The 41,479-nt window shown below is 38.6% G+C and carries 36 protein-coding genes, 2 pseudogenes and 1 riboswitch; of the genes and pseudogenes, 26 read left to right on the top strand and 12 right to left on the bottom strand.

Annotation, left to right across the window (positions count from 1 at the left end):
- The 16 genes and pseudogenes from V7147_RS03195 to V7147_RS03120 all read left to right on the top strand — a co-directional run.
- The coding region (locus V7147_RS03195; protein WP_335366414.1) for an enoyl-CoA hydratase/isomerase family protein at nucleotides 1–738 on the top strand (738 nt) is incomplete at its 5' end.
- A 409-nt stretch (nucleotides 739–1,147) separates the two neighbouring features.
- Nucleotides 1,148–2,722 (top strand): benzoate-CoA ligase family protein, encoded by a 1,575-nt coding sequence (locus V7147_RS03190; protein WP_335366413.1) that lies wholly within the window; start codon nucleotides 1,148–1,150, stop codon nucleotides 2,720–2,722.
- Between the two features lie 77 nt (nucleotides 2,723–2,799).
- Nucleotides 2,800–4,041, top strand: a complete 1,242-nt coding sequence (locus V7147_RS03185) for an ABC transporter substrate-binding protein (protein ID WP_335366412.1) — start codon at nucleotides 2,800–2,802, stop codon at nucleotides 4,039–4,041.
- 181 nt (nucleotides 4,042–4,222) lie between these two features.
- Nucleotides 4,223–5,086: a branched-chain amino acid ABC transporter permease gene (locus tag V7147_RS03180; protein ID WP_335366411.1), complete on the top strand. Its 864-nt coding sequence runs from the start codon at nucleotides 4,223–4,225 to the stop codon at nucleotides 5,084–5,086.
- A complete protein-coding gene (locus V7147_RS03175; protein WP_335366410.1) occupies nucleotides 5,087–6,100 on the top strand; it encodes a branched-chain amino acid ABC transporter permease in 1,014 nt (337 codons plus the stop codon).
- An 11-nt stretch (nucleotides 6,101–6,111) separates the two neighbouring features.
- Nucleotides 6,112–6,876 (top strand): ABC transporter ATP-binding protein, encoded by a 765-nt coding sequence (locus tag V7147_RS03170; protein WP_335366409.1) that lies wholly within the window; start codon nucleotides 6,112–6,114, stop codon nucleotides 6,874–6,876.
- The gene (locus V7147_RS03165; protein ID WP_335366408.1) at nucleotides 6,869–7,567 is read left to right on the top strand and encodes an ABC transporter ATP-binding protein; all 699 of its coding nucleotides are present in this window, start codon (nucleotides 6,869–6,871) and stop codon (nucleotides 7,565–7,567) included. Before V7147_RS03170 ends, V7147_RS03165 begins: the two co-directional genes overlap by 8 nt.
- Before the next feature lie 165 nt (nucleotides 7,568–7,732).
- Nucleotides 7,733–8,200: a MarR family winged helix-turn-helix transcriptional regulator gene (locus V7147_RS03160; RefSeq protein WP_335366407.1), complete on the top strand. Its 468-nt coding sequence runs from the start codon at nucleotides 7,733–7,735 to the stop codon at nucleotides 8,198–8,200.
- A 16-nt stretch (nucleotides 8,201–8,216) separates the two neighbouring features.
- Nucleotides 8,217–9,892 (top strand): annotated as a pseudogene (locus V7147_RS03155) (ABC transporter ATP-binding protein).
- Nucleotides 9,889–11,742: an ABC transporter ATP-binding protein gene (locus tag V7147_RS03150; protein ID WP_335366406.1), complete on the top strand. Its 1,854-nt coding sequence runs from the start codon at nucleotides 9,889–9,891 to the stop codon at nucleotides 11,740–11,742. Before V7147_RS03155 ends, V7147_RS03150 begins: the two are co-directional and overlap by 4 nt.
- A gap of 223 nt (nucleotides 11,743–11,965) precedes the next feature.
- Nucleotides 11,966–12,072, top strand: a riboswitch (SAM riboswitch).
- Between the two features lie 339 nt (nucleotides 12,073–12,411).
- On the top strand, nucleotides 12,412–13,425 hold the full coding sequence (locus V7147_RS03145) for a methionine ABC transporter ATP-binding protein (RefSeq protein ID WP_335366405.1): 1,014 nt from the start codon (nucleotides 12,412–12,414) through the stop codon (nucleotides 13,423–13,425).
- Nucleotides 13,415–14,086, top strand: a complete 672-nt coding sequence (locus V7147_RS03140; protein ID WP_335366404.1) for a methionine ABC transporter permease — start codon at nucleotides 13,415–13,417, stop codon at nucleotides 14,084–14,086. The genes V7147_RS03145 and V7147_RS03140 overlap by 11 nt, the downstream gene beginning before the upstream one ends.
- 33 nt (nucleotides 14,087–14,119) lie before the next feature.
- Nucleotides 14,120–14,959, top strand: a complete 840-nt coding sequence (locus tag V7147_RS03135; protein ID WP_335366403.1) for a MetQ/NlpA family ABC transporter substrate-binding protein — start codon at nucleotides 14,120–14,122, stop codon at nucleotides 14,957–14,959.
- A 27-nt stretch (nucleotides 14,960–14,986) separates the two neighbouring features.
- Nucleotides 14,987–16,084, top strand: coding sequence for an iron-containing alcohol dehydrogenase family protein (locus V7147_RS03130; protein ID WP_335366402.1), 1,098 nt, complete (start codon nucleotides 14,987–14,989; stop codon nucleotides 16,082–16,084).
- A gap of 433 nt (nucleotides 16,085–16,517) precedes the next feature.
- Nucleotides 16,518–17,447 (top strand): glutaminase A, encoded by a 930-nt coding sequence (glsA, locus tag V7147_RS03125; protein ID WP_335366401.1) that lies wholly within the window; start codon nucleotides 16,518–16,520, stop codon nucleotides 17,445–17,447.
- Nucleotides 17,448–17,556: 109 nt separating this feature from the next.
- The gene (locus tag V7147_RS03120; RefSeq protein WP_335366400.1) at nucleotides 17,557–19,050 is read left to right on the top strand and encodes a DHA2 family efflux MFS transporter permease subunit; all 1,494 of its coding nucleotides are present in this window, start codon (nucleotides 17,557–17,559) and stop codon (nucleotides 19,048–19,050) included.
- 160 nt (nucleotides 19,051–19,210) lie between these two features.
- Here V7147_RS03120 and V7147_RS03115 read toward each other — a convergent pair whose 3' ends face one another.
- Together V7147_RS03115 and V7147_RS03110 are read right to left on the bottom strand one after the other, a co-directional pair.
- The gene (locus tag V7147_RS03115) at nucleotides 19,211–19,969 is read right to left on the bottom strand and encodes a sensor histidine kinase (RefSeq protein ID WP_335366399.1); all 759 of its coding nucleotides are present in this window, start codon (nucleotides 19,967–19,969) and stop codon (nucleotides 19,211–19,213) included.
- A gap of 9 nt (nucleotides 19,970–19,978) precedes the next feature.
- The gene (locus tag V7147_RS03110; protein WP_335366398.1) at nucleotides 19,979–20,677 is read right to left on the bottom strand and encodes a LytR/AlgR family response regulator transcription factor; all 699 of its coding nucleotides are present in this window, start codon (nucleotides 20,675–20,677) and stop codon (nucleotides 19,979–19,981) included.
- A gap of 183 nt (nucleotides 20,678–20,860) precedes the next feature.
- On the opposite strand from V7147_RS03110, the gene V7147_RS03105 reads away from it, so the two are divergent.
- On the top strand, nucleotides 20,861–21,613 hold the full coding sequence (locus V7147_RS03105) for an ATP-binding cassette domain-containing protein (protein ID WP_335366397.1): 753 nt from the start codon (nucleotides 20,861–20,863) through the stop codon (nucleotides 21,611–21,613).
- Nucleotides 21,603–22,760 (top strand): ABC transporter permease, encoded by a 1,158-nt coding sequence (locus V7147_RS03100; protein ID WP_335366396.1) that lies wholly within the window; start codon nucleotides 21,603–21,605, stop codon nucleotides 22,758–22,760. The genes V7147_RS03105 and V7147_RS03100 overlap by 11 nt, the downstream gene beginning before the upstream one ends.
- Nucleotides 22,761–22,799: 39 nt before the next feature.
- Here V7147_RS03100 and V7147_RS03095 read toward each other — a convergent pair whose 3' ends face one another.
- Nucleotides 22,800–23,141 carry a cupin domain-containing protein gene (locus V7147_RS03095; RefSeq protein ID WP_335366395.1) on the bottom strand — a complete coding sequence of 114 codons (342 nt, stop codon included), beginning with the start codon at nucleotides 23,139–23,141 and terminating at the stop codon, nucleotides 22,800–22,802.
- Between the two features lie 505 nt (nucleotides 23,142–23,646).
- Between V7147_RS03095 and V7147_RS03090 the strand changes: the two genes are divergently transcribed.
- The 3 genes and pseudogenes from V7147_RS03090 (at nucleotide 23,647) to V7147_RS03080 (ending at nucleotide 27,087) form a co-directional block, all read left to right on the top strand.
- Nucleotides 23,647–25,317 (top strand): LTA synthase family protein, encoded by a 1,671-nt coding sequence (locus tag V7147_RS03090; protein ID WP_335366394.1) that lies wholly within the window; start codon nucleotides 23,647–23,649, stop codon nucleotides 25,315–25,317.
- 41 nt (nucleotides 25,318–25,358) lie between these two features.
- Nucleotides 25,359–25,785: pseudogene (locus tag V7147_RS03085) on the top strand (alanine:cation symporter family protein); the annotation flags it as partial.
- Nucleotides 25,786–25,920: 135 nt separating this feature from the next.
- On the top strand, nucleotides 25,921–27,087 hold the full coding sequence (locus tag V7147_RS03080) for a TraB/GumN family protein (RefSeq protein WP_335366393.1): 1,167 nt from the start codon (nucleotides 25,921–25,923) through the stop codon (nucleotides 27,085–27,087).
- A 155-nt stretch (nucleotides 27,088–27,242) separates the two neighbouring features.
- On the opposite strand, the gene V7147_RS03075 is transcribed toward V7147_RS03080, so the two are convergent.
- Nucleotides 27,243–28,736 (bottom strand): peptide MFS transporter, encoded by a 1,494-nt coding sequence (locus tag V7147_RS03075; RefSeq protein WP_335366392.1) that lies wholly within the window; start codon nucleotides 28,734–28,736, stop codon nucleotides 27,243–27,245.
- Nucleotides 28,737–28,943: 207 nt separating this feature from the next.
- Nucleotides 28,944–29,309: a DoxX family protein gene (locus V7147_RS03070; protein WP_335366391.1), complete on the bottom strand. Its 366-nt coding sequence runs from the start codon at nucleotides 29,307–29,309 to the stop codon at nucleotides 28,944–28,946.
- Between the two features lie 165 nt (nucleotides 29,310–29,474).
- On the opposite strand from V7147_RS03070, the gene V7147_RS03065 reads away from it, so the two are divergent.
- Complete coding sequence (locus tag V7147_RS03065; protein WP_335366390.1) at nucleotides 29,475–30,848, top strand: TolB family protein; 1,374 nt, start codon at nucleotides 29,475–29,477, stop codon at nucleotides 30,846–30,848.
- Nucleotides 30,849–30,883: 35 nt separating this feature from the next.
- Here the strand turns inward: V7147_RS03065 and V7147_RS03060 are convergent, their stop codons facing one another.
- Genes V7147_RS03060 through V7147_RS03050 form a run of 3 tightly spaced genes read right to left on the bottom strand, consistent with a single transcriptional unit; the run spans nucleotide 30,884 to nucleotide 33,685 of the window.
- Nucleotides 30,884–31,090: an SE1832 family protein gene (locus tag V7147_RS03060; RefSeq protein WP_438824535.1), complete on the bottom strand. Its 207-nt coding sequence runs from the start codon at nucleotides 31,088–31,090 to the stop codon at nucleotides 30,884–30,886.
- 11 nt (nucleotides 31,091–31,101) lie between these two features.
- Nucleotides 31,102–32,355 carry an MFS transporter gene (locus V7147_RS03055; protein WP_335366389.1) on the bottom strand — a complete coding sequence of 418 codons (1,254 nt, stop codon included), beginning with the start codon at nucleotides 32,353–32,355 and terminating at the stop codon, nucleotides 31,102–31,104.
- 19 nt (nucleotides 32,356–32,374) lie between these two features.
- On the bottom strand, nucleotides 32,375–33,685 hold the full coding sequence (locus tag V7147_RS03050; protein ID WP_335366388.1) for an alkaline phosphatase family protein: 1,311 nt from the start codon (nucleotides 33,683–33,685) through the stop codon (nucleotides 32,375–32,377).
- A 187-nt stretch (nucleotides 33,686–33,872) separates the two neighbouring features.
- Between V7147_RS03050 and V7147_RS03045 the strand changes: the two genes are divergently transcribed.
- From V7147_RS03045 to V7147_RS03030, 4 genes are all read left to right on the top strand, one after another.
- Complete coding sequence (locus V7147_RS03045; RefSeq protein WP_335366387.1) at nucleotides 33,873–35,237, top strand: MATE family efflux transporter; 1,365 nt, start codon at nucleotides 33,873–33,875, stop codon at nucleotides 35,235–35,237.
- A gap of 130 nt (nucleotides 35,238–35,367) precedes the next feature.
- Nucleotides 35,368–36,693 carry a UDP-glucose dehydrogenase family protein gene (locus tag V7147_RS03040; protein WP_335366386.1) on the top strand — a complete coding sequence of 442 codons (1,326 nt, stop codon included), beginning with the start codon at nucleotides 35,368–35,370 and terminating at the stop codon, nucleotides 36,691–36,693.
- A gap of 24 nt (nucleotides 36,694–36,717) precedes the next feature.
- Nucleotides 36,718–37,275 carry a phosphatase PAP2 family protein gene (locus V7147_RS03035; protein ID WP_335366385.1) on the top strand — a complete coding sequence of 186 codons (558 nt, stop codon included), beginning with the start codon at nucleotides 36,718–36,720 and terminating at the stop codon, nucleotides 37,273–37,275.
- Complete coding sequence (locus V7147_RS03030; RefSeq protein ID WP_335366384.1) at nucleotides 37,272–38,414, top strand: glycosyltransferase family 4 protein; 1,143 nt, start codon at nucleotides 37,272–37,274, stop codon at nucleotides 38,412–38,414. The genes V7147_RS03035 and V7147_RS03030 overlap by 4 nt, the downstream gene beginning before the upstream one ends.
- 35 nt (nucleotides 38,415–38,449) lie before the next feature.
- Here the strand turns inward: V7147_RS03030 and V7147_RS03025 are convergent, their stop codons facing one another.
- Genes V7147_RS03025 through V7147_RS03010 form a run of 4 tightly spaced genes read right to left on the bottom strand, consistent with a single transcriptional unit; the run spans nucleotide 38,450 to nucleotide 41,142 of the window.
- Nucleotides 38,450–39,145: a hypothetical protein gene (locus V7147_RS03025; protein ID WP_335366383.1), complete on the bottom strand. Its 696-nt coding sequence runs from the start codon at nucleotides 39,143–39,145 to the stop codon at nucleotides 38,450–38,452.
- The gene (locus tag V7147_RS03020) at nucleotides 39,145–39,876 is read right to left on the bottom strand and encodes a hypothetical protein (protein ID WP_335366382.1); all 732 of its coding nucleotides are present in this window, start codon (nucleotides 39,874–39,876) and stop codon (nucleotides 39,145–39,147) included. Before V7147_RS03020 ends, V7147_RS03025 begins: the two co-directional genes overlap by 1 nt.
- Nucleotides 39,863–40,759, bottom strand: coding sequence for an ABC transporter ATP-binding protein (locus V7147_RS03015; RefSeq protein WP_335366381.1), 897 nt, complete (start codon nucleotides 40,757–40,759; stop codon nucleotides 39,863–39,865). Before V7147_RS03015 ends, V7147_RS03020 begins: the two co-directional genes overlap by 14 nt.
- Complete coding sequence (locus V7147_RS03010; RefSeq protein WP_335366380.1) at nucleotides 40,756–41,142, bottom strand: GntR family transcriptional regulator; 387 nt, start codon at nucleotides 41,140–41,142, stop codon at nucleotides 40,756–40,758. The genes V7147_RS03015 and V7147_RS03010 overlap by 4 nt, the downstream gene beginning before the upstream one ends.
- Between the last annotated feature and the right edge of the window lie 337 nt (nucleotides 41,143–41,479).

The raw sequence follows: 41,479 nt of genomic DNA, 5'->3' as shown, positions 1-41,479 counted from the left end.
GAAGTTCACATCCATGTAAACAAAACGAATTCATATGACCTTGATTATTACAAAGAATTAAATGCCGCAATTGACGATATTCGCTTTGATAATGACATTAAAGTGGCTGTATTGATGAGTGATATGCCGAAGTTCTTCTCAGCGGGTGCAAATATCAATTTCCTAAAATCAGCAGAGCCACGCTTTAAAACACAATTTTGCTTATTCTGTAACGAAACTTTGGATAAAATTGCGCGCTCTCCACAAATCTGGATCGCTTGCCTAGAGGGGCACACTGTTGGTGGTGGTTTAGAAATGGCTCTAGCTTGTGACCTTCGTTTCATGGGAGATCAAGCAGGAAAAATCGGACTTCCAGAGGTTTCTTTAGGTGTTTTAGCGGGAACAGGTGGAACTCAACGCCTAGCTCGCCAAGTTGGACATTCTAAAGCACTTGATCTAAATATCACTGGTGAAACATTATCACCACAAGAAGCATTAGCTATTAAACTAGTAGACCGTGTCTACCCTCAAGAGGAAACAAGAGCAAAGACTTTAGAATATGCACAGAAGATCGCGAACAGTGCATCTTATGCTACTTCTAACATTAAGCTTTCAATCATGAACGGTAAAGAAATGCCACTTAATGCAGCAATCCGTTACGAAGGTGAGCTTCAAAATCTCTTATTCCGTTCACAGGATGCTCAGGAAGGCTTAAGCGCATTCATTGAAAAGCGTGAAGCAAACTGGTCAGGTAAGTAAACCAATCATTTTCATACATTTTTTACGGCTAATTAACACTATTAATACAGTGCTAATATCAAATACTATCTACGAATGACTCCGAAAATAGTGGAGGTAAACATACATCTACCTCCACTATCCAAATTTTTTACTTTATTCAGCAGAGTTCATTATCTTTATTTGTGGGTTGCGAATCTTTATCGGTCTACAACATGGTAGCGATGTATACTCCGGCTGAATAAAGTTTAGCCTCCGGCGGATGCCACAGATTTTCAAAGGAAATTTTTCGAGCTTAAGATCAAAGACTAAGAACGCCACATCCTGTGGCAACGTCTTTGTGACCCACATCGTGTGGGCCTAAAAAATCTGGGCGCAAATACGCTAAGGCGCATTTTATCTATCCATAAGATAGGCAAGGAGGAAGAATGTGATAAAAATAGCTTCGGATTTAAATGGAATCGCAACGAAGTACAATGCAGCCGATAGATTTATAGAAGAAAATGTACGAAACGGACGAGGAGAAAAGGTAGCGATTGTAAGTGGGGACGAGCAGGTCACCTACCAAGAGCTTCTTAATCGTGTCAATCAATTTGGAAACGCTCTCAAGGGATTGGGTGTTGAAAATGAAAACCGCATGCTAATGGTTATGCATGATACTGCAGAGAATATCGTAGCCTTTTTCGGTGCGGTAAAAATTGGAGCACTTCCAATTCCAACTAACACGATGTTACAGCCTCAGGATTATGAATATCTATTAAACCACAGTCGTTCAAAGGTGCTTGTTATTCACGAGGATCTTTGGAGCAATTTAAAGGCAAATAGAGACCGATTTGTCTTTCTTCAACATGTTATCGTCATAACAGAAAACACATCCGTAGATACAAACGAAATTGATTTCCATGAGCTTATTAATCATGAGTCAACAGAGCTTAATTCATTTTTAACAGTGAAGGATGACCCGGCATTTTGGTTATATAGTTCGGGTAGTACCGGAAATCCAAAAGGTGTTATTCACCACCAACGAAGCATGGAAGCAGCGCTGAACACATATGCTAAGCAAGTTTTAGGGATGAATGAAAATGATATTACCTTTTCCGCTTCTAAGCTTTTCTTTGCGTATGGACTTGGAAATGGGATGTATTTCCCATTGGGAGCTGGAGGTACAACCGTTCTTTTAAAGGATCGTCCTACACCTGATAAAGTGTTTGAAACACTTGAAGCAACAAAACCAACGATCTTTTTTGGGGTTCCAACGCTTTATGGTAGTTTGATTAACTATGTTGAGCGAACAGGGAAAATTCCCGACCTATCTTCAGTAAGAGTTTGCGTATCTGCCGGTGAAGCACTCCCTGATACATTTGTGAATAAATGGAAGCAACTCTTTAATCTTGATATTTTAGATGGAATTGGGTTAACAGAGGCCCTACATATTTTTATTTCAAATCGAGTTGGCGACATTCGCCCCGGTAGTACTGGTAAGCCTGTACCTGGTTATGGAGCGAAAATTGTAAATGACGAGGGCGGGGAAGTTGGACCAAATGAAGTTGGAGATCTAGTTATCAAAGGTGAAAGTCTAACAGGTGGATATTGGGCGAATATTGCAGAAAATCAGAAGAAGTTCCATGGTGAGTGGATGTACACAGGTGATAAATATTATAAGGATGAACAAGGCTATTTTTGGTATTCAGGTCGCTCTGATGACATGCTGAAGGTGGGCGGAATCTGGGTATCTCCAGTTGAAGTAGAAGCAACATTACTCAAGCACGATTCCGTACTAGAAGTAGCGGTAATCGGAGTGAAGACAGAGGATAGTCTAGATCTTCCAAAGGCTTGCGTTGTTCTAAAAGAAGAGGTTTCCCCCTCAGAAGAATTGAAGGCGGAATTAAAAGCCTATGTAAAAGCAAACCTAGCACCTTATAAGTATCCGAGAATCATAGAGTTTATGGATGAAATCCCAAAAACGGCTTCAGGTAAGATGCAACGTTTTAAATTAAGGCAGTAAAGAAATGTTTAGAATACGAGGAAGATTAATTAATGCAATATATTTTGAGCATGTTTATAAAATAGGGGAGGTTTACCATGAAACTAGTAAAGAAAAATTGGTTGATCATGTTGGCATTTGTTCTATTACTTTCGGCATGTAGCTCAGGAGCAATCAGTACAACTACTAAAGACAATAATAAAAAGGAAGAAACTGAAGAACCGGCTACTACCGATACTGTAAGTGACGAACCAATTAAAATTGGGGCTCTATTACCAGCAACAGGTGTATACGCATCACTTGGTCAAAATGTTAAGAATGGAATGGAACTCTATTTTGAAGAAATAGGTTGGGAAGTTGCGGGAAAGAAGATTGAAATTGTGCATGAAGATACAGAGGCAGACCCTCAAGTATCATTACGTAAGCTTCGTAAATTAATGGAGCAGGATAAAGTTGATATTTTAACGGGGCCGATCAGTACTGCGGTAGCATATGCAATTCGTGACGAGGTTGATAAGAATAAGTTACCATTCCTTGTATCACATGCTGGTGGAAATGATTTAACAAGATCAAAGCGCAGTGATTATATCTGGCGTTCGTCCTTCTCATCCTACCAAATTGGGCACTCAATGGGCCAATGGGCATATGACAATATTGGAGCAAAAATCTATTTAACTGCCGCTGACTATGCCTTTGGACACGAGGCTACGGCAGCATTTAAAGATGCTTATACGGCAGCAGGCGGAGAAATTGTGGAAGAAGTATTTGCCCCACTTGGAAATAATGATTACTCTTCTTACCTAGCAAAAATGAATCGCGATGACATTGATGGTATCTATGCATTCTTTGCTGGTACAGATGCAATCCGCTTTGTTCAACAATACGAGCAATACGGATTAAAAGGAAAGATTCCTTTAATTGGTTCCGGCTGGCTTACAGCTGAAGACACTCGACCACAGCAAGGAAAAGCTCCTGAAGGAATCATTGCTTCAATCTTCTGGGATTACAGCTTAGACACTCCTGAAAATAAAAAGTTCGTTGAAGCGTATGAAGCGAAGTTCAATGCTAGACCAAGTATCGAATCTGCAGAAGGTTATGATGCAGCAGCAATTATGGCAAAAGCAATTGAAGCGTTAAAGGGTGATGTTTCAGACCCTGATAAACTAGTAGAGGAAATCTCAAAGGTTGAGCTTAATAGCCCAAGAGGTCCAATCAAGTTTGACCAGGAGACACATCAAATCATTCAAAACCTTTATATCGTTGAAACGTATCTCGATGGTGACAAAACGGAAAACAAAGTAATCGACACAGTACCAGAAGTTGTAGACCCAGGAAAATAAAAATTAGAATGAAGAAAGAGTAAAAATTTGCACCTAGTTTTCAATGTCTAGCTCCATGCGCCATCGGCTCGAGGTCACAAGCCAATCGCTTCTGAAGGCAAAAAGCGCCTTCTGTCAGCGCTTGTCTTGTGATTGTCGCCGATAATCGGGCGCCTTGTGCTTTTCCAATAGGAGGGTAGTAATGGATACTTTAGTTTTGCAATTGATGAATGCTTTTAGCTACGGGTTTCTCCTTTTCATTATTACGTGTGGGATAAGTCTCGTTTTCGGTATTTTAGGAGTATTAAATTTAGCACATGGTTCCCTCTATTTATTAGGGTCGTATGTTGGCTATTCAATCGTCGTAAAATCAGGGCTGCCATTTTGGGTTGCTCTCTTAGTTGTGCCTTTTATTATTGCCATCATTGGGTTGATTTTAGAAGTGATCCTGCTACGACCTACATACAAGCTCGGCCATCTCTCACAGGTATTGTTAACCTTTGGTCTTGCTTACATTTTCCATGATCTCTTTTCTATTATTTGGGGTAAAAACATTATGACCGTAACACCCCCAACTTTCCTAAGCCAATCTGTTGAAGTTATGGGAAATATGATTCCTTCTTATCGACTTGCTTTAATTGTAGTTGGAATCATCATTGCGTTAGCTCTTTGGTATACACAGGAAAAAACAAAATGGGGTGCCGTCATTCGTGCAGGATTATCAGATAAGGAGATGGTTGGTGGACTAGGCGTTAACATCCACCTTGTCTTTACACTTGTATTTTTCTTTGGAAGCTTCTTAGCTGGGATAGGAGGAGTGCTTGGTTCACCAATTCTAGGGGTCGCTCCAGGAATGGAGTTTAACATTCTGATTCTATCATTAGTTGTCCTAGTTGTAGGAGGTCTCGGATCTGTAACAGGGACGATTGTTGCGAGCCTTTTAGTGGGAATGGTTGAAACATTTAGTCGTTTCTATGTTCCTGAACTAAGTTTAATCATTACATTTGCATTAATGGCTGCAGTATTAATTATCCGTCCGCAAGGATTGATAGGAAGGAGGGCGTAAATGGGCAAACAAGGGATTAAGGGTAGTTTACTTTTTATATTGATGGTCGCAGCTCCATTTTTCGTCTCTCTCTATTACGTCAACATTATTACGGAAATTTTAATCTTTGGGATTTTCGCGATTAGCTTAAATATCCTAGTTGGGCAGACTGGGTTGGTTTCACTAGGGCATGCCGCGTTTTTCGGTGCTGGTGCCTATGCAACAGGTCTCACCGCTAGTCATCTATCTACGAATGTGTTTTTAGCCCTTGTAATCGGAATGGTAATCGCATTTCTTTTAGCCATTTTGATTGGATTTGTATCAACGAAAGCACATGGATTTTACTTTCTGATGTTAACACTTGCATGTTCGCAAATGGTCTATTCGATTATCTACCAATGGACGGATGTTACGGGTGGATCAAATGGTTTATCAGGAATTCCATCTCCAAGTTTATTTGGGGATTTTATCCTTTCCAATCAGGTGTTTATCTATTACTTCACTTTAGTTGTATTTGCTATAGTCGTTATCGTCATTCACAGACTTCTTCATTCCCCTTTAGGGTATGTCTTCATTGGGATTAAAGAAAATGAAGATCGAATGAAGTCGATTGGGTATAACACAACCTTCTATAAAAATATCAGCTTTTTGATTGCTGGTACTTTAGGTGGATTAGCTGGCGGACTCTATGTATTTTTCAATGGCTTCGTTGCTCCGACAGATGTGTACTGGACAGTATCCGGATCTGTATTAATCATGGTATTAGTCGGAGGTGCTGGTACGCTTTGGGGTCCTGTAATTGGAGCGGCATTTATTGTCGTGTTAGAGACAATCATTAGCTCTTACACGGAAAGCTGGATGATGATCATTGGTACTGCATTCATTCTATTTACGATCTTTGCTCCTGCTGGAATTGCCGGGTTGTTCGGGAAACTATCGCAAGGCTTATTTAAAGCAAAGCCTCAACCTGTGAAGGAAGAATATATCGAAAAATCGATAAAACCAATAAAACAGCAATCAAAAATAAATGGTTAGGGGGGATGGTGATGACAACAATTCTTTCAATTCAACATCTATCAAAGCATTTTGGTGGGTTAAAGGTAATTGAAGATATTACATTAGATGTTTCTGTTGGTGAACGTGTTGGATTAATCGGACCCAATGGTGCCGGAAAGACAACTTTTTTTAATATGATTGCAGGAGACTTGAACCCCAGCGGAGGGACAATTACTTATTTTGAAAAGGATATTACGAAGGTTCCTAATTATAAACGAACTCAAAATGGAATCGTTCGTACCTTTCAGAAAAACAACCTGATGTTTGGATTAACGGTTAAGGAGAATATCCTTCTCGTCTTACAGAAAATGCGAAAAGAACATTCTCAATGGTGGAAAAGCGTTAGTATCAAAAACTACCGTGCACTACATGAGGAAACGGATGCGCTTTTACATGAATGGAATCTTGAACAATACAGTGATGCGAAGGTACAAGAACTCTCTTATGGGGTTCAAAGACAAATCGAAATTGTCATGGCGATTGCCGGAAAGCCAAAACTTCTTCTTTTAGATGAGCCGACTGCAGGCATGTCACAGGTTGAAACCGACCAAATTATTGCACTGATTAATAAGCTTCCAAAAGAAGTAACCATTTGTATGATTGAACATGATATTGATGTGCTGTTCGGAAACATGGACCGAGTGATTGTCCTTCATACTGGAAAACTAATTGCGGATGGCACACCTGAAGCCGTTCGTGAAAATGAAGAGGTTAAGGAAATTTACTTGGGTCGGGAGGAGGCTGCACATGCTTAAACTAAAAGAGGTTAATAGTTTCTACGGTTCCAGTCATATCCTTCACGGTGTAAATCTCGAGGTGAAGGAAGGGGAGGTTGTTACCCTACTTGGAAGAAATGGGATGGGGAAAACAACAACGATGCATTCCATTATTGGCTTTGTAAAAAAGGTTCAGGGAGAAATCCTATTGGAAGATCAAAATATTGCCTCCCTCCAAAGTCACCAAATTGCCAAGAAGGGAATTGGAATTGTCCCACAGGGCAGAAGAATTTTTCCGAACCTAACTGTGACAGAAAATCTATCCGTTTTCTCGGATTCGAAAAAAGGCGATTGGAATCTAGAGAGGATTTTTCATTATTTTCCTCGTTTAAAGGAACGTGAAAAATCACATGCGGGAACTCTTAGTGGTGGGGAACAGTCGATGCTATCCATTGGCAGAGCATTGATGAGAAATCCGAAAATCCTTCTGCTTGATGAACCGACAGAGGGACTGTCACCATTAATGGTTGGTGAAGTAATGGATGTTCTATTAAAATTAAAAGAATCTGGAATGTCGATGCTTTTAGTTGAGCAAAATATCTCAACGGCATTACGAATTGCAGATGATGTGTATATTTTAAGTAAGGGGAAGGTCGTCTACCACGATAATCCAGAAGAACTAAAGAACAATATGGATATCGCTTATCATCATTTAGCCTTAAGCAGCTAATAATGGGGGCTTTCTAAAAAAATAGTAAAGTAGCGGGTGGAAAACTTAATGTTTTTCTCTCGCTATTTTTTTGTCATTTAAAAAATCTTGACTATGAATGTATGCAGGAGTAAAATCAAACCTACCACAATTGTTCATAATGGAACTGTTCAGAAATGAAAGAAGGTGATTGAAATAGATGAGAAAAGTCAGGAGTTCAATCGTTCGGTCATGTTAATGCGATCATTTTATGAAGTACAAAAAAATATGATGCACATTTTTCAAAGAACTGCAGTTGAAAATGGAATTTCTATCCCGCAATATACAATCCTTTTAACGATCTACCCAAAGAAGGAAATGACTCAAAAAAGTGTAGGGGACAAAACATTCTTGCCTAAGAGTACGCTTAGCCAAGGGGTTGATGGTTTAGTGCAAGTGGGTTTACTTGATCGTAAGCAGTTAGAAAACAATCGCCGGGAAATGCTATTATCATTAACGGAAAAAGGGGAATCATTTATCAAAAAGATACATTTTCAAGAAGGAAGCGTTCATCAGGTTTTTCGGGAGGTAGTTGATGCCTTGACAGACAAACAATATGAAAACCTTTTGGAAACACATCAGCAAATTGTAAACCATATTAAGGAGCAAAAATAGAAGGAGGCGATTAAAAGTGCTAAGGATATTAAAAAACTTATCGGTTTATAAATGGCTAGTCGTTGCAGTGCTAGGCTTTGTGTTTCTGCAATCGATGTCAGACCTTTACCTTCCTACATTAATGTCAGACATAATTGATGAGGGAGTTATCGTTNNGCCTTTGGTGCTTGCGCCTCTGTCCTTGCCAGTTATTATTCTTCGAAGGCAGCGATGGGGCTTGGTCGTGATGTCCGAAGAAAGGTATTTAATCATGTTGAAAAGTTTTCCCTGCAGGAATTTGATGAATTAGGAACTGCATCCTTGATTACAAGAACAACCAATGATATCACACAGGTCCAGCAGGTTGTGATTATGATGCTTAGGATGGTTGTTAGCGCACCCATTATGTTGATTGGCGGGGTTATTATGGCGGTGTCCAAAGATGCTAAATTATCCCTTGTCATTGTTGGTGCAACACCATTTTTAGTTGGTTCAATCTTACTCATTCTTTATAAAGGCGTACCATTATTTAAATTGGTTCAAAAAAGATTGGATAAATTAAACCTTGTTTTACGGGAGAACTTAACTGGAATTCGGGTTATTCGTGCGTTTAATCGCGAAGTTCCAGAGAAGAAAAGATTGGAACAGGCAAATCGTGAATTAACGGATGTTTCGATAAAGGTTAACAAGGTTATGGCATTTATGATGCCGGTGATGATGCTAATCATGAACTTAACCATTGTAGCTGTTATTTGGTTTGGCGGTGTGCGCATAGACAATGGTGGTATGCAAATTGGGGATTTAATGGCATTTATCCAATATGTGATGCAAATTATGTTTGCTCTTGTTATGGCATCCATGATGTTTATTATGGTTCCAAGGGCGGCGGTATCAGCAAAACGGATTAATGAAGTGCTTGATATGAAACCAACTTTCCAGGATAGTGGGACTAAAATGGCAAACCAAGAACGAGGTACGCTTGAATTTGATCATGTAACGTTTAGTTATCCAGGAGCGGAAGAACCAGCATTAACAAATATCAGTTTTTCCACAAAACCAGGGGAAGTAACAGCAATCATTGGCGGAACTGGATCAGGTAAGTCAACCCTTATTCATTTGATCCCTCGATTTTATGAGGTTTCAAGCGGGACAATTCGTGTCAATGGTGTTGACATTCGAGACGTAAAACAAGCCGAAATTCGCTCCAAGATGGGTTTTGTCCCACAAAAGGCTTTGCTTTTTACGGGTACAGTGGCCGAGAATATTCGTTTCGGGAAAGAAGATGCAAGCCTTGACGAAATTAAGCATGCGGCACGAATTGCTCAAGCGGATGAGTTCATTTCTGAAATGACAGATGGATATGATTCTCTGATTGAACAAGGGGGCTCAAATTTGTCTGGCGGACAAAAACAGCGACTTTCAATCGCGCGTGCACTTGTAAGGAAAGCAGATATTTATCTTTTCGATGATAGCTTTTCCGCTCTTGATTATCGAACAGATGCATTATTACGGAAAGCCCTGAAGGATGAAACAAGGGAAGCAACCGTATTAATTGTTGCTCAACGAGTCAGTACAGTAGTTGATGCTGATCGAATTATTGTCCTCAATAATGGAAATATTGCCGGGATAGGGACACATGAGGAACTGCTCGGGTCAAATGCTGTGTATCGGGAAATTGTAGAGTCACAGCTTGGTGAGGAGGAATCGGCATGAGTAATGATAAGAAGCCTCGCCAAAATCAGCAAGTAGGTATGGGGCCGGGGAATATGATGATGATGGGTCAGAAACCAAAAAATTTTAAAGGCACATTTAAACGCCTACTAACCTATTTAAAACCGCGCCGCAAGCAGCTTATTGCAGTTTTCCTAGCTGCCATAATGAGTACAGTCTTTTCAATTATCGGACCCAAAATTATGGGGGACACAGTGACTGAACTGTTTGAAGGTGCTTATGGTAAGGTTCAGGGGATACCAGGTGCTGCAATTGACTTTGGTAAAATCGGATATATGCTCCTTATACTGGGTGGATTATATATCTTTAGTAGTCTGTTTACCTTTATCCAACAATACATGATGTCTGGTGTTGCTCAAAAAACGGTATACGATCTTAGAGAGGATGTTAATCAGAAGCTTGAGAAGCTTCCACTAAAATATTTCGATGGCAGGCCAAATGGTGAAACCCTGAGTCGAGTAACAAATGATATTGATACAATTGGCAGTACATTGCAGCAAAGCTTGACCCAGTTTATAACATCTGTTGTGATGATTATCGGGATTATTATTATGATGCTTTATATTAGTCCCCTCTTGACGGTCATTACCATTATTAGCCTACCATTGTCTATTTTCGTCATTCAACCAATCTTAAAACGATCGCAGCGTTATTTTGCAAAACAACAGCGCACACTTGGCGAGTTAAATGGACATATTGAGGAGATGTATACTGGACATCAAGTGGTGAAGGCTTTTGGCCATGAGAAAAAGGCAATGGATAAGTTTGATTCCGTTAATGAAGAACTGTATGATGCAGGGCAAAAAGCGCAGTTCATTTCGGGGATTATTATGCCAATGATGTTTTTTATCGGTAACTTGACCTATGTGTTGATTAGTGTTGTTGGTGGGATTCTGGTGATTAATCGCTCAATCTCGATTGGTGATATTCAAGCTTTTATTACCTATTCAAAACAATTTACTCAGCCAATAACTCAAACAGCTAACATCGCCAATATCATTCAGTCAACCATTGCAGCTGCAGAGCGTGTCTTTGAACTTCTAGATGAGGAGGAAGAAGAGAAGGAAAAAACGTTGGTGAAATTAACACGGGCAAAAGGTGCGGTAACATTCGAAAATGTTGATTTTGGTTATACGAATGAATTGTTAATTGAAAATATGAATATAAATGTGCAGCCTGGTCAAACAGTTGCAATTGTAGGGCCAACCGGTGCAGGGAAGACAACATTAATCAATTTATTAATGCGGTTCTATGAATTAAATAGCGGAAAAATTACGATTGACGGACTTGATACTCGGGAAATGCCACGGAATGAATTACGAAAAACGTTCGGTATGGTGCTTCAAGATACCTGGCTTTTTAATGGGACAATTAGAGATAATATCGCCTATGGTAAAGATGGGGCAACAGAGGAAGAAGTTGTGAAGGCAGCTTATACCGCACATGCCGATCACTTTATTCGTACTTTGCCAGATGGCTATGATACGATTTTGAATGAAGAAGCATCGAATATTTCACAAGGACAGAAGCAACTTCTAACTATTGCCCGTGCAATACTTGCTGACCCGCCAATCATGATTCTTGATGAAGCAACATCAAGTGTTGATACAAGGACTGAAAGTTATATTCAGAAGGCAATGAATCGTTTGATGGAGGGGCGGACAAACTTTGTTATTGCCCACCGTTTATCAACAATTAAGGATGCTGATTTAATTCTTGTCATGAACCACGGGAAAGTGATTGAACAGGGAACCCATGCAGAGTTGTTAGAGGAAAACGGCTTTTATGCGGATCTATACAATAGTCAGTTCGCAGAAAAATCTGTAGGATAGAAATCAAGGCTCGTTTCCAAAGGGAGGCGGGTCTTTTTTAGGGGGAGAGTTCGAGGCTATCAATCGGTCTATTTCTTATATTCAAAAATTTTTATAAAAGAAATAATTCATTGAAAACATTGCAATGTAAACGTTTAACAACATCTAGATAGTTTAATAGTGTTATTGACAAAAGATGAGTAGACTAGTAGTATCTTACTATACTAATTAAAGAAAATATTCAAACTTATCCAGAGTGACTGAGGGACTAGGCCCTGTGAAGTCCGGCAACCCCCAATGATGGGAAGGTGCCAAATCCTGCAGAATGATTCTTATTCTGAAAGATAAGTCGAGATAAAACTTTGTATTTCGATGCCTCTTTCAGATGAAAGGGGCATTTTAACTTTATTCAGCATTCATCTCCTACTTCAATAAGTGGGGGATGAATGCAAAAAGAGTATACAATTCAGTGGTGGGTTCAAACCTCGACTGAAATTAAGGAACTCAGACTAAGAACGCCACGTCCTGTGGCAACGTCTGAGTGACCATCATCGTGTTGGCCTAAAGCCTCCGGCGGATGCCACGATTTTTAAATGGAAATTTTTCGAGACAAGCTCGAAAAAAATTGGGCGCAAATACGCCAAGGCGCATTTGATTATTAAAATCGTGACAAATAAATGAGGTATTTAAATGATAGAGATTCGGAATCTTTCAAAGATATATAAAACAAAAAATGGGACTGTCACAGGTGTTGACAATGTCTCCCTACAAATAGAAGCAGGAGAAATCTTTGGCATTGTCGGATATTCAGGTGCAGGGAAAAGCTCACTGCTGCGCTGTATCAACCTACTTGAACGACCAACATCCGGAAGCATCACAGTTGATGGAGTTGATCTAACCTCCTTAAAAAGTGGTGAGCTGCGTAAAGCACGGTTGAAAATCGGAATGATTTTTCAACACTTCTATTTAATTAGTCAAAAAACAGTATTTGAAAATATTGCGTTTTCCTTAAAGGCCGCTAATCTACCAAAAAATCAAATCCAAAAACGAGTTGAAGATTTACTTGATATGGTAGGGCTTTTGGATAAAAAGGACGTCTATCCTTCCCAGCTAAGTGGTGGTCAAAAACAAAGGGTTGGGATTGCAAGAGCACTTGCGAATGACCCAAAGGTATTGCTTTGTGATGAAGCAACTTCAGCATTAGACCCTACAACAACAAAATCAATCTTAAAACTCTTAAAAAAGATTAATCAAGAACTGGGGATTACAATCGTGCTCATTACACATGAAATGGATGTGGTGAAGGAAATATGCAACCGCATGGCGATTATGCAAGACGGAAAAGTCATTGAAGATGGTTCAGTATATGACGTATTTGCGAGCCCAAATGCTGAGTTAACAAAGGAATTTATTAAAAGTGTTGTTTCATTCGATATCCCGGAAGCTATTCTTGAAGCATGTGTTGGACCAATTGTGAAAGTTACCTTTAAAGGGTTTGTTGCCGGTGAAGGTGTTATCTCAGATATGCTTCAAACCTTTAAAGTAAAGGGCAATTTCCTGCATGGATCGATTGAATACATTGGAGAAACACCGCTCGGGATTTTTATCATGGAATTAAGAGGGGATAAGGGAGAAATTAAATCGGCACTGAAATATATTGAAGAACGTGCTGCACAAGTGGAGGTGATACGTGATGGGAATTGATTTTAATCATCTTGTAGAGCTTCTCCCTGATATTAATACTGCGTTTTTCCAAACAATCTATATGATTGCCATATCATTACTAATTGCAGTGGTAATTGGGCTTCCAGTTGGAATTCTTCTATATGTAACAGATAAAGGATTATTTCTAGAAAACAAGGCTGCCCAGAATATTCTAGGCTTTGTCGTGAACTTAATTCGTTCGATTCCATTTATTATCTTGCTCGTCGCCTTAATTCCAATCACGAATTTGATCGTGGGAACAACAATTGGGCCGACGGCTGCATCTGTTTCACTGTCGGTAGCAGCGATTCCATTTTTTGCAAGAATTGTGGAAACTGCCCTGCGAGAAATTGACAGAGGAGTAATCGAAGCTGCAATTGCGGCGGGTGCAACGCCTTGGATGATTATAAAAGATGTGCTGCTTCTTGAAGCAAGGTCAGGAATCATTTCTGGTGTAACCTTAACGCTGATAAGCTTAATAGGATTTTCAGCCATGGCTGGAACTGTCGGTGGTGGTGGAATCGGGGATTTAGCAATCCGATTTGGGTATTATCGCTATGACAACACCATCATGTTTGCAACCGTCATAATCTTAATTATTTTAGTTCAAGTTATCCAACTTCTTGGCGACTACATCGCCAAAGTTGTAGATAAAAGATAAATTTTATAAAAAAAGAGAAAGAAGGAAGAAAAAATGAAAAAGTGGGCAACAGGTATTATTTTACTATTAGTAGCATTTGTTATTGCAGCTTGTGGAAATAGCGCAAGTAATGGAGATGAAGGTAAGGATTCTGCTGAGGAATCAAAAGAAATCAAAATTGGCGCAACAGCCGGTCCATACAGTGACATGGCGAAACAAGCACTTAAACCAGGTCTTGAAAAATTAGGATACACAGTTGAAATTGTTGAATTTAGTGATTATATTCAACCAAATAAAGCATTAGACAATGGAGATATTCAAGCAAACTTATTCCAACATACGATTTACCTAGAAAACTTTGAAAAAGAAAACAACATGGATTTAACAGCTTTAATTAATGTTCCAACAGCACCAATGGGTCTTTATTCAAACGTTTTTAAATCAATCGATGAAGTAAAAGAAGGTGCTACAGTAACACTTCCAAATGACCCAACAAATGCCGCACGTGCATTAAATACATTACGCGATGCAGGTCTTATTACAATCGCTAAAGATGCTGATCCTTTAACTGTTTCAGAAAAGGACATTGAAGAAAATAAAAAGAATTTAAAATTCCAACCAATTGAAGCTGGTCAATTACCACGCTCTGTTGATAGTGCAGATTTAGCCGCTGTTCCAGGAAATTTTGCGTTAGCTGCAAAAATGAATTTATTAGATGCTCTTACACTTGAAGATATGTCTGATTCATATCGAAATGTAGTAGCAATCAGTGCAAACGATAATGATTCACAGCTTGCGAAGGATTTAAAAGCAGTTGTAGAATCTGAAGACTTTGAGAAAATCATCGATGAGGAATTCCAAGGTTTCGGTAAGCCAGAATGGATGAAAAAATAAATAATTCCTAAAGGAGGAATGGTGAAAGTGGATATCTTTTCAGTTCATGCAGCCCCAAGTGAATATATTGTATCTGAAGGTATTTTGGACAAACTTGAAGAACAACTTGCAGCTCGCTCTTATCAAAAGGTTTTATTCGTTCATGGGATAAAATCTTGGGAGGCAGCGAAGGGGTATATACCTAAATTTGATAAAATCCAAGCGGAACAATATACGTATAATGGAGAGTGCTCAATCACTGAAATAGATTCCCTTTCATCATTTATTAATAAGAAATCTTTCGATGCTGTCATAGGTATTGGAGGCGGGAAGGTTCTGGATTTAGTCAAGGCTTCAAGCCATCTTTCCCAAAAACCTTACGTGCTAATTCCAACGCTTAGTTCTAATTGTGCACCATGGACCCCAATTAGTGTCATTTATGATGAACATGGGACGTTCATTCGCTACGATATTTATCCGAATAACGCGAGTTTGGTCTTGATTGAGCCAAGAATTTTATTGAATGCACCGATCGAAATGCTTGTCGCAGGAATTGGTGATACCCTCGCTAAATGGTATGAAGCAGATGTGCAAATGGCTAGGATTGAAAACAAACCCGTTCCATTATTAATTTCACATTATTCTGCAAGACAGTGTAAGAAACTAATCGTGAAGCACGCTGAAGAAGCGATTGAATCTGCGAAAAAAAGAATTCTAACAGATGACTTTACGAAGGTTGCTGAAACGATTATCGCCCTTGGCGGGATGGTCGGCGGCTTTGGTGACCATTACGGCAGAGTCGCTGGAGCCCATTCAATCCATAACGGGTTGACGGCTTTGGAAGAGACTCATTCTGCTCTACATGGTGAGAAGGTGGCCTATGGTATTTTAGTTCAGCTTGTTTTAGAAGATAGGCTTGATGAGATTAAGGAGCTGCTTCCGTTTTACAAAAAGCTAGGATTACCGGTGTCACTTGAGGATCTTGGTGTTGCTGCTGTTGATGAAGCAAAGATAAAACTTGTAGCTGAAAAATCAACACTCAAAGGTGAATCGATCCATGTTATGCCGATCGGGACGATTACGGCATTGGATGTAGCTAAGGCAATCAAAACACTTGAGGATTATATACAAAGATACGTTTTATAGAGACGAGCCGATGTGGCCTTGTCTCTTTTTTTATTGGAGAAATCAGGAGTGGTTGAAAGCGTGCCAGTAGTGATTGCTGTTTTTAGTATATGATGATGCCTCAATCTGGTTGGTGGAGAAGTTGATTACCAAGTTACTGGGTAGCGATGGTGTTCTAACAGCTTAGAGAGGTATCGTTTTCCAGTTATTAGGTAGTTGCTGGTTTTCCAGCCAGTTTAGAGAGGCGCAACTTTCCAGTTATTAGGTAGTTGGTGGTGTTCCAATCTGTACAGAAAGACGCTGATTTCCAGTTATATGAAGATAGAACCCTCAATCCGTCCTGAGAGGTATGTATTTAAAACGCTATAACCCATTTAGAAAGTCAAATACGAAATTAACCCTACTTATAACATAGTAGAAACCTGTTTAGTAAATACTACTCTTGGTGATGAAAATGCCTTGTCAATCAAGTGATGAATTAAAAGATTTGGTTAGTGTTGCGCGCCAGATAACGAAACAAGGACGTGTAGCAGATTATATACCTGCACTCGGAAAAGCAAACCCGAACGATCTGTCTATTGCGATTAATTATCCTGATGGGCGTTGCTATTCTGCTGGTGACATTGAAAAGAAAATCTCCTTACAAAGTATATCCAAAGTGATCACACTTGCTCTCGTCTTAATGGATAGAAGTAAAGAGTATGTCTTTGCGCGAGTTGGAATGGAGCCTACAGGAGACCCGTTTAACTCAATCGCAAAGCTAGAAACGACTGCCCCATCGAAGCCATTGAATCCGATGATTAATGCGGGGGCACTTGCAGTGACACATATGATTAAAGGGAATTCAGTGGAAGAACGGTTTCAAAGATTGCTAACATTTATTCGGGAATTGGCGGGCAATGCTACGATTCAATATAATGAAGAAATTGCTCATTCCGAATTTGAAACAGCCCATCTAAACCGAGCCTTATGTTATTTCTTAAAGCAGCATCAGATCATTGAAGGAGATGTTGAGCAGCTAATCGACCTTTATACAAAACAATGTGCGATAGAAATGAATTGCCTTGATTTATCAAGGGTTGGACTCGTTTTTGCATTAGACGGAATTGACCCACAAACCGGAAAACAAATTATGCCAATGAATATAGCTCGAGTTTGTAAAACCTTTATGGTGACCTGCGGTATGTACAATGCCTCCGGGGAGTTTGCAATTAAAATAGGCATTCCGGCAAAAAGTGGTGTATCCGGAGGGATCATGGGGGCTGTACCTGGTAAATTTGGAATCGGTATTTTTGGTCCAGCCTTAGATGATAAAGGAAATAGTATCGCAGGAATAAGACTACTTGAACTCTTGTCAAAAACCTATAACCTCAGTATGTTTTAGGAATACAAATTCATTGCAATCCAAAGACCCATGATATAAGATAGCTTATGCCTACATAAAACAGTGGAAAAAAATACTAAACGAAAACGTCAAATGAGGGGGTATATTAATGGATTTTTCTGACAAACATATCCGCCCCAATTACGGTATTCTTACCGTCTTGATGGTCGGAGCATTTATTTCATTTTTAAATAATACTTTATTAAATATCGCATTACCTTCTATTATGACGGAATTAAAGGTTGATGAAACGACAGTTCAATGGTTAACGACTGGATTTATGTTAGTCAATGGAATCTTGATTCCCACTACAGCCTTTTTAATCGAAAAATATACGGTTCGCCGGTTATTTTTAGTAGCGATGGGACTGTTCACAATTGGTACAATTCTTTCGGGTACAGCTCATGTCTTTTCCATTTTGCTTGCGGGGCGGATGATTCAAGCATCTGGCTCAGCGATCATGATGCCGCTCTTAATGAATGTTATGTTAGTGAGCTTTCCTGTTGAAAAAAGGGGAACCGCTATGGGGGTTTTCGGACTAATCCTCATGTTTGCCCCAGCAATTGGACCCACTCTTTCGGGTTGGATTATTGAACATTATGATTGGAGAATGCTCTTCCACTTCATCACTCCAATTGCAGCTGTTATCTTTATCCTTGGCTTTATCATGCTGAAGGATAAAAAGGAAAAAGTATTCCTAAGACTCGACTTTTTCTCTTTAGTTTTATCAAGTCTGGGATTTGGTGGTTTATTATATGGGTTCAGTTCTGCCGGCAATTTGGGCTGGGGAAGTCCTTTAGTCTACGGAACAATTGTGATAGGAATAATCTCATTAACTTGGTTTATCTTGCGTCAATCAAAGCTCGATATCCCAATGCTTAATTTTGGGGTCTATCGCTATCCTATGTTTACATTAGCATCAGTAATAACGATGGCTGTCAACATGGCCATGTTTTCAGGGTTTTTACTTTTACCCATCTATGCTCAAATGATTCTAGGGATTTCACCCATGGATACAGGGCTAATGCTTTTACCAGGAGCTATCTTAAATGCGATTATGTCACCTGTTAATGGACGATTATTTGATAAATTTGGCGGACGTATTTTAGCTACTGTAGGATTGGCCATCACAACTGTGACAACCTATCTTTTCAGCCAATTAACTTTTGAAACCACTTATACGCATCTTGTGGTTTTGCATGCGGTGAGAATGTTTGGTATGTCTATGGTTTTTATGCCAGTTTCGACAAATGGGTTAAACCAGCTGCCAAGGAATCTATATCCACATGGTACAGCGGTAAACAATACGTTGAATCAGGTTTCCGCAGCGATTGGAACTGGATTATTAATTACGCTTATGTCCTTAAAAAAAGAGGCATCAACAGCAAATTTACTGAAGAATATTCAGGGGCAGCCTACTGAGGCGCAAGCTTTTCAAATTCAATTACAAGCGATGTTAGACGGAATTAATTTCACATTTTTCGTTTCAACCTTCTTAATTTTCCTTGCCCTCATTCTTGCATTCTTTATGAAACGTGCAAAACAGGAAGAGGATATTACCGGAAAACAACGTGGTGTCAAACCAACATTAGCCAAAGGTTAAAAAAAGGAGAAATCGTCCATTTGGATTGATTTCTCCTTTTTTATGTCTAGTTCCAGGCGCCGTCGGCTCGAGGTCATAAGCCTATAAGGTATAAGGCAGCTTCTTTCAGCGCTCGTCTTATGCTTGTCGCCGATGAGCGGGGGCCTTGTACTTTTCTTTATTATAATCTAATCGCAGGTATCTTTATTTTAATCGTAAAATCTTCGTCTTTATGAACAAAGTCTAAAAATCCATTTGACTCGTTGACGACATCTTGAATGAGCCTTGTACCAAGGCCTTCATGACCATCGCCTTTAGTCGTATTTCCGAAGTTTATGAACAATTGATCTAGCACCTGCGCTGGGATTGGGAGCGAGTTATTTTTACATTGTAAAATAAATAAACCACTTCGCTTATAAAATTGCAGAGTTAGAATGGCTTGTTTGTTATATTTTTTTTGCCATTCCTCACAAGCTTCGATACTATTTGATAATAGATTCCCAACCAGTGTAATGATTTGCTGATCTGACAACGGCAGAGTCGAAAGAGGTACATCAAAATCATACACAACCGCAATATCGAGTGCAGTTGCTTTACGATACATTTGGTGAAGAATACCTGCCACCACTCCGCGTTCTCCTTTAATAGAAAGGTTAGTTTCTTTATAGCCTTCAACCAATTCATCTAAATAGTGTTTGGCTTCCTCGTTCTGTTTATTTTCAAGCATAAAATGAATCGCTGATACGTGCTTTAAAAAGTCATGACGTTCGCTTCGAACAACCCGGAAAGTTTCATTAAATTGAGCACGCTGCTCGTCAAAATGTTTCGCATTTTCTAATAAGGTTTTCATTTTTTTGGAAAGAGAAAATCGCGAAAAAAGTAAAATAAGGCATAAAACTCCTAAGATTGTAATGATACCCCAATATAACATGTTGAACATTAAGCCACCTTAATAATAATTTTGTTGTAAGAAGTCCACTTTTTCTTTTGTAATCATTGCTTGCTCTTCGATGCCTTCAAACGTGACAATATATGAATTTTTCGCATAGAGCGAAAAGTTTTTTACATAGTGAATATTTATGATAAATGACCGATGTGACCGTATAAAGTCCCGTTCTCGTAATTCGCCCTCTAATTCATTAAGAGTTTGGTAGGTTTTTATCGGCCCTGTTTTTGTATAAATAGTCGTAGACCGTCCTGAACGTTCGATAAAAATAATGTCCTTTTTCTGAAGAATATGTATTTCGTTTTTTTGCCTTAAATACAGTCTGCCGTGAATTTCGGCTGACTTTGTTTTTTCCAATAATCGCTCAATTGATTTTATCAATCGTTCCTTTGGATAAGGCTTCATAATATAGTCGTGGACATTTAACTCAAAGGCATGGACGGCATAACCGCTGCTTCCTGTTACAAAAATCACGGAAATATTGAGCGCATGCGTGTGAATAATATCAGCAAGTTCATATCCTGATAAACTTGGCATCTCGATGTCAGCAACTAACAAATCAATTTCTTCTTTTTTTATATGTTCATAGGCTTCCTCAGCAGACAGGGTAGAGAAGATAATTTCAACATCCGGAATGCTACCTACAATTGCTTTTAACTTATCCAAATCAATCAAACGGTCATCTACAAGACCAACCTTCATATGACAATCGACCTCACAACGTATTAACTAAATTTCCCAATATAGTATCTTTATATTTTACCATCTTTACAGGTGAAATTGACCATTTCGCGACAAAAAAAGGCATATTCGCGACATATCTAGAGATTTTCCAGATTGGTATGGCTATGATATAGACATAAGAACAAGACGAGGTGGAAAAAAATGATTGAAATCAATGAAGTGACAAAAAGATTCAAAGATAAAAAGACTTCTATTACGGCATTAAAGCATGTGAGATTTACAGTTGAAAAAGGGCAAGTGTTTGGATTGTTAGGCGAAAATGGAGCGGGAAAAACAACTCTCCTTCGAACAATTGCAACCCTCTTAACTCCAACTGATGGTAATGTAAAGGTGGCTGGTTATGATACGCAAAAAAATCCAGAAGAGGTGAAAAAGAGAATCGGAGTTTTATTCGGTGGGGAAACTGGATTATATGATCGCCTTACTGCCCGTGAGAATCTTGAATATTTTGCAGCCCTTTATGGATTAAGCAAGCATGAAACAAAAGTTAGAATTGATGAATTAGCGCGGATGTTTGGAATGAGAGATTACCTCAACCGAAAGGTCGGCGGGTTCTCAAAAGGGATGAGACAAAAGGTAGCGATTGCTCGGACATTGATTCATAATCCAGAGATTATTCTATTTGATGAACCAACGACAGGTTTAGATATTACATCTTCAAATGTGTTCAGACAGCTTGTTCACCAACTAAAACGTGATGGAAAGACAATCATTTTCTCAAGCCACATCATGGAAGAGGTTTCTATGCTCTGTGATTCCGTTGCAATGATGCATAAGGGAGAGCTAGTCTATCATGGTGATTTAGAGGAGCTTTATAAATTAGAAGGAAACCGGGATTTAAACTATATATTCATGAGTAAACTTGTAAGGGGGAACGAAACGTATGCTTCGTAATATATATTTAAAGGAATTAAAAGATTGCTTTAGGGATCGTCGAACATTGATACTTACTGTGTTATTACCAGTCATTATGATGTCCGGATTAACATTTTTTTATGAAAACATGATTTCGGAAGATGAGGGTGAGACCTATCAACTAGCGGTTGTAGAGTCTGCTATGAATGAGGCAGAAATGATTTTTACAGGAGTTAAGAATGTCGAACTAATCGAATCTTCTAATCTGGAACAATCTATTCTTGATGGGGATGCACAGGGTGGATTACAATTCACTCCAAATTTCATTGAGGCCACTCAAAATGGGGGAAAAGCTTCAGTAACGCTGATCGGGGATTCATTTAGTCAAAAGTCTAATCAATTAAATGCGATTATTATGAGCACATTAGCGTTTTTTGAAAAGACAGTTGTGGCAGAGAATCTTCAGGAAGGCGGAGTGGATCCGTCTGTTATGCAGCCATTTGCAATTGAACAAATCGAGCTTACAAATGAGGATCCAAATGTTGAAATGCTGGCATTTTTAATTCCCTTAATCTTATCAATTGCAATAGGAGTTGGTTCTGGACCTTCTGCATCAGACTTATTTGCAGGGGAAAAAGAGAAGAAAACAATGGAAGCTCTCCTAATGACACCGGTTAAAAGATCTACCTTGCTACTAGCAAAATGGCTAACGATAGCAACAATTGGGTCAGTGATAGGCATTGTTACATTGGGTGTAGTTGCAATGGAAATTAGTTTGTTTACTGAAAATCTCAAAAATGCGGTATCATTTGGAAATGACGCTTATTTAATCATTGGACTTGCGATTTTACTATCAATTATCTACGCTGCATTCACTGCATCATTAATCATGATTACAAGTATTGCCGCGAAGACGATCAAGGAAGCAGGAAGCTATAGTAGTCCTGTCATGATGATTGCGATGTTCCCTGCAATGGTGATTGTAGGGGTGGGTGTGAATGAACTTACAGCATTTCACTTCGTTGTGCCAATTATGAATTTGTTTACTTTAATAAAAGAATTGATGTTCGGAATTGTTAACTATGAACATATTTTACTTGCATTCGGTAGCAACATCGCTTGTATGATAATCTTCTTTGTTATTGGTCGAATCATGTTTATGAAAGATAAATGGGTTATGAACTAACGAATAAACTGCCAACCATAAAGGTTGGCAGTTTTATTTTCAGACGTCTTGAGCGTATCTTTCGTCTGAAATCTTTGTAAGTGTAACATATAGACTTACATTTTCTGATCCGTCATTTACAAAGCTTAAGCTTTCATCTCCATTACAAACTATTACATCATTCTTTTTTACTTTTACTTCTTGTTCATCAATTATAAAGGTGCCATCACCAGTTAAAACATGTAGATAAACATTTGAACCTGGATGTTTATGTGCAGGTAAAGATTGATTTGGCATAAAATTTAACACGAAGACGGTGCTGCCACCTTCTTTAAAGATAATACGCTTTGTAAGTCTTTCCACGTTATATTCAATAAAATTGTCGAGCATTTCTTTTTTCATTTGAATCGCTCCCTGTATATGTTTTCTTCGTCTATCTATACCCATTATAAGATAGGATTAAAAGACATACCGTGATTTAAATCATTATTTGTAAAAAATGAATAAACCACATCTAAGTTATAATAAAATTCAGTATAATGGTAGTATTACGACTAAAGTAGTATTGGCTGACCTTGTGCGAAAGGGTGTTTCAATGAAGCGATTTATGAAAAATGAATCTTTGTTATTTTACTTTTTTGGGTCGTTTCTCTTTATGGAAACGATTTTCAGGATAATTACAACTGAAGTTTTATTTACTTTTGATTATGTAAGGTCTCTTATTTTCCTAATTGTCTTTTGTCTAGTGCTTTTTCTAATTTGCAGTATTTTTAATGGTATATTTAACTTGCTTCTTGCACTTGTGCTTTTAACAATAGCCTCATTGATTTATGCATCCCAGATGATTTACTATAAGTTTTTTAAGTCATATTATATTATCTACTCACTTGGAATTACAGGCCAAATTATGGAATTTAGACGGGATATTTTAAATGTGATTGTTGATAATATTGTATTTATTATCTTGTTTTTTCTACCCGTTATTGGTTTAGTCTTTTTAAAAAAGAAGCGGATTGCATTTGTGAAAATTGGCTGGTTGAATCGACTAATAGTTGTTTGTTGCATCATTCTCTTTCAATCTGCTGGAATTGCAACGATCTATGCAGGTGGGAAGGAATCCCATTCAGCATTTGATTTATATTACGTTAGCAATCTTCCAAGCCTTTCTGTTGAGCGATTTGGTATTCTTACAGCGATGCGTATTGATCTTCAACGACAGCTTGTTGGAACGTCTCCTAAAGTGGAGATACCTAATCCGTCTAATCCGGTTTTCATTCATAAGCCTAATATTCAAAGGGAGCCCATTATAAAAATACCGCCCGAAAAAGTAGAAACAAAACCCAAAGAATATAACAAACTAGAAATCGACTTTAATGAATTAATTTCAAACGAAGAAAATGAGGAAATCCTAAATATGCATCGTTATTTTACATCAGTGAAACCCACTGCGAAAAATGAGTACACTGGCAAATATAAGGGATATAACCTGATCCTGATTACTGCTGAAGGTTTTTCACCATATGCTGTTCACAAGGATGTAACGCCAACCCTCTATAAGCTTGTCCATGAAGGCTTTCGATTTACGAATTTTTATACACCGATATGGGGCGTAAGTACGTCGGACGGAGAATATGTTGCATTAAATAGTTTAATACCGAAAAGTGGGGTTTGGAGCTTTCGAGATTCGGGAAGCAATCTCTTACCGTTTGTCATGGGAAAGCAATTGAAGAGACAGGGATACAAAACAACTGCATATCACAATCATACCTATACGTATTATGGAAGGGACATTTCACATCCAAACATGGGGTATGATTATTATGGTCTTGGAAATGGTTTGGATGTAATAGAAACCTGGCCAGAATCAGACCTTGAGATGATAGAAAAAACAATTCCAAATTATATAGATAACGAACCCTTCCATACGTATTACATGACTGTTAGTGGACATATGCAATATTCATTTATGGGAAATTTTATTGCGAATAAAAATAAACAACTTGTAGAAGATCTTCCATACTCCGAACAGGCAAAGGCGTATTTGGCAACACAAATTGAGTTAGATCGCGCACTGGAAACACTGATGGCTGAATTTGAGAAAAAGGGGATTGCGGAACGCACCTTGATTGCATTAAGTGCGGACCATTATCCATACGGGCTTGAAAAGAGAACGATTGACGAACTTGCAGGACATATAGTTGAGGAAAATTTTGAACTCTATAAAAGTGCCTTTATCCTTTATACAAAAGGAATGGAGCAAGTTGTCGTTGAAAAACCTGCATCCAGTCTAGATATTCTCCCAACACTTTCTAATTTGCTTGGGCTTGAATATGACTCAAGGTTAGTGATGGGAAGCGATATTTTCTCAGATGCTGAGCCACTTGTTATTTTTCAAAATCAAAGCTTTATTACAGATAAAGGAAGCTATAACTCCATTACCCATGGGTTCACTTCAGATGAGGGAGAAGTTTTGGAAGAGGGCTATTTTCAGAGTAGACTGCAGCGTGTCCAAGAAAAGTTCTATTACTCTGCCAAAATATTAGAGTTAGACTATTACCGAAAAGTATTTCGGGAATGATAAAAAAGGCATTTTATTAGAAAATGGTCCAATATAATTAAATGGGAATCGCACTATTCTTCTTTGCTTTTACAACGATTATGGCCTAATACTACATGGCAGAAACGAATATCGCTTATTTAATGAGAGGTAGAGACAGTAAGGTGGGCATGTTTATTCTTAAAATTGTTTTATTAGCCTCCATGACCTAAGGTACAGTAAATGAAGCAAAGCTTGCATGGGCATTTGGGGATATCTGCTTAGGTTTAATGGTTTGGCTGAACGTCATTGCCATTCTCATATTAGCAAAACCTGCATTAATCACCTTAAAGGATTACGAGAGGCAGCGTAAGGCAGGGGTATCCAGTCTTTGATCCCGTAAAGCTAGGAATTAAAAATGCGGATTACTGGGTGAATGATTATGTTCATGATGACAACCCATCAGGTTCTCTAGGAAATAAAGATAAAGATAATTCATTCCCTGGATAAAGGGGAGCGGGACCGAAGGCTCTAGATGCTTCGGTCCTTTTTTGTACATATTTTATTAAAAGAATTCAAATCTCAGCCATTCTAGTTTAGAATTAGGAATATACACAAATTGAGCATGTATAAGGAAGGTCTATTATGTCTGAAGAAAATATTACGAGGATTGAATTAGATGGTAAGGAATACATATTAATTGGAACAGCACATGTTTCTAAGCATAGTGCTGAACAGGTAAAGGAAGTTATCGAAGCCGAGAAGCCAGATTCTGTTTGTATTGAGCTCGATGATCAAAGATATCAGTCGATGATGGAAGGTAACAAGTGGAAGGAAATGGACATCTTTAAGGTCATTAAAGAGAAAAAAGCTACATTGCTTCTCATGAACCTTATGATTTCCTCCTTTCAGAAGAGAATGGCAAGCCAATTCGGGATAAATGCTGGTCAAGAAATGCTTCAAGGGATTGAGTCAGCAAAAGAAGTTGGAGCGGAACTCGTTTTAGCGGACCGAAATATTCAAGTTACGTTCTCACGGATTTGGAATGCCGTTGGGTTCACCGGTAAAATGAAATTATTAATGTCGATTATTTACAGCATCTTCAGTAACGAAACAATTACCGAGGAAGAGCTTGAAAAAATGAAATCTCAGGATATGTTAAATTCGATGCTGACGGAATTTTCGACGAGCTTTCCGAAATTAAAAACTCCACTCATTGATGAGCGGGATCAGTATTTAGCTCAAAAAATCAAACATGCCCCAGGAGAAAAAATAGTAGCTGTACTTGGGGCAGCGCATGTTCCGGGAATCAAGGAAGAAATAAAAAAGGAACATGATTTAAAGAAGCTTACCCAGCTTCCACCAAAATCAAAAGCACCCAAAATATTTGGTTGGGCGATTCCGGTTTTAATTGTGGCAATCATTGTTTACACATTCTTTGCGAATCCTGAAGCAGGTTTGCAACAAACCTTAAGTCTCGTTTTGTGGACAGGTTCGTTTTCAGCTATTGGAGCGGCGATTGCTCTAGGGCATCCATTGACGATTGTTGCCGCCTTTTTTGCAGCACCAATTGGGGTCATGCATCCACTAATTGCAGCGGGGTGGATTGCAGGATTTGTACAGGCTTTCTTACGCCGTCCAAGTGTGAAGGACTTTGAAACACTTTCAACCGATGTCTATAGTGTAAAGGGCTTCTGGCATAACAAAGTAACACGCATCTTGCTTATTATTGTTTTATGTAACCTAGGTACCACTCTTGGTTTATTTATCGGCGGAGCCGATGTCGTGAGGTTGTTTATCAAGAATTTATAAGGTAAAAAAGGCCTGTCCAGTGCGGACAGGCCTTTTTTATCTATGGCTAGCTTCAGCGCCTAGCCCCTCGAATCCGTCAAGAAGGTCAAAGTGCGACCTTCTAGCCGTCTTGTCTTATGCTTTTCGGGGCTAGCAAGGCGCATGCGCTTTGCTTATTAGTTAACACCCTTCATGAACTTCTGGATCTTCGGTGATACAAACAATAAAATAATACCTAAAACAATTGCGGCTCCACCAATTACTCCAAAATACGTCATTTCTGTTTCAGGTCGATAGAACTTAACAAGCTGTGCGTTAAGAGCTTGCGCAGCAGCATTTGAAAGCATCCATAAACTCATCATCTGTGCTGTAAACGCAGCCGGAGCCAATTTCGTTGTAGCGGAAAGTCCGACTGGTGAAATTAATAATTCTCCAAGTACAACAATGAAATAACTTAGTACTAACCAAAGTGGATTAACTAATGATTCTGTTCCACCTAAGTATGCTGGTAATAAAATAACAAGGAATGAAAGACCAGCAAACAATAACCCTAAAGAGAACTTCTTCGGAACAGAAGGTTGGCGATTACCAAGCTTTACCCACAACCATGCGAAAACAGGCGCAAACATGATAATAAATAATGGGTTTAACGATTGGAACAAAGCAGGTGAAATATCAAAGCCTGCAAAATGTAACTGTGTTCGTGTATCTGCATAATTGGCAAGAATGGTTGCTCCTTGCTCCTGAATAGACCAGAACATCACAGATGCTATAAATAAAGGAATGTAAGCTAAGATTCTAGAACGCTCAACTTCTGTAGTTTTTGGACTACGGTACATTGTTACAAAATAAATAGTTGGAATTAAAAATCCAAGGATACCAATAAGTGCGATAAATGAATCAAATGTTAGGATACCAGTAGGGATTGCAATCGCAACTAGAATTGCAAGAACAATTACACCTATAACTATTTGAGTATAAACCTTTTTCTTTTCGTCTTGAGCAAGTGGGTTTGGAACAATTGTTCCCGCAAGACCGAGATTCTTTTTCTTTGTAAAGACAAACATTAGTAAACCAAAGAACATCCCGATTGCGGCAATTGCAAAGCCCCAATGGAAATTATGTTTTAGCCCAACTTCACCGACGATAATTGGAGATAGGAATCCTCCGAGGTTGATACTCATATAGAAGATACTAAAACCTGCATCGCGTCGTGTATCAGTTTCACTATAAATTTCACCAACTACACTTGATACATTCGGTTTTAATAATCCGGTACCAAGAACGATTAGTACCATTGATACAAAGAATAGAGTGATGCTACCAGGAATCGCAAGTGCGATATGGCCAAGCATGATTAATATACCACCATAAAACACAGCTTTAGAAGTACCGAAGATTCGGTCTGCTAACCATCCACCTATAACACCTGACATATAGACAAGTGATCCATAAATGGACATGATAGCAAGGGCAGTGTGCTGATCAAGTCCTAGCCCACCCTTAGATACTTCATAATACATATAGAATACGAGAATCGCTCTCATCCCATAATACGAGAATCGTTCCCAGAATTCTGTGAAGAAAAGAGTGAATAGTCCTTTAGGGTGTCCAAAGAACCCCTTTTGAGGAACACTGTCCACAATTTTCTGTCTATTAAAGCTTGACATAATAAAACCTCCAAAATAGTATATTGGTATAATAATTTAAATTGTTTCACTATGTCAAACATATGAAAATTCCGATTTGGTTTAATATTTTATAAAGTTTACAATTTTAAGTGAAATGAAACTGCTTTCTATTATTATTTTTGTAAAAAAATAAACAAATTGCAGCTGCAATCTGTTTATAGCTTCCAAGGTTGGAGTATTTTTCAATTATTTTTGGTGTGAATTATATAGAATGTATAATAATACCAGCATAACAATATCCAGCCTAGCTGCAAATGCAAAATGTAGGAAGCCTGTATGTAGAATCGGAATTTTTACTAAAAGGATTGCTGCAATCATAATGACGAATAACGGAATCGTTGCTTTTTTAACTTCCTTATTGATTGCGATGAGAATTCCGCAAATAATTTCAAGAGTGGCGACGACATACATGACCAATTCTGGTGCAGGTAATGGCAGATTCATGAAGGTAGAGCTAAGCTCATTACTAAGAAGCTTCAAAGCCCCAGCTGTAATAAACACATAGGCAACTGCATATCGAATGAGATTCGAGCTAGAAAATGTTTTATACATGGTTAAGGGTATCCCTCCTTTTTCTATAACTCTATTTCTAGGAGGGACAAACTATGCTTACAATTAGTCTAGAGAAATATAAATACATAGAAAGTTGTAGGTCGAACCCATTTCGTTTGGATGAATAAAATAGGCAAAAGACATCTTTAGAGAAGGTGATGTATTTTGTCGTTTTATTATAGAGCACGACCGAACGGGATGATTGCTTATACCTCGAGGCGAGGTGGGCAATATGATATTCTGCTTTTTAATGTTCAAAATGGAACACAGGTGCAACTAACAAATGGATTGGGCGATTCTGTTTCTCGGCCTATATGGTCAGGCGATAATAGCAAAATCGCGTTTGTTGGGAAAAATCGAATCGTATATGTCATTTATCTTTCATCAGGAAAAATCGCAGCAATTGATCAACTCGGTCCTGATGAGGATTTCACATTAGATTGGTCTCCAAATCATCGAACACTTGGCTTTTCAACGAGAAACCATATCATGATGTATGATGTTTTGTCTTACCAGGCAACAAGTATTTCGGCTCCTAGTGCATCAGATGTCCAGTGGTTTCCAAATGGAAGGGAGCTTCTTTTTCAAGGAGTAGATTCCTCAGGCACCCAACAATTATTCCGGATTGCCACTAATGGTTCAGGAAGAAGGCAAATCACGAATAACACAGAAGGACCACTAAATGATGTTTCACTTTCTCCTGACGGGACATTTGCCCTTTATACAACACCTGGAGCGAGTATCTCACTGATTCGTACGGTTGATTTGTCGTCGGGAGAAGTATATGAAATCAAAGGCGGGGAGCAGGCGAAAAATTACTACCCGACATGGTCACCGATTTCCCAGTTGATTGCCTTTAGTGCAACAGCTTATAGCGAGGGAACCGGATATTATAACGAAATCCGACTTGTTGGAAAACGAGGGGGAAATGAGCGGGTGCTTACGAAATCTTCCTGCTATGCAACACCTGTTACATGGTCTCCAACTGGTCAGACAATCGCCTATTTATCCGGTTGCTCTGAGCAAGGAGCCGCAACTGAAATGTGGATGGTAGATTTACAGAAACCTTCACCGGTCATGCTCACGAGAGAACCTTTAATTGGGAACCTCAGTTGGTCTTCAGGAAATATTCCTTCTACAAACAAGATCTATACAAATGAAACCTATAGAGTGCGATTCCCTTATCCTTCGAACTGGCAGCAGGTAGACGCGGAGAGATATGAAGGGGAAAATGGATTCTTTCAAATTTCCGCAATCGGAGGTGGGGATGATATTCATGAAGTTTGTAAGGGGGAGGCATACCACAAATTGATGCCATATGGCTCGTCACCTCGCGTTAACCATACTAGAATAAGCGGTCAAGAGGCGTGCCTGATTTACCCATCTGCAGACCAACCGACTGAAATGAAACGACATGCAGCAGCCATTATCAGGTATCCTGCCCCTGTCCAAATTGAAGGTTCAACTTATAATTATTTCATTTTATGGGTGGATGAAGCGCATTTAAATCCAATTGCAAGTACAGTTACTTTTTTATGAAAAAAAGAGTTGCAACGTATTGGTTGCAACTCCTTTTACATTTCGCGCAGTTGTTTAGATAATGTGCTGATTTCTACTTCGAGCTCTGCAATTTGACGTTCCAATGGTGAGATATTACCATTCACAGAATCTAGTTTTTCCAAGTCGTTTTGAAGGCGAACATAGTCTAATTTTAACTCGCGGAGTTTGTATTCAATTTCTTTTCTATCCATTTCGAGTCCTCTTTCCAAGTTTTTCTTCATTATACCATTTCTTATTTTGCTACGCTTGGTTCAGGAACACGCGTTAGAATGATGAAACCAACGATAAATAGGATAACTAAGCTAAATACACCCATATTGGATTTTCCAGTTATTTGCGCTGTTACTCCGACAAGCAATGGACCCATAATCGATGCGAACTTTCCAAAGATATTATAAAAGCCAAAGAATTCATTTGCGTTTTGTTTTGGTACAATCTTCGCGAAATAGGAGCGACTTAATGCCTGGATTCCGCCCTGTGAAGTGGCAACTAGCATTGCAAGGATCCAGAAGTCAAGAGTCGTTTTTAAGAAATACGCATACACACATACGATAATATAGACGAAAATCCCTACATAGAGCATCTTTTTACCGGTGAATTTTTGTGCCAATCTACCGTACAGTACGGCAAATGGAGCAGCCACAACTTGTGTTACAAATAATACGATTAATAGATTTGTGGCACTGATCCCAAGGTCTGATCCGTAAGCAGTAGACATCGAAATAACCGTCCCAACTCCGTCAATATAAAAGAAGTAGGCAACTAGGAATAAAAACACGGCACGGTATTTTTTAATTTCCTTAAAGGTAGTTCCAAGTCTTTTGAAGCTGTTCGCCACTATTTTTGGTTCACGCTCAATATAGTAGCGCTGATGCACATTTTTAAAGATAGGAATCGAGAACAGCCCCCACCAGACGGCTGTAATAATAAAGGCAATCTTGCTGGCAACCATTGCAGAAATAGGTAGTATTTCCTTTTGAGCAAGTAAGATAATGGCAATGGCAAGTAGGAATGGAATCGTACTACCGATATAGCCTAGCCCATATCCGCGAGCGGAGACGCGGTCCATTTTTTCTTCAGTTGTGACATCAACAAGAAAGGCATCATAAAAAACGTTTGATCCAGTTGCACCTAATGCAGCAAATGTATAAACAATTAATAAGAGCAGCCAATTATCACCGGGAATAAAGGCTAATAAAGCTGTTGCGAATACCCCTAAAGCAAAGAAGAATGTGAAAAATTTCTTTTTGTAGCCTTGATAATCGGCAATCGTTCCTAAAATGGGACCCAACATCGCTAAAATAAATGTAAAAATGGCAATGGTGTAGCCCAGATAAGCAGTCGAATCTGCAGCATCAACACCCGCATTCGTTGCAGCTGCCTTGTAAAAAATCGGGAAAACAGCTGTTGTAATAATAATCGAATAAGCCGAATTGGCCCAATCATAATACATCCAACTCGATTCCTCTTTCGTAAACCCCCTCATCCCATAACCCCCTTAAAAGTTAATTAATATCTAGTAAATCCTCAACAACTTGACCGTCCGTTTCTCCTAGATTGAGTCCTAATAAACGGGCAAAGGTTGGTCCTTCGTCTACTAGATGCATTGCTGGTATTTCAATGTTTGGACGAATTCCTTTGCCAGATGCGATGAGCACAGTTGTATAGTTCTCTTTTTCTGGTGAGTAGCCGTGACTTGCGAAGGTATAGCGTTTTTCACGGACATCTTCGGCTTTGATTTCATCGATATACTCACCATCATGCTGCTCTTTAAAATAGTAACCGAGGCGCGCTTCTAACATAAATGCGGCATTGTCATTGGCCCCTTTTTCCTTAGCTTCACTCCTAGAAAGAATACGTTCGATTCCGTTATCTTCATTATTGCTTAGTTCTGTTAAAAGAGCTTTTACCTGGCCATGTGTTTTTGTGTCATTTTGATCTTTGATATAAATATATGCAGAGCCATCACAGCTTTGGCAGTAGGCCTTCCAATCTATCAATTTACCTTCATTGTTTACGGAAATAAGCCCTGCTTTGTTTAATAGCACATTCGGTTTAACCGCTCTGGATTCATCTAATGCACTATGGTCACCCACTGCAATAATGGTTGTTTTTTCAAAGATTCCACTTTCTTTAAGTGCGATCATTATTCTGCCTAGTCTTTCATCATGGCGACGAAGGGCAGCCATTGCTTCTTCAGATGAAAAACCATGATAATGCCGATGTGAATCTAAATCGACAAAATGGACTAGCATTAAATGTGGCCTTTTAGTCTTAATTGTTTCGACCGTTGACTCTAGGACGAAATCATCAAGCTCAGGCTGGTTGAGTCCATTTCGTAGATGCCCAAATTTACGATTCATTTCCAATTGATAGAGTGGGCTGCCATTAAATAAGGAAACAACAATTTGATTATGCCAAGGTCGATTCGCGAAAATCTCGGGCATGTTGTAATCAATATTTGCCTTGGCTGTTACAGGCCATAGAAGAGCGGCTGTTTTCATACCGGCTTTTTTAGCCTCATCATATAATGTTGTACTTTTCACATGACGACGATGCCAATACCAATCCGGCGATGGCCGGCCAGGCTGAAGAAAAGTATTGTTTACGATACCATGATTCCTTGGATACTTACCAGTGACGATTGTGGCATGGCAGGGATATGTAACAGATGGATAGATCGTTTCAACATTTGGGCAATATGACGCATGCTCCAAGAGCTTTTTAAAATTTGGCAGCTTTTCAATGATTGGAAAATCTAGTGATGATAGACAGTCAAATGAAATGACGAGTAAGTGTTCTGTAAGCCGAGACATCTGATTCTACAACCTCCAAAAGTCTTGCAATCTACTCTTAATATAACAGAAAATTGGGAACTTAAATATAAAATTCGTGTAAAGGCAAAGTAAAAAAGTGTTCATTTTTATGTGAGATGGAATATAATAGTGGTTATGTTTGATTAAAAATAGTTCGAGGCGCATTTGATATAGAGGAGAACGAATCATGTACGAAACAAACACCATTAGAGAAAAAATAAAATTGATTTTTGTTATGCTGATCCCGATTTTAATTACACAGCTGAGTATGTTTTCCATGGTCTTTTTTAATACGATTATGACGGGTCGATTTAATTCATCGGACTTGGCTGGGGTAGCGATTGGTTCTTCCATATGGAATCCCATTTTTACAGGAATTAGTGCGATTTTACTTGCGGTATCACCAATTGCTGCCCAAAGATTTGGTGAAAAGAAGAGCAATGAGGTATCGTCAGTTGTATCAAGTGGGATTTATTTAAGCCTCATCATCGGAGCAGTGGTCATTTTGGCAGGAGTCATCTTTTTAAATCTGTTGTTAACGATGATGATTTTACCTGAAAGTGTTCATAAGACTGCCCATGATTATTTAGTAGGGTTGAGCTTTGGAATCATTCCGCTATTTATTTTTAATGTACTGCGGTCATTCATTTATGCATTAGGGATTACGAGAGTTGTGATGTTTATTTTATTAGTCTCCGTACCTATAAATCTTCTATTAAATTATGTTTTGATTTTTGGAGCCTGGGGCTTTCCGGCACTTGGCGGTGGGGGAGCTGGTTTGGCAACCTCGATTACATTTTGGATTATTGTTGGGGTAACTGCTTTCGTCGTTATTACGAAAGAACCTTTTTCTTCCTTTAAAGTTTTTGTGGGGTCGAGAGGGTTTACTTTTAAAGAAAGCAAGGAGATTCTAAAAATCGGTATTCCAATGGGGTTATCAACCTTCTTTGAAACAAGTATGTTTGCAGTAGTGACGATTTTAATTAGTAAATTTTCGGTTACAACTGTTGCGGCTTATCAATCCGCATTGAACATTGTTTCGTTCCTATATATGATTCCTGTGAGTATTTCAATGGCATTGACTGTTTTAGTTGGGTTTGAGGTAGGTGCACGCCGTTATAAGGATGCGAAAGTTTATAGCTGGCTTGGGATTGCACTATCCATGATCATTGCGCTAGTCACTGGCTTGTTCGTTATATTCTTCCGGTTTGAAGTGGCGGGGCTGTATTCAACGGAAACCGCGGTTATTGGATTAACTGCACAATTCTTGATTTACGCATTGTTTTTCCAGGTGTCAGACTCTATTCAAGCAACAGCTCAGGCTGCCCTAAGAGGATACAAGGATGTCAATATCGCGTTCGTGATGACATTAATTTCCTACTGGCTCATCTGCTTACCTGCAGGATGGGGGCTTGCTCACTTCACTGATTTGGGCGCTGCAGGTTACTGGATCGGATTGTCATTTGGGCTACTTGCTGCAGGCATTGGGTTATCAGCAAGACTTATTCATATTCAACGTACACGGTTTTCTGAGGAGAAGATGGTGGGGTAAAAAAAAGGAAGGGGGCTCCCCTTCCTTTTTTATATGCTCTTCACCAAAACTTTACAATTCTTTAACCGTGGCTAAAGAAAATAATCGCAATTTTTCGATAAAATATAGTAAAAGGCATTGGAGGGGTTAGATGAAGATTACGGTTGCTGGTGCAGGGTATGTGGGACTAGTTACAAGTGTTTGTTTAGCTGAACTTGGGCATGAAGTAATTTGCATTGATATCCAAACTGAAAAAGTAGAAAAGCTGCAGGAAGGGTATTCCCCCATTTACGAACCCGAGTTGGACCCACTTTTAAGGAAAAACTTGAAAGAAGGCAGACTCTATTTTACGACGAACCCACGTTTTGCGTACACAAATGCTGATATTATTTTTATCACAGTGGGGACTCCCCAGCATGTGGACGGTACTGCAAATCTCGATTATGTCTATAATGTTGCTGAAACAATTGCTGTTCATATTGAAAGTGATGTCATTATATGTACGAAAAGCACCGTCCCTGTGGGAACAAATGAAAAAATTAAAAGGATCATTGATTCTAATAAGCTCCCGCAGCTTCAGGTTGAGGTTATTTCAAACCCTGAATTTTTACGAGAAGGCTCTGCTGTCTTTGATTTCTTTTATGGAGATCGAATTGTAGTTGGAGCAATCAATCAAGAAAGTGCCGAGGTTCTTGAACAAATCTATCAACCACTCAAAATTCCAATCATTAAAACGGATGTGAAGAGCGCAGAAATGATTAAATATGCCTCAAATGCTTTTCTTGCTACAAAAATAAGCTTTGTAAATGAGATTGCGAGAATGTGTGAAAAAGTAGGGGCAAACATTGACGACGTAACTTACGGAATCGGAAAAGACCAACGAATTGGACCTTATTTTTTGAAAGCAGGTCTTGGCTATGGAGGTTCTTGTTTTCCTAAAGATACGAGAGCATTAATTCAAACTTCAGGAAGTTTGGGTCATCATTTTGAATTACTTGAGGCTGTCATTCGAGTGAATAATCGTCAAAAATCGTTTCCTGTCTTAAAGGCAAAAGAGATTTTGGATTCATTAAAAGGAAAGAAGGTTGCGGTTTTAGGACTTTCCTTTAAACCAAATACAGATGATATAAGGGAAGCTGCTTCCATCACAGTCATTAGAGAACTTCTTCAGGAGGGAGCTAGTGTCATTGCATACGACCCTATAGCCATTCAAAATGGGAAAGAGATTTTTGGGAATTCCATTGACTATACAGATGAAATTCCAATAGCCATTGAAAAAGCCGACCTTACAATCATTACAACCGAATGGGAGCAAATTAAACAATTTCCTTTAAACCTATACAGTATATATATGAACGAACCAAGAGTGGTTGACGGAAGAAATTGCTACTCTCTAGAAGAAGTGCAGAAATTTCCCCTGTTATATGTTTCAGTAGGAAGACCAACAGTGGTGAATACATTAACGAAAAAGCTGTAAAGGTTAAGAGAGGAGAGTTGGATCATGAAGCTTTTTCTTTCAATTTATAATGTTGATTGTCAAATTTATCAAAAAGTAAACCAGCATTACGATCAAAAATGGCTACACTTTTTCTTCTCCAGAATCACATTTTTAGGTGGGGCAACTTTTACTATTATCACTTGTCTTACATTAGCTTTATTGACTACAAATCAATTAAGGATAACTGCTGTTGCAAGTGCGCTTTCCTTAGCGCTTAGTCATTTACCTGTACATGTAATTAAGGGACTATACCCGAGGAAAAGACCGTATTTAATCGTGGAAAAATCGAAGTTTCCTTTAAAAGCTTTAACAGACCATTCGTTTCCTTCGGGGCACACAACGGCAATTTTTTCGGTTATTATTCCTTTTATTTTATATATGCCATACCTCTCAATCATACTTATCCCGATCGGGATATGTGTTGGACTATCAAGAATTTTTTTAGGTCTACATTATCCATCTGACGTGATGGCAGGTTGCGTTTTGGGAACAGCAGCTGGAATAACAAGTTATCTTTTCGTAATTCAATTAACAGAATCTACCTTAAGGGGGATCTTATGAAAATCGCGATCTTTACAGATACCTATTATCCAGAGGTAAACGGTGTAGCACGTACATTAAAAAGATTTACTGATTATCTAAAGGAACAGGGTATTGATGTTAAGGTGTTTGCGCCAAAGTCTGACTCTAACGAATACGTATCTAGTCACATACACCGATTTAAAAGCTTGTCTTTTTTCCTTTATCCAGAGTGCAGACTTGCATTTCCGAATATGCTTCAAATACGGTCTGAACTCGAAAAATTCTCACCAGATATCATCCATGTTGCAACACCCTTTAATATAGGATTTTGCGGGAGCTATTACGCAAAAAAGTTGAACATTCCGCTTGTAGGTTCCTACCATACAGATTTTGATTTTTATCTACAATTTTATGATTTGCAATTTTTATCCAATCCTTTGTGGTCCTATATGAAATGGTTCCATCGACCATTTCAAAAGCTATATGTGCCAACCCCAGTGACGAAAAAGCAGCTTGAAGAAAAAGGGTTTGCTGATATAGAAATATGGACTCACGGGGTTGATTGCGAGTTGTTTAATCCTTACTATAAAAAGGACGTTGTTCGGGAAAAATATCAGACTTCCAAAAAGTATATGCTTACTTATGTGGGGCGATTAGCGCCTGAAAAAAATGTAGAGTTACTAGTTGAAATTGCAAATTCATTGCCACCGGAGTGGAGTGAGAAAATCCAATGGCTAATCGTTGGCGACGGGCCGTCACGCAGAAAAATGGAGGAAGAGGCTCCAGCCACTATGACCTTTACTGGATTTTTAAAAGGGACGGAACTGGCAGAAGTGTATGCTGCTTCAGATTTATTTGTTTTTCCATCATCTTCAGAGACCTTTGGGAATGTCATGCTCGAATCAATGGCTAGCGGTACACCGGTTATTGGGGTGAATGCAGGTGGAGTTAAGAATGTTGTTCAAGAAGGAATTACCGGCTATTTGTGTGAGCCTGGTAATACAGAAGAAATAACGAATAAGATTCTGCATTTACTAGAAAACGACGGTGTTCGTAGTCGAATGGGAATGGAAGGAAGAAAATATGCATTAACTCAAAAATGGGATGTCATTTTTGAAAACCTGCTCTACAGCTATTCAACCGTATTGAAGGATCCAAGTAAACAAAAATATGCATAGAAAAAGGAAGGGAAACCCCTTCCTTTTTTGTGGACTCATTCCCCGAGAAAGTTAACAAATTCGCTCCCGGTTAATTCAAGGTTTTTCGGGACACGGATGATGATAAATTCATAATTAAATGGAGTATCATCGTCATGTCTATTGTCAAACTCCTCCGTGATTCCGCCACCTCTAAACTGTGAAATCACAAAATCATTATGAAAACTATAGAGTTTTACCTCATGATTCATTGCGGGATTCGCGATCAAATAATTACCTTCGATTGAAACGATTGGTAATGGGATCTCTTCATAAAAATCGTAGCCATTAAAATTTGTATTTGCTAAATAATAGATAACCTCAATGGTTTGGTCATTATTTTCTTTCCGATCAAAAATAGTAAACATGTTTATGTTATCTAAGTATTGAACATTAAGGTTCTCTTTATCGAATGTGAAATCCCATTTACCTTTCTCCTGTATCGTTTCAACATCTTTAAATGTCCCTTGTTCAATTGCCTGATGAATTTGTTCATAGGTCAAAGCCTGTGTACTACTTACGGTTGAAAAAAAGCTTGATTTAGGTATGCAATAATAAACAATGACGGACACTGCTAAAATGGTAAAATAGCTTCCGATTAAAATTTTCGTACTTTTAGCACCATAGGACTTTTTACCAACAAATATCGTAAGCAGGATAACTGTTATAATAAACAAGATGATAATAGGAAGTACAATTGCGATTGCTGACATTAATTTCGAACCTCCAATCGGTTAGTTGCAGCTATTACAATCCACATCAATACCGCAACTGTAATCACAACTTTGATTGTAAAAGTAAAAATGGATGATTCACTAGCAAAAAACATAATATAGCTAACCTTATCATTTGCCCTTACTTCAAATATTGCCCAGCCAATTAGAAGTGCTGGGATTACAAATCCGAACAGCTTATTCATCTGTGTAAACATTCCAATTAAATATCCTAAGGTTGCGAAGAGCATCAGATATAGGGTTCCAACATAAATTCCTACAAGCAAGTCAGAGAACGGTAGGAAGAAATGATCCGCAATTATTTTATTACCGCCATCTTTAAAAAATAGGATCACTCTTAACAGAATCCCGGCAAATGTCGAGGTGATACTGGCGATGAAAGAATAGATAATCATCATCCCGATTGTTGAAAGATGGCTGCTCATTCTGTTTGTTACAAATGAAAAATCAATATAGTGATAGGGTTTTGTTGATAAAGTGATTGCCGTAATGAAAGCCCAAAAGATAGTAAATGCAAAAATCATGCTTCCGGAGTAAGTGGAGATGCTTATACTTCCACCCATTCCCATCGATCCAACCCCATTAAAAGAAAACAAAAGCGCAATCGCCTGGACAGTTACTAGACTTGAAAATGTACCATAATATGATCGAACTTTGAAAACCAATTGCTTTCGGACAACATCAAGTAAACTCGCATTAGTTAAAGACATCATTTATACCCCCTTTATTCTTTGCGGTGAGATACACACAAAGGTCGTCTGTCGCTACAGGTGATAGTTCAATCCCAAGCTTCTTTGCTTCCAGCCAGGTTGTTTCAGGATAAATATCCTTTACAACTGAATAAATGTAATCATTTCCGATATCCTCAACATAAATGACTTCCATACCCTTTGTAATTTGTTCGATGACATCTGTTTTACCTCGAAGTCCCACGGCATATTCCTTCAGATCATCGATTGGTACATGAAGTGCAACACTTCCATTTCGAATGAGGAGAACATTTTCTAGAATACTATCAATTTCGTTAAGAAGGTGGCTTGAAAAAAGGATTGTTCTAGGATGCGCGATGTAATCCTTTAATAAAGCTTTGTAAAAATCCTTTCGTATGGCTGCATCCATTCCAGTTGTTGGTTCATCGAAGATTGTAATCGGGCAGCGGGAAGAAAGACCGATAATCATATTAAAAGTACTTTTCATTCCTTTTGAGAGATGATGATGAAGTTGCTTTGGATTTAAATCAAAATAATCGAATAGGCGTTTTGCCAATTCACGATCCCAATTAGGGTAAAAGCTTGCACTTGCTTTTAAGATTTCAGCTAAATTAAGCCAAGGCGGGAAGGCCATATTGTCATCCACAAAAATGAGATTGGAAGATACTTTTAAATTATTAAAAGGATTTTCTGAAAAAACGCGAACGTCACCAGAAGATACTGGATAAAATCCAGCGATTATTTTTAAAAGAGTAGTTTTTCCAGCACCATTTCTCCCAATGACCCCAGTTATCGTATTTGGCTCAATTGTAAAAGTAAGTTGATCTAAAGCTTTTATACCACCGTACAGTTTCGATACGTTTTGAACTTCAATTGCATTCACTTCCGATTCCCCCTCTGCCGTTCTTTTTCAGCTTTAATCATATTGACTAATTCTTCTATACTTACTCCTAACCGCTCCGACTCCATCACAAGCTCCAATACAAGACTTTTCATCGTTTGACTTTTCCTTTTCTCTAAAATAAATTGTTTGGCATTTGGTGTCACAAACATGCCTAAGCCACGCTTTTTATATAGGATATTCTCGTCTGCAAGGAGATTAAGCCCCTTCGCAGCAGTAGCAGGATTAATATTAAACATCTCGGCAAGCTGATACTGGGAAAACACTTTATGATCCTCAGGTATAGCTCCGCTCAAGATTTCGGTTTCAATCCATTCTGAAATCTGGACATAAATAGGCTTTGTGCCATCCTGCTTAAACTTCATAATATACACCTCCCTTAGGTGATTATGTACATTAGTGCATTAGTGATATAATGTACTATACTACATTATATGAAGAAATTCCAGATAATTTACTATAATTTTAAAAAAAGACTATAATTATGTAGGAGAGACCTATGATTAGGACAGATTTTAAAGTGTTATTTTGAAAATACGCCTTAAGTCTTAGATACTTGTAATTTCTAGGTCCATAGTTTGAATAAATATCTTATAGTATAGTTAAGTTGAGGAAGAAGAAAAGATTGAAGGGAAGAGATAGTGGGGTTTTATGGTAATTCAATTCAACGGTCTTATGAAGTCCCGAACGCAATTCAGTTGC

Source organism: Bacillus sp. JJ1521 (assembly GCF_036965165.1).
Classification (GTDB): domain Bacteria; phylum Bacillota; class Bacilli; order Bacillales; family Bacillaceae_L; genus Ferdinandcohnia.
This window is presented reverse-complemented; position numbering and strand designations above follow the sequence as displayed.

Coding starts and splice junctions, on each gene's coding strand:
- V7147_RS03185 (WP_335366412.1), top strand. CDS start 2,800: ATGAAACTAGTAAAGAAAAATTGGTTGATCATGTTGGCATTTGTTCTA.
- V7147_RS03180 (WP_335366411.1), top strand. CDS start 4,223: ATGGATACTTTAGTTTTGCAATTGATGAATGCTTTTAGCTACGGGTTT.
- V7147_RS03175 (WP_335366410.1), top strand. CDS start 5,087: ATGGGCAAACAAGGGATTAAGGGTAGTTTACTTTTTATATTGATGGTC.
- V7147_RS03170 (WP_335366409.1), top strand. CDS start 6,112: ATGACAACAATTCTTTCAATTCAACATCTATCAAAGCATTTTGGTGGG.
- V7147_RS03165 (WP_335366408.1), top strand. CDS start 6,869: ATGCTTAAACTAAAAGAGGTTAATAGTTTCTACGGTTCCAGTCATATC.
- V7147_RS03150 (WP_335366406.1), top strand. CDS start 9,889: ATGAGTAATGATAAGAAGCCTCGCCAAAATCAGCAAGTAGGTATGGGG.
- V7147_RS03145 (WP_335366405.1), top strand. CDS start 12,412: ATGATAGAGATTCGGAATCTTTCAAAGATATATAAAACAAAAAATGGG.
- V7147_RS03140 (WP_335366404.1), top strand. CDS start 13,415: ATGGGAATTGATTTTAATCATCTTGTAGAGCTTCTCCCTGATATTAAT.
- V7147_RS03135 (WP_335366403.1), top strand. CDS start 14,120: ATGAAAAAGTGGGCAACAGGTATTATTTTACTATTAGTAGCATTTGTT.
- glsA (WP_335366401.1), top strand. CDS start 16,518: ATGCCTTGTCAATCAAGTGATGAATTAAAAGATTTGGTTAGTGTTGCG.
- V7147_RS03120 (WP_335366400.1), top strand. CDS start 17,557: ATGGATTTTTCTGACAAACATATCCGCCCCAATTACGGTATTCTTACC.
- V7147_RS03115 (WP_335366399.1), bottom strand. CDS start 19,969: ATGTTCAACATGTTATATTGGGGTATCATTACAATCTTAGGAGTTTTA.
- V7147_RS03110 (WP_335366398.1), bottom strand. CDS start 20,677: ATGAAGGTTGGTCTTGTAGATGACCGTTTGATTGATTTGGATAAGTTA.
- V7147_RS03105 (WP_335366397.1), top strand. CDS start 20,861: ATGATTGAAATCAATGAAGTGACAAAAAGATTCAAAGATAAAAAGACT.
- V7147_RS03100 (WP_335366396.1), top strand. CDS start 21,603: ATGCTTCGTAATATATATTTAAAGGAATTAAAAGATTGCTTTAGGGAT.
- V7147_RS03095 (WP_335366395.1), bottom strand. CDS start 23,141: ATGAAAAAAGAAATGCTCGACAATTTTATTGAATATAACGTGGAAAGA.
- V7147_RS03090 (WP_335366394.1), top strand. CDS start 23,647: ATGGAATTTAGACGGGATATTTTAAATGTGATTGTTGATAATATTGTA.
- V7147_RS03080 (WP_335366393.1), top strand. CDS start 25,921: ATGTCTGAAGAAAATATTACGAGGATTGAATTAGATGGTAAGGAATAC.
- V7147_RS03075 (WP_335366392.1), bottom strand. CDS start 28,736: ATGTCAAGCTTTAATAGACAGAAAATTGTGGACAGTGTTCCTCAAAAG.
- V7147_RS03070 (WP_335366391.1), bottom strand. CDS start 29,309: ATGTATAAAACATTTTCTAGCTCGAATCTCATTCGATATGCAGTTGCC.
- V7147_RS03060 (WP_438824535.1), bottom strand. CDS start 31,090: ATGAAGAAAAACTTGGAAAGAGGACTCGAAATGGATAGAAAAGAAATT.
- V7147_RS03055 (WP_335366389.1), bottom strand. CDS start 32,355: ATGAGGGGGTTTACGAAAGAGGAATCGAGTTGGATGTATTATGATTGG.
- V7147_RS03050 (WP_335366388.1), bottom strand. CDS start 33,685: ATGTCTCGGCTTACAGAACACTTACTCGTCATTTCATTTGACTGTCTA.
- V7147_RS03045 (WP_335366387.1), top strand. CDS start 33,873: ATGTACGAAACAAACACCATTAGAGAAAAAATAAAATTGATTTTTGTT.
- V7147_RS03040 (WP_335366386.1), top strand. CDS start 35,368: ATGAAGATTACGGTTGCTGGTGCAGGGTATGTGGGACTAGTTACAAGT.
- V7147_RS03035 (WP_335366385.1), top strand. CDS start 36,718: ATGAAGCTTTTTCTTTCAATTTATAATGTTGATTGTCAAATTTATCAA.
- V7147_RS03030 (WP_335366384.1), top strand. CDS start 37,272: ATGAAAATCGCGATCTTTACAGATACCTATTATCCAGAGGTAAACGGT.
- V7147_RS03025 (WP_335366383.1), bottom strand. CDS start 39,145: ATGTCAGCAATCGCAATTGTACTTCCTATTATCATCTTGTTTATTATA.
- V7147_RS03020 (WP_335366382.1), bottom strand. CDS start 39,876: ATGTCTTTAACTAATGCGAGTTTACTTGATGTTGTCCGAAAGCAATTG.
- V7147_RS03010 (WP_335366380.1), bottom strand. CDS start 41,142: ATGAAGTTTAAGCAGGATGGCACAAAGCCTATTTATGTCCAGATTTCA.